At 61.7% G+C, this 57671-nt stretch carries 46 protein-coding genes and 2 pseudogenes (2 of these 48 only partly in view); 24 read left to right on the plus strand and 24 right to left on the minus strand.

The features are described from left to right. The 6 genes from C4J93_RS27545 to C4J93_RS26665 all read left to right on the plus strand — a co-directional run. A protein-coding gene (locus tag C4J93_RS27545) for a hypothetical protein (RefSeq protein WP_256660120.1) crosses the window boundary here: on the plus strand, window positions 1-962 show its 3' portion. It extends 109 nt beyond the left edge of the window; 962 of the gene's 1071 nt are visible here — the last part of the coding sequence; the start codon falls outside the window, past its left edge; its stop codon occupies window positions 960-962. After that, on the plus strand, window positions 899-4468 hold the full coding sequence (locus C4J93_RS26645; RefSeq protein ID WP_256660121.1) for a dermonecrotic toxin domain-containing protein: 3570 nt from the start codon (window positions 899-901) through the stop codon (window positions 4466-4468). Before C4J93_RS27545 ends, C4J93_RS26645 begins: the two co-directional genes overlap by 64 nt. A gap of 48 nt (window positions 4469-4516) precedes the next feature. Then, on the plus strand, window positions 4517-5509 hold the full coding sequence (locus C4J93_RS26650) for an AraC family transcriptional regulator (protein ID WP_124430792.1): 993 nt from the start codon (window positions 4517-4519) through the stop codon (window positions 5507-5509). Between the two features lie 157 nt (window positions 5510-5666). Then, a complete protein-coding gene (locus C4J93_RS26655; protein WP_124430793.1) occupies window positions 5667-6701 on the plus strand; it encodes a histone deacetylase family protein in 1035 nt (344 codons plus the stop codon). Next, on the plus strand, window positions 6698-7789 hold the full coding sequence (locus tag C4J93_RS26660; protein ID WP_124430794.1) for a polyamine ABC transporter substrate-binding protein: 1092 nt from the start codon (window positions 6698-6700) through the stop codon (window positions 7787-7789). Before C4J93_RS26655 ends, C4J93_RS26660 begins: the two co-directional genes overlap by 4 nt. A 114-nt stretch (window positions 7790-7903) precedes the next feature. Beyond that, on the plus strand, window positions 7904-12532 hold the full coding sequence (locus C4J93_RS26665; RefSeq protein ID WP_124430795.1) for a dermonecrotic toxin domain-containing protein: 4629 nt from the start codon (window positions 7904-7906) through the stop codon (window positions 12530-12532). A 5-nt stretch (window positions 12533-12537) separates the two neighbouring features. Here the strand turns inward: C4J93_RS26665 and C4J93_RS26670 are convergent, their stop codons facing one another. Beyond that, complete coding sequence (locus C4J93_RS26670) at window positions 12538-14079, minus strand: PLP-dependent aminotransferase family protein (RefSeq protein WP_124430796.1); 1542 nt, start codon at window positions 14077-14079, stop codon at window positions 12538-12540. Between the two features lie 87 nt (window positions 14080-14166). On the opposite strand from C4J93_RS26670, the gene C4J93_RS26675 reads away from it, so the two are divergent. The 3 genes from C4J93_RS26675 to C4J93_RS26685 are packed head-to-tail and all read left to right on the plus strand — an operon-like array spanning window position 14167 to window position 15930. Next, window positions 14167-14805: an FMN-binding negative transcriptional regulator gene (locus tag C4J93_RS26675; RefSeq protein WP_124430797.1), complete on the plus strand. Its 639-nt coding sequence runs from the start codon at window positions 14167-14169 to the stop codon at window positions 14803-14805. Then, entirely contained in the window at window positions 14802-15248 is a 447-nt protein-coding gene (locus C4J93_RS26680) for a GNAT family N-acetyltransferase (protein ID WP_124365028.1), read from the plus strand. Before C4J93_RS26675 ends, C4J93_RS26680 begins: the two co-directional genes overlap by 4 nt. 10 nt (window positions 15249-15258) lie before the next feature. After that, on the plus strand, window positions 15259-15930 hold the full coding sequence (locus C4J93_RS26685; protein ID WP_124430798.1) for a GNAT family N-acetyltransferase: 672 nt from the start codon (window positions 15259-15261) through the stop codon (window positions 15928-15930). Window positions 15931-16075: 145 nt separating this feature from the next. Here the strand turns inward: C4J93_RS26685 and C4J93_RS26690 are convergent, their stop codons facing one another. Continuing rightward, window positions 16076-16984, minus strand: coding sequence for a homocysteine S-methyltransferase family protein (locus tag C4J93_RS26690; RefSeq protein ID WP_124408535.1), 909 nt, complete (start codon window positions 16982-16984; stop codon window positions 16076-16078). A gap of 112 nt (window positions 16985-17096) precedes the next feature. On the opposite strand from C4J93_RS26690, the gene C4J93_RS26695 reads away from it, so the two are divergent. Then, window positions 17097-17918, plus strand: a complete 822-nt coding sequence (locus tag C4J93_RS26695) for an ABC transporter substrate-binding protein (protein ID WP_124368870.1) — start codon at window positions 17097-17099, stop codon at window positions 17916-17918. Continuing rightward, the gene (locus C4J93_RS26700) at window positions 17915-18745 is read left to right on the plus strand and encodes an amino acid ABC transporter permease (protein ID WP_124430799.1); all 831 of its coding nucleotides are present in this window, start codon (window positions 17915-17917) and stop codon (window positions 18743-18745) included. The genes C4J93_RS26695 and C4J93_RS26700 overlap by 4 nt, the downstream gene beginning before the upstream one ends. A 3-nt stretch (window positions 18746-18748) precedes the next feature. Here C4J93_RS26700 and C4J93_RS26705 read toward each other — a convergent pair whose 3' ends face one another. Both C4J93_RS26705 and C4J93_RS26710 read right to left on the minus strand, forming a co-directional pair. Continuing rightward, entirely contained in the window at window positions 18749-19027 is a 279-nt protein-coding gene (locus tag C4J93_RS26705) for a helix-turn-helix domain-containing protein (protein WP_124368872.1), read from the minus strand. Continuing rightward, window positions 19024-20298 carry a HipA domain-containing protein gene (locus C4J93_RS26710; protein ID WP_124430932.1) on the minus strand — a complete coding sequence of 425 codons (1275 nt, stop codon included), beginning with the start codon at window positions 20296-20298 and terminating at the stop codon, window positions 19024-19026. The genes C4J93_RS26705 and C4J93_RS26710 overlap by 4 nt, the downstream gene beginning before the upstream one ends. 302 nt (window positions 20299-20600) lie before the next feature. On the opposite strand from C4J93_RS26710, the gene C4J93_RS26715 reads away from it, so the two are divergent. Further along, complete coding sequence (locus C4J93_RS26715) at window positions 20601-21911, plus strand: autotransporter domain-containing protein (protein WP_124430800.1); 1311 nt, start codon at window positions 20601-20603, stop codon at window positions 21909-21911. A gap of 81 nt (window positions 21912-21992) precedes the next feature. On the opposite strand, the gene oadA is transcribed toward C4J93_RS26715, so the two are convergent. Both oadA and C4J93_RS26725 read right to left on the minus strand, forming a co-directional pair. Then, the gene (gene oadA / locus C4J93_RS26720; RefSeq protein ID WP_124368874.1) at window positions 21993-23801 is read right to left on the minus strand and encodes a sodium-extruding oxaloacetate decarboxylase subunit alpha; all 1809 of its coding nucleotides are present in this window, start codon (window positions 23799-23801) and stop codon (window positions 21993-21995) included. A gap of 11 nt (window positions 23802-23812) precedes the next feature. Further along, complete coding sequence (locus C4J93_RS26725) at window positions 23813-25228, minus strand: acetyl-CoA carboxylase biotin carboxylase subunit (RefSeq protein WP_003195732.1); 1416 nt, start codon at window positions 25226-25228, stop codon at window positions 23813-23815. Window positions 25229-25423: 195 nt separating this feature from the next. Here C4J93_RS26725 and C4J93_RS26730 point away from each other — a divergent pair, with 195 nt between their 5' ends. Beyond that, window positions 25424-26398: a LysR family transcriptional regulator gene (locus C4J93_RS26730; RefSeq protein WP_124368875.1), complete on the plus strand. Its 975-nt coding sequence runs from the start codon at window positions 25424-25426 to the stop codon at window positions 26396-26398. On the opposite strand, the gene C4J93_RS26735 is transcribed toward C4J93_RS26730, so the two are convergent. The 3 genes from C4J93_RS26735 to C4J93_RS26745 form a co-directional block, all read right to left on the minus strand. Beyond that, on the minus strand, window positions 26328-26525 hold the full coding sequence (locus tag C4J93_RS26735; RefSeq protein WP_124365036.1) for a PA3496 family putative envelope integrity protein: 198 nt from the start codon (window positions 26523-26525) through the stop codon (window positions 26328-26330). The two genes, C4J93_RS26730 and C4J93_RS26735, sit on opposite strands and share 71 nt — an antisense overlap. Window positions 26526-26734: 209 nt before the next feature. After that, window positions 26735-27601: a transcriptional regulator HexR gene (hexR, locus tag C4J93_RS26740; protein ID WP_003177007.1), complete on the minus strand. Its 867-nt coding sequence runs from the start codon at window positions 27599-27601 to the stop codon at window positions 26735-26737. 162 nt (window positions 27602-27763) lie between these two features. Further along, window positions 27764-30637: an EAL domain-containing protein gene (locus C4J93_RS26745; protein ID WP_124430801.1), complete on the minus strand. Its 2874-nt coding sequence runs from the start codon at window positions 30635-30637 to the stop codon at window positions 27764-27766. 267 nt (window positions 30638-30904) lie between these two features. Between C4J93_RS26745 and uvrD the strand changes: the two genes are divergently transcribed. From uvrD to C4J93_RS26760, 3 genes are all read left to right on the plus strand, one after another. Then, the gene (uvrD, locus tag C4J93_RS26750) at window positions 30905-33088 is read left to right on the plus strand and encodes a DNA helicase II (RefSeq protein WP_124430802.1); all 2184 of its coding nucleotides are present in this window, start codon (window positions 30905-30907) and stop codon (window positions 33086-33088) included. Window positions 33089-33397: 309 nt separating this feature from the next. After that, window positions 33398-34267: a Tim44 domain-containing protein gene (locus C4J93_RS26755; RefSeq protein ID WP_124365039.1), complete on the plus strand. Its 870-nt coding sequence runs from the start codon at window positions 33398-33400 to the stop codon at window positions 34265-34267. 135 nt (window positions 34268-34402) lie between these two features. Next, a complete protein-coding gene (locus C4J93_RS26760) occupies window positions 34403-34810 on the plus strand; it encodes an SMI1/KNR4 family protein (protein WP_078735291.1) in 408 nt (135 codons plus the stop codon). A gap of 13 nt (window positions 34811-34823) precedes the next feature. Here the strand turns inward: C4J93_RS26760 and C4J93_RS26765 are convergent, their stop codons facing one another. Then, window positions 34824-36587, minus strand: a complete 1764-nt coding sequence (locus C4J93_RS26765) for a cation:proton antiporter (RefSeq protein WP_124430803.1) — start codon at window positions 36585-36587, stop codon at window positions 34824-34826. A 278-nt stretch (window positions 36588-36865) separates the two neighbouring features. Here C4J93_RS26765 and C4J93_RS26770 point away from each other — a divergent pair, with 278 nt between their 5' ends. Next, entirely contained in the window at window positions 36866-37351 is a 486-nt protein-coding gene (locus C4J93_RS26770; protein ID WP_034110411.1) for an acyl-CoA thioesterase, read from the plus strand. Window positions 37352-37479: 128 nt separating this feature from the next. Here the strand turns inward: C4J93_RS26770 and pdxY are convergent, their stop codons facing one another. After that, the gene (gene pdxY / locus C4J93_RS26775) at window positions 37480-38352 is read right to left on the minus strand and encodes a pyridoxal kinase PdxY (protein WP_124430804.1); all 873 of its coding nucleotides are present in this window, start codon (window positions 38350-38352) and stop codon (window positions 37480-37482) included. Between the two features lie 117 nt (window positions 38353-38469). Between pdxY and C4J93_RS26780 the strand changes: the two genes are divergently transcribed. Then, complete coding sequence (locus C4J93_RS26780) at window positions 38470-38865, plus strand: DUF3301 domain-containing protein (RefSeq protein WP_124365041.1); 396 nt, start codon at window positions 38470-38472, stop codon at window positions 38863-38865. Here the strand turns inward: C4J93_RS26780 and C4J93_RS26785 are convergent. The 3 genes and pseudogenes from C4J93_RS26785 to zigA all read right to left on the minus strand — a co-directional run bounded on the left by C4J93_RS26785 (window position 38859) and on the right by zigA (window position 41718). Continuing rightward, entirely contained in the window at window positions 38859-39821 is a 963-nt protein-coding gene (locus C4J93_RS26785; protein ID WP_124430805.1) for a GTP-binding protein, read from the minus strand. The genes C4J93_RS26780 and C4J93_RS26785 overlap by 7 nt on opposite strands. A 45-nt stretch (window positions 39822-39866) precedes the next feature. After that, window positions 39867-40510, minus strand: a pseudogene (locus C4J93_RS26790) (DUF1826 domain-containing protein). Next, window positions 40510-41718: a zinc metallochaperone GTPase ZigA gene (gene zigA, locus C4J93_RS26795; protein WP_124430806.1), complete on the minus strand. Its 1209-nt coding sequence runs from the start codon at window positions 41716-41718 to the stop codon at window positions 40510-40512. Before zigA ends, C4J93_RS26790 begins: the two are co-directional and overlap by 1 nt. A 62-nt stretch (window positions 41719-41780) precedes the next feature. Here zigA and C4J93_RS26800 point away from each other — a divergent pair, with 62 nt between their 5' ends. Then, window positions 41781-42170, plus strand: a complete 390-nt coding sequence (locus C4J93_RS26800) for a glutamine synthetase (RefSeq protein ID WP_124372336.1) — start codon at window positions 41781-41783, stop codon at window positions 42168-42170. Here the strand turns inward: C4J93_RS26800 and C4J93_RS26805 are convergent. Continuing rightward, window positions 42167-43378 carry an N-acetylmuramoyl-L-alanine amidase gene (locus tag C4J93_RS26805; RefSeq protein WP_124372337.1) on the minus strand — a complete coding sequence of 404 codons (1212 nt, stop codon included), beginning with the start codon at window positions 43376-43378 and terminating at the stop codon, window positions 42167-42169. The two genes, C4J93_RS26800 and C4J93_RS26805, sit on opposite strands and share 4 nt — an antisense overlap. Window positions 43379-43506: 128 nt before the next feature. On the opposite strand from C4J93_RS26805, the gene folE2 reads away from it, so the two are divergent. From folE2 to C4J93_RS26825, 4 genes are read left to right on the plus strand one after another with little or no spacing between them, the layout of a single operon-like run. Continuing rightward, on the plus strand, window positions 43507-44397 hold the full coding sequence (gene folE2 / locus C4J93_RS26810; RefSeq protein WP_124430807.1) for a GTP cyclohydrolase FolE2: 891 nt from the start codon (window positions 43507-43509) through the stop codon (window positions 44395-44397). After that, window positions 44394-45062 carry a metal ABC transporter ATP-binding protein gene (locus tag C4J93_RS26815; protein ID WP_124430808.1) on the plus strand — a complete coding sequence of 223 codons (669 nt, stop codon included), beginning with the start codon at window positions 44394-44396 and terminating at the stop codon, window positions 45060-45062. Before folE2 ends, C4J93_RS26815 begins: the two co-directional genes overlap by 4 nt. Continuing rightward, window positions 45062-45928, plus strand: coding sequence for a metal ABC transporter permease (locus C4J93_RS26820; RefSeq protein WP_124365049.1), 867 nt, complete (start codon window positions 45062-45064; stop codon window positions 45926-45928). The genes C4J93_RS26815 and C4J93_RS26820 overlap by 1 nt, the downstream gene beginning before the upstream one ends. An 11-nt stretch (window positions 45929-45939) precedes the next feature. Continuing rightward, window positions 45940-46818 (plus strand): metal ABC transporter substrate-binding protein, encoded by an 879-nt coding sequence (locus C4J93_RS26825; RefSeq protein WP_124430809.1) that lies wholly within the window; start codon window positions 45940-45942, stop codon window positions 46816-46818. 24 nt (window positions 46819-46842) lie between these two features. Here C4J93_RS26825 and C4J93_RS26830 read toward each other — a convergent pair whose 3' ends face one another. After that, window positions 46843-47364, minus strand: coding sequence for a DUF3617 domain-containing protein (locus tag C4J93_RS26830; RefSeq protein ID WP_065933659.1), 522 nt, complete (start codon window positions 47362-47364; stop codon window positions 46843-46845). A gap of 130 nt (window positions 47365-47494) precedes the next feature. Between C4J93_RS26830 and cls the strand changes: the two are divergent. Next, window positions 47495-48933, plus strand: a pseudogene (gene cls / locus C4J93_RS26835) (cardiolipin synthase). A 76-nt stretch (window positions 48934-49009) separates the two neighbouring features. Here cls and cfaB read toward each other — a convergent pair. The 8 genes from cfaB to hflK (C4J93_RS26875) form a co-directional block, all read right to left on the minus strand. Continuing rightward, the gene (gene cfaB, locus C4J93_RS26840) at window positions 49010-50194 is read right to left on the minus strand and encodes a C17 cyclopropane fatty acid synthase CfaB (RefSeq protein WP_124430810.1); all 1185 of its coding nucleotides are present in this window, start codon (window positions 50192-50194) and stop codon (window positions 49010-49012) included. An 85-nt stretch (window positions 50195-50279) separates the two neighbouring features. Further along, window positions 50280-51068 carry a DNA-binding domain-containing protein gene (locus tag C4J93_RS26845; protein WP_124430811.1) on the minus strand — a complete coding sequence of 263 codons (789 nt, stop codon included), beginning with the start codon at window positions 51066-51068 and terminating at the stop codon, window positions 50280-50282. Beyond that, window positions 51059-51904: a DUF692 domain-containing protein gene (locus C4J93_RS26850; protein WP_124430812.1), complete on the minus strand. Its 846-nt coding sequence runs from the start codon at window positions 51902-51904 to the stop codon at window positions 51059-51061. Before C4J93_RS26850 ends, C4J93_RS26845 begins: the two co-directional genes overlap by 10 nt. A 63-nt stretch (window positions 51905-51967) precedes the next feature. Next, a complete protein-coding gene (locus C4J93_RS26855) occupies window positions 51968-52219 on the minus strand; it encodes a hypothetical protein (RefSeq protein WP_124368894.1) in 252 nt (83 codons plus the stop codon). 116 nt (window positions 52220-52335) lie between these two features. Continuing rightward, the gene (locus C4J93_RS26860; protein WP_124430813.1) at window positions 52336-54222 is read right to left on the minus strand and encodes a cation-translocating P-type ATPase; all 1887 of its coding nucleotides are present in this window, start codon (window positions 54220-54222) and stop codon (window positions 52336-52338) included. Then, a complete protein-coding gene (gene hflK / locus C4J93_RS26865; RefSeq protein ID WP_124405727.1) occupies window positions 54219-55253 on the minus strand; it encodes a protease modulator HflK in 1035 nt (344 codons plus the stop codon). The genes C4J93_RS26860 and hflK (C4J93_RS26865) overlap by 4 nt, the downstream gene beginning before the upstream one ends. Then, on the minus strand, window positions 55250-56242 hold the full coding sequence (gene hflC, locus C4J93_RS26870) for a protease modulator HflC (protein ID WP_164485308.1): 993 nt from the start codon (window positions 56240-56242) through the stop codon (window positions 55250-55252). Before hflC ends, hflK (C4J93_RS26865) begins: the two co-directional genes overlap by 4 nt. A 9-nt stretch (window positions 56243-56251) precedes the next feature. Further along, on the minus strand, window positions 56252-57671 hold the 3' portion of the coding sequence (gene hflK / locus C4J93_RS26875) for a protease modulator HflK (protein WP_124430814.1). Its footprint extends 485 nt past the window's final position; the window shows 1420 of its 1905 coding nt (coding positions 486-1905); the start codon falls outside the window, past its right edge; the stop codon is at window positions 56252-56254.

Genomic DNA, 57671 nt, shown 5'->3' on the forward strand with positions numbered 1-57671 from the left:
CAGTGTTGTTGCGCCAGACCTTACAAGAGCAGTACCCGGCACTCGACATCAATCCCGACCTCAGCCTGGTCGGCAGCCCATCCTGGGAAATCGTCGAGGACAAGATCGTCCCCGGGCTGACGTTCTATCAAACCCTCAGCGACATCCTGGCCAGACAGTCCGTAGTCGGCGGGACGACAACGTACATTGAAGGCGAACACTTCCTCACCCAGCAACCGCTGACCGACCCGCCGATGCTGCTGCCCGTGCGCATTGTCGACATCGCCCACACCCTCAACACCCTGGCGCCGGTGATGCCGGCCGCGTTCCAGGAACAGCAGGTGGAATTCTGGAACCACAGCACCGACGACGGCCCGCGCTGGCATGGGTTTTCCAACTCATTGCGGGCAGCGTGGAATGTTCAGCGGGTGGACGGCTGGGATGACGACGACTGCGCCATGGCTCGCCTGTTGTTTCACGCCCCGGCCCGTAGCGGGCGGCTCAATGACCCTTACAACCTGCGAGCGTGCCTGATCGACATCGATCAGGTCGACGACGAAAAAGTCACGCATTTGAACGAATGCTCGACAGCCGTACTGATCGGTCGACGGGACGAACGCGAGATTATCCTCACCTACTCCCTGCTCAAGGGGTATGAAAAATTCGCCTCGCTGGAGCAACTTGGCCAGAGCCTGCCGGACCGGCTGAGCCCGTCGGCCACGCGAAAAAAAATCCAGTGGCGGCTGTTCGAACCGACCGGGGACTTTTTCGACCACCAGGCCTGCAGCCTGATCGCCCTGCAGATCGAGGCCATCGGCACCCAGGATTTTTCCATCGACGATGAACCCGAGACGGCACCGGCGCTGGTTACCCCGAGCAGATCGCCAAAAACGGGCCGCCCCTGGATTGGTACCGGCAAGTGCTGCCGGACTGGCTGCGGCAAGCCTCTCTCTCTGACCTGGGTTTCTATTCGCGGCATTTGAAAGACCTGGCCGCCCTGCAAAGCATGAACCTGGGCAAGTCCTACCAGGACGATATCCCGCCCATCGAGCAATATGCGCTTGAGGCGCTGAAGGTCGAAATGCTCAAGGAGCATCCAGAGGCGCTGCACCTGCCGCTGGACAAGCTCAGCATCCGGGTTCAAAGCCTGGTCGTGTGGGGCACTTTCACCGTGCCGGGACAGACGGACACCACCACCTTCAGCCTCAGCGAACTGGCCTTGCAGAACTTGATCGCGGTGCCGCTGGGCAACAAGACGCTGCTCCAAAGCAATGAGCGGCCGTTGCCGCAATGGATGACCGTCGATTATGTGGAAAGCCTTGTCAGCAAGGCCGATATCGGCAAGCAGTACCCGGCACTGATCAACCGCAAGCTGCTGGAGATCAAGAGCGAAGCCTCACGGCGAAAGCGTCTCTACGCCCACCACCTGCGCATCCAACTGCCGCTGCTGGCCCTGCAATGCAAGATTCGTCGCGAACACGGGATTGATGAACAAGGCTACCGCTACGTCGCCGCCGCGATGCAGGCTGACGTCGAGGACCGCAAGGTCGACGGGCAAGACATTGTCATCCGGCCCTTGGCCTTCGTGCCCCAGCGCCGCAGCGATGGCTCGCCGGACGAGGTGGAAAACATGTACGTGATCGGCGCGAAGGGCTCTTCCGCCGGCCCCTGCCTGCTGTATCGGCCGCAGTTTGACCCGGCCCTGATCCAATACCCTTCCCACGCCAACCTGATGTATGCCATCGCCCAGTCCCCCGACCTGCGCAAGTCAGTGCTGGCGTGGCTGCCTGATGACATGCGCAACCATTACGCCAATTATGTGTTCCCCGGGGCACTGCCCTCGCCGTGGGCCGTCGCGGACTTTCTGGTGGACACCTCGACGCAATGGACCATGAGCGGACCGATAAGCCTGGGTGAACGCACGCTCGACGGCGATCTGTTTACCACCCTCTATGAGGCCAATGCCCACGCCCTGATCAAGCTCGCCGATCACCAGTCGGTGTCGAATGCGGAAAACCGCTGGGAGACGCTCAAGCATGCCGGCTGGACGCTGCTCAATGCCGCACTGCCGTTTGCCAGCCCGACCGTGGCAACCGGCGCCTGGATCTGGCAGGTCGTCGAGCAAGTGCAACAGTTCGTGATTGCCTGGGAGGACGGCGCAAAACCCGCGCAATGGGCGGCGTTCACCGATGTGCTGCTCAACCTCGCGACCGCGATTACCCTGCACATCAGCACGCGCCTGCGGCCCGTGGGCCGTCGCCGGGAGCCCGAGACCACGCTCATCAAGCCAGCGCCGCTGCCCACCGTGGAAACCCTCCAACTGGAAACGATTGCCACCCATGAGTTGCCACCCGGCCATGCGCGATGGCTGCACACCAGCGGCGCGGTCAATCGGGCGCCAGCCACACTGGGCCGTGTGCTGGACAGCTTCAAGGTGAGCAAGCCGCACGAGCCGAGCACCGTCGAAACGAACCAGGGGCCGCACCAACACCTGACCCGGCACGACCATAAGTACTACGCCCAGGTCGGCGAACGCTGGTTTGAAGTCGCCGTGGACGAGAACGATACCGTCATGATCATCGACCCGCAGCAGCCCGAGCGAACAGGCCCGACGCTGTTTCACAGCGCGGCGGGCCAGTGGGTTATCGACACCCGCTTGCGCCTGCGCGGCGGTGGCCCCAAACGGATGCTCAAGCTGGCGAAAGCCGAAGCGACCCTGCAGGCCGCCGAAGTACGCGACAAACTGGTGGCTTTCGAAAACGCGAAAAAAACCGCGCAAAGCGAGCTGCAGCAAACCCATCGGGCCATGACCGAAGCGCCTGGAACCTCCGCCGCCGCCAAGCGCGAACTCTACCTGGAGAAGCTCGGCACCCAGAGTGCCGACTATGAAACGGCGCTGCAGCAACTCAAGACCCTGAACGTATTCACCTCGGTGCCCGACTATCAACAAAAGGCCCTGGGCTACGTACGCGCGCAACTGGAACTCAACGAAGCCGGAATCCGCGAAGCGCAAACCCTTTTTACCCCCAAGCTCAAGACCACCCTGGACCAGATCGAACGCCAGAGCCGCGAAACCGGGCAGCGCGAGGTGGCGGGCGCGCAACAAATGACCGAGCTGAGCGAGGACATGATCGCGCGCCTGGATTACACGCAAACGCGATTCGCCCAACTGCGTACCCTGGCCCAGGACGGAATGCGCCTGATCCAGGACGCCAGGAAGCGACTGCCGGCCTACACCAGCACCGATCTCAAGGCACTGCAGGTGACCCTGGCGCGCAACCTGTGCCTGGAAAAAACCAGCGCGTCCACCGAACCCGATGCCTGGAAGGCCATGGACGAGATCGTCGATAGCGCCGACCTCTCGGTCCAGGCGTTGCGCGACACCCTGCACGAGCGCAGCGAATCACGCCTGGATGAACGTATCGACTCGCTGGGCAGCCTGATCGAGCAATTCAAGGTCATCGATGAACGCCTGGACGATTTCCCTCAGGAGTTTCCCGCCGTGGTCCTGTCGGACCCGCTGCAAGGCCTGCGTCTGAAGTTGCGCGAATTTTCCCAGGAGGCCCTGCAGCATTTAAGCCTGTTGCACGCCGAGCGTGACGTCTTCCGAAACCGGCCGACGCCACCGCAGACACCGCCAAGGCCGCTGAAAAAATTCATCCACACCCGTTACAACGGCGTACTGATCGGTGAACCTCGGCTGACGCCCATCGGTCTTGAAACCGACATGGTGGATATCCGGTCACCGCTGACCCAGCAGGTCATCGCAACCTTCCATGAGAAAAGCCCGAACGTGTGGGTGCAACGTGTCACCACGCCCGAAGGCGAGGATGTGGTGCCCGACCTCCAGGTCAGCCTGGACCACGGCCGGGCACTGCTGGACGGTCTGGCAGCCTTCAAGCAGCGCGCCGTCGAGCAGGCAAAAAAGCAGGATCGCACCGCCGTCGGCATCGAGTACCTGTATCACCGGCATGCTTTGCTGCTCGAAGAAACCAACCGGCACATCGAGAAGGCGCTGGCTCGCGACAACGTCCCAGAAACCCACTCACAGTCGGCAGCCAGCCTCGGCAAACAACTCAACGACGCGGCGCAGGCGCTTTATAAACTCGCCTCCGATCACATGATGCGCATGATCAAGCAACATGCCCCGACCCCCGCCGGGGTTGAGTGGCTCAAGGACCGCAACGCGATCATCATCAAGAAGGTCATCAAGCGGCGTCGGCTCAAGAGCACCGTGCCGGATTATCTGGATGAATACACCATCAGCGAACGCTACAGCCATGAGGTGCTGTGGTATGCGCACTTTCATTACTCGGCGGCCTGGACGCCGGCCAAAGCCTTTATTTCCGCGCGCTTGAAAACGCCCCAGGAGTACCGCAAGGGGTCGCTGGCCGATTCCATGCAAGGGCTCAATGAGCAACAGCAAATTGCTTATTTCCGCAGCGAGATCAACCTGGAAGCGGCCAAGCGCTTATTTTTCGACCACTGATCGGCACACTCCTTGCTGCTTCCTGCCAAACCCCGGCAGGAACCACCCATGCTGCACTCGCACCTGACCACGCTGAACGCGGTTGCCCTGGTGCTCGACACCTTCAAGGCCCAAGGCGTGGCCGCTGATGCATTGCTCGCCGGCAGCGGCATCTGCGGCGCGGACCTGAGCCACGCCGACACGCGCATCACCACCAACCAGGAGATGCGCGTGTGTGCCAACGCCGTGGCCTTGCGCCGCGATATTGGCCTGGAATTGGGGCGGCGCATGCACGTGTCGTCCTACGGCATGCTCGGTTATGCGCTGCTCACCAGTGCCACCTTCGGTGACGCTTTGCGCCTGGCCCTGCGCTACCCGGCGCTGCTGGGAACACTGTTTGAGTTGAGCCTGGAAACAGACGGCCAACGCATCTGGTTCACCGCCAGCGATTATCGGGAAAACCCGGCGCTGACCGTATTCAACGTCGAGCTGTGCCTGGTCTCGTTAAAAGTCATTTGTGACGACTTGCTGGGCCAGCCCCTGCCGCTGCTCGGAGCCCGCTTCGAACACAGCGCGCCGGACTATCAGGCGCGGTATGCCGAGCGCTTCGACTGCCCGTTGACATTCGAAGCCACCGCCAATGCCTTTGCCTTCGACCGGCACTGGCTCGAGCAACCTTTACCCTTGGCCGACGCCATCACCCACCGCGCCATGGCCGAGCGCTGCCGCAAACAAAATACCGAATTCACCGGTCGCCAGGCCTGGCTGGGCCGGGTGCGCCTATTGCTGGCAACGCAATTGAACGCCGCCCCCGGCATCGATGGCTTGGCCGAGCAGATGAACTGTTCACCGCGCACCTTGCGCCGACACCTGCATGCCATGGGGTGTAGCTACCAGGAAATGCTGGACGAGTTGCGCTTCGAGCAGGCCAAGCAACTGCTGGGGGAGGACAAACTACCGATCTACCGTATTGCCGAGCAGTTGGGCTTCAGCGAAACCGCCAGTTTCCGGCATGCCTTCGTACGCTGGAGCGGCGTGGCGCCCAGTCAGTTCCGGCCGTGACGCACAGGCCTGGGGCGCCGCCGCGCCATTGAGGGGCGAATAGCGGACACATTCTTTGGCCCTATTTATCTCCTTTTGGCCGCTCCTGCCATTCTCCAAATCTGCGCACGCCGCAACACTGCAAGGCACCCCACTCAGCCTGCGGAGAACAACAACAATGCTGACGATCTACTCGGACGATCATCACCTGCACCACGGCCGTTGCGAATTGATGGACGGGCAATTGATGCCCTGTTTTGAAATGCCTTCGCGCGCCGACCACGTACTGCAGCGCGTCAACGAGCGCGAGCTGGGCCCGGTGCAAGCGCCTCAAGACTTCGGCCTGGCCCCCTTGCAGCGCATCCACAGCCGCGACTACCTAGATTTTTTCAAAGGCGCCTGGCAACGCTGGACCACCTTCGGCCAGGACGGCGACCTGTTGCCCTACACCTGGCCCGCCCGCACCTTGCGCCGCGTACTGCCCACCAGCCTGCACGGCCAGTTGGGCTATTACAGCTTCGACGGCGGCGCACCGATTACCGCTGGCACTTGGCAAGCGGCCTACAGCGCGGCGCAGGTCGCGCTGACCGCGCAACAGGCGATCCAACACGGCGCCCACAGCGCCTTCGCCCTGTGCCGACCACCGGGGCATCACGCCGCCAGCGACCTGATGGGCGGGTATTGCTACCTCAACAACGCTGCCATCGCCGCCCAGGCCTTTATTGATCAGGGCGACGCGAAGGTCGCAATACTCGACGTCGATTACCACCACGGCAATGGCACTCAATCGATTTTCTATGAACGCAGTGACGTGCTCTTCGCCTCGATCCACGGGCATCCGGAGGCAGAGTTTCCGTTTTTCCTCGGTTATGCCGACGAGCTGGGAGAAGGCGCCGGCAAAGGCTTCAATTTCAACTACCCGCTGCCGGCCGGTTCCGGCTGGGGCACCTGGAGCGCCGCCCTGGAACAGGCGTGCGTGGAAATCGAGCGGTATGGCGCCGACGTTATCGTGGTCTCCTTGGGAGTGGACACCTTCAAGGACGACCCCATCTCGCAGTTCAAGCTCGACAGCCCGGACTACCTTGTCATGGGTGCGCGTATCGCGCGCCTGGGCAAGCCGACGTTGTTTGTGATGGAAGGCGGTTACGCCGTGGAAGAAATCGGCATCAATGCCGTCAACGTTCTCGAAGGTTTTGAGGGGTCAATCGAATGAACACGCTCAAGTCGCTTGTGCTCTGCGCCGCCGTGTTGAGCAGCGCCGTCCACGCCGAAGAAAAAACCCTGCGGGTCTACAACTGGTTCGACTACATCACGCCCAAGGCCCTGGACGACTTCAAGGCCGGGCACCCGGCAATCAAGCTGGTCTACGACATCTTCGACACCAACGAAGCCCTGGAAGCCAAGTTGCTCACCGGCAACGCCGGCTACGACGTGGTGGTGCCATCCAATGTGTTCCTGGCCAAGCAGATCGAGGCCGGTGTGTTCCAACCCCTGGACCGCAGCCAATTGCCGAACTGGAACCACCTGGACCCCAAGCTGATGAAGCTGATCGAGGCTAACGATCCGGGCAATAAATTCGCCGTGCCCTACATGTACGGCACGATCCTGATCGGCTTCAACCCGGACAAGGTCAAGGCCGCGCTGGGTGCCGATGCACCGGTGGACAGCTGGGACCTGATCTTCAAGGAAGAGAACATCAGCAAACTCAAGCAATGCGGCGTCGCGCTGCTGGATTCACCCTCGGAGATCCTGCCCCTGGCCTTGCAGCACCTGGGCCTGGACCCTAACAGCAGCAACCCCAAGGACTATGAAAAAGCCGAAGCGCTGTTGATGAAGATTCGGCCGTACATCACCTACTTCCATTCCTCCAAATACATGGCCGATATCGCCAACGGCGACATCTGCGTCGCCGTCGGCTACTCCGGCAGCTTCTCCCAGGCGGCCAACCGGGCCAAGGAGGCCAAGAACGGCGTGACCGTCGATATGCGCCTGCCCAGGGAGGGCGCGCCGATCTGGTTCGATATGCTGGCCATTCCCAAGGGCGCGAAAAACCCGCAGGACGCCTACACCTTCATCAATTACCTGCTGCAACCCCAGGTGATTGCGCCGATCAGCGATTTCGTCGGCTACCCCAACCCCAACAAGGACGCCACCTTGCAGGTCGACCCGGCGATCCGCAACAACCCCAACCTGTACCCCACCGAGGCGGCAATGGCCACGCTCTACACCTTGAAACCCCTGGGTCGCGACGCCGAACGCGCCAGGACCCGCGCCTGGAGCAAGATCAAGTCCGGGACCTGATAAGCGTCGGCCAGGGCCCACGCGCCCTGGCTGTTTTATCTATCTACCGTCCCCAGGGCATCTCTGGACACTACCTTGCGACTCTCTCGTTCGACTGCTCGCAAGGAGCTGCAGATGCCCAATGACTCATCCCGAAACGACGACCCCGTCGCCCGCAACCTTCCTCCCAGCACCTACGATCTGCTGACACAACTGACCACCGGCCCTTCGATGCGCGAGGTCGCCTCAACCCTGTTGCGTACGGCGCTGCGCGACGAGTTTCCGACGCTGGATATCGAGCCTGACCTGGCCATGGTGATTACGCCGCGCTGGAGCATCATTGACGATGTTCTCCAACCGACGGAGCCATATGTCGACTCGCTGACCACGGTCCTCGCTCGGCAAGCGTTGGCGCCCGCGCCGGTGATCTACATCGACGGCGAGCATTTCCTCACCCAACACCCCCACGCAGTACCCGCAGTCCACCTGCCGGTGAAAATCGACGCCATTGCGCGGTTGCTCAACGAGCTGTCGGCGCTGATTTTCGTCGCCTTCCAGGAGCAGCAACTGGACCACTGGAACGCGTCCAATGGCACCGCCGGCCCGCGCTGGCAGATACTTTCCCAGTCCCTGCGCAAGGTGTGGAACCTCAACAAGCTGGAAGGCTGGGATGAACACGACTGCGCCATGGCTCGAACGCTGTTCCGATTGCCGGATCCGACTGGCCGTCAAGAAGGCGATCCGTACCCGATCAATGTCTACCTGATCGACATGGACGTACGCCAAAACAACAAGACCGTGCATGCGGGCCTGGCGGACATAGCGGTACTGATCGGCGTCCATGAGCAGAAGCAGCGGATCCTGACGTACTCGCTGGTCGAGGGTTACGAGAAGTTCGACTCGATGCAGCAACTGGGCGACGTCCTGCCGGGCAGATTGAACCCGTACCATCCCGAGCTGGACGTGCAATGGCGGCTGTATCAACCCCCTGGGAATTTCTTCGATAGCCAGGCCTTCGCCATGATCGCCCTGCAACTAGCGGTCATCGGCGCCTTTGGCTTGCGCAGCCACAAATCTTTCACCAGTAAAGGCATCAGCGACCAGGCCGTGATCAGCGTCGTACCGGTGATCGACGACCTGAGCGATCACTCGCTGTCGAACATCCGCCAGATTCATCACCAACTGCCCGAATGGTTGGCGGACGCCTCGGACCTCGACATCTCCGCCTACGGCCGGGGCATCATTGATCTGGCCCAGTTGCACACGCACAACCAAGGCTTGCAGTTCGATGACGGGATCGCGTCGATCCGCGACTACGCCCGGGCGCAACTGCGCAGTAAAATCCAGGCCCATCCCAATGGCGCCGGCCTGAACCTGGACAAGGTTGAAGTCAGCATCGAGAGCCCGGTGCTCTGGGGTACGTTTGTGGTGCCGGGAAGCAGTGACATCACGCGCCACAGCCTGGTCGACCTGGCCCTGGCAAACCTCACCGGTTTGCCGACGGGTACACCGAGCGTGCGCTACAACGGTGGCGACGCCCCGGACTGGCTGACCTACGACTACTTGAAGCAACTGATCGAAGCCATCGACATCGGCAAGCACTATCCGGCACTGATCAAGCGCACCCTGCTCACGGACCCGTTCGAGTCCAAGGCCCGGCAACTGCTCTACGTTTCACACCTGCGAGTGCAATTACCGCTGCAAGCCCTGCAGTGGAAGATCAAGGGTGAGAACGGGCTCAACTCCCTCGGCTATCGCTATGTCGCTGCCGTTGTCCAGGCCCAGCAGCACGACCGCCAGGTCGAGGGGCAGGAGATCGTTATCCGCCGCCTGGCTTTTATCCCGGCGCTGCGGCCCGGTCATGAGCAGGATGTGGTCGCCAATATGTTCGTGATCGGCCCTCGCGATCACACCCAGGGCCCCTGCGTGCTTTATCGCCCGCTGCTCGAGCCGGTGCTGTTCCAATACCCCACCCGGCAAAACCTGCTGTATGCCATCAAGCACAGTCACCTGCTGCGCGAGTCGGTCCTGGCCTGGCTGCCGGAAAGTTCGCGCTTCAACTACGAGCAATACGTGTTCCCCGACAAACTGCCTTCGCCGTGGACCGTGGCGCGGGTGCTGGTGGAGCCCGAAGTGGTCCTGCAAATGAGCGGGCCTATCGGCCTGAGCGATGAAGTGCTGACCGGTGACGTCCTGGGGACGCTGTTCGAGGCCAACGCCAATGCCATGATTGATCTGGCCAAGCAGCAATCGGTATCCAACACCCAGAAGCGCTGGGCAAGCTATCGACAGGCCGCCTGGCAGATTTTCGGCGCGGCCCTGCCCTTCCTCGGGCGCACAGCCGGGATCGCGGCCTGGATCTGGCAAATCATGGATGACCTGCAAGAAACCACCGAGCAAGAGCCTGGACCTGACGGGACAACCTCATGGACGGCGCAGATCGACCTGCTCCTCAATCTGGGCATGGCGCTGGTGATGCACGTCACCCTGCGCCACTCATCACCGAAAAAGAGCGCCGAAGGTTTTGCGCTCGAGCCCGAACCGAAGCTGGTCGAAGAGCCAGAAAAGGCAGCGCCTGTGCCCAGGAAACCCATCGTGACCAAGCAACCGGACCTGTCCGAAGCCGAGCTACCCGCTGAACATCAGGGTCCATTGCACATCCAAGGGGCGCTGAGCCGCACACCTTCAAGCCTGGCGGCGACGCTGGATCGCTTCAAAATCTCTAAACCGGAAGGGTTGGGCGAATCGAACAAGGAGCCTGGCCCGCACCTGCATCTTCATGGCCTGGCCGGCAAATGGTACGCGCAGGTCGGTGAACGCTGGTTCGAGGTCACCGTCGACGACAACGACAACGTGGTGGTCGTCGATCCCCGCCAGCCTTCGCAAACCGGCCCGGCATTGATGGGCAACCTGGCCGGCAAATGGTTTGTCGACACACGCCTGCGCCTGCGCGGCGCCGGCTTCAGGAATCGCCGCAGGGCGGCCAGGGGCAAGGCACCTTCGCGCATCAAGGAATTGCGTGAAAGCCTCACTGCGTTCGATGCCGATGAAAGACGCGGGCAGGCGGAAGTCGCCGCCGTATTTGACGCCATCGTTCGCGAGCCCGGGCCGTCCAGGGATACGACGCACCAGGCATTCATCGAGAAGGTCGACGCTCGCCTGGAACAGTACGAGACACCCATCCGCCAGTTGCGCGCACTGAACATCATCGACTCGGTGCCCAATTACCAGAGCAGCATGACCGACTACTTGAACAAGCAGTTGCTGCTGACCCGATCCGCCGTGGCTGAAAGCCTCCCCGAGTTTCGGGAAAAACTGCTCTGGACCCTCGAGCACATCGAGACCCTGTCCGCCCTTGAACCCAAGAAGCAGGCCGAAGCTGCCCAGGTCATGGCGAATTTGAACAAGGCAATGATCAGCCGCCTGGAATATGCCGAGTCGCGCTACCGTGAACTGGAAGGACTTGGCATGGAAGGCGCGAAGGTCGCACAGACCACCATGCGCGCGTTGCCCGGCATGCGGCTGCACGATCTCAAGGCGCTGCAAGTCACCCTGACGCGTTACCTGTGTATCCGCGAAGGCGACGGCGAGGCGTTTATCGATGCCCGCACCCAGATCGGCGAAATTGTCGAGATTGCCGACCTCAACATTCAAAACTGGGTTGAAACCCTGATCGAAGCCAACGTCAGCGGCCTGGATGAGCGCATCGAGGTGCTCAACAGCGTGGCTGACCAATTCGCCATCGTCGACCAACGCCTGCTGGACCTGCACGCTGAACACCCGGAGCAGGTAAACCGGGAAACCCTGGAGGACCTTCGCAAGGAAATCGACGGTTTCAATCAGCAGGCGGTGGTGGAGCTTGCGCGGCTGCTGCGCGAGAAAAAGACCCTGGAACCCAAGCCGGGTACGTCAAAGCCGCCGCCTACGCCCAAGCGCAAAGTCATCAAGACCCGCTTCAATGGCGTGGTGGTGGGCGAACCTCGCGCGACGCAAAGCCACCTGGTGGACGTCAAGGCGCCAATGACGGGCAGGCTCATCGCCACGTTCCACGAGAAAACACCGGGGGTCTGGGTTGAACGGGAAAGCCCGTCCCCAAGCCGTGCAGAGCCACACACCCTAGACCTGAATGCGGGCATGAGGGCCGGGCAAGGCTTGCTGGATGAAGAGCAGGCCGTCACCCAGCGTATCCTTGCGCACTCCAGAAAAGCCGGGTGCATCCCGGTGGAAATCGAAGAGATGCTGCACCAGTACGCCGCACGCCTGGAGCGCTCGGGCAGCACCATTGAGGAAGGGCTGACGCGACTCAACCTGACCGAAAGCGATCGCCCCTCAGCCGCCACCCTCAGCAGGAACCTCAACGACGCCGCTCAGCGGCTCTACAAACTGGGCTCCGACACCCGCATCAGCATGACCAAAGAACAACCGCCCACCGCAGCGCGGGTGGAATGGCTGCACGAACAGGGATTGGTGAAGATTGAAAAGGTCGTTACCCGCAAGCGTCTCAAGGGCCCCGGCAAGAACTATCTGGACGAATACGAAGTGCGCGATCACCAGAGCCGTGCCGCGTTGTGGTATGCGCACTTTCACTACGATTCCGTGCAAGCCGCGACCGAAAATTTCTTTGCCGGTCATCTGAAAACCCGCGAGCAGCGCAAACTTGGCGGAGCCATGGAGCGCGCAGGCCTGAGCGACCGGGACCAGATTGCGGTGTACCGCAGTGAAATCAGCCCGCAGCTGGCGCGCTCGTTGTTCTTCCACAGCTGAGTGGGTCAGCCGCTGAGCCAGGCTTTGCCCAGACGCAACAGGGCCTGGGTAATGGCTGCCTCAGGCACGGCGGCAAACCCCAGCACCAGGCCGGCGCGTTGATCCGGTGCCGGGCTTGAATCGGGCAGCCAATAGCTACTCAGGCCATTGATTTCTACGCCCACGCCGCGGGCTCGTGCCAGCAACTGCTGCTCACGGGCCAGGCTGTCTACCCGAACCGTAAGGTGCAGGCCCGCTGCAACAGCGGGCAGGTTGTCCACACCGGGCAGCCCGCTGGGCCAGCCGGCCAGCAAGGCATTGCGCCGACTCAGGGCGGCGCGACGCATGCGGCGGATATGGCGCTGGAAATGCCCGGCCGCCATGAATTCGGCCATCACCGCCTGAGTGCTGACTTCCGAGTGGCGCATGTCGACGGCGCGGCGCCGGGAGAACGCATCCACCAGACCCGGCGGCAATACCAGATAGCCCAGACGCAGGGCCGGGAACGCCACTTTGCCGAAGGTACCGACGTAGAGCACGCGCCCGCTGCGGTCCAACGCGGCCAGGGGCGCCAGCGGCGCACCGCTGTAGCGGTATTCGCCATCGTAGTCGTCTTCGATGATCCAGCCACCGGTGCGCTCGGCCCAGGCCAGCAGTTCCAGGCGCCGCGCCAGGCTCATCACCACGCCCAGCGGGTATTGATGGGAGGGTGTGACATAGGCCAGGCGGCAGTCTTCCAGGCCATTGAGGGTCTGGCAGTCGATACCTTCGCTGTCCACCGGCACACCCCGCAGGTTCGCACCAGCCAAGGCGAATGCGTGGCCGGCTGCACGATAGCCTGGGTTTTCCACCGCGACCCCGTCGCCGGGCTCCACCAACAACTGTGCACAAAGGCTGATTGCCTGCTGTGCACCACTGGTGATCACTATTTGTTCAGCGGTGCACTGCATGCCTCGCGAACTGCGCAGATAAGCCGCGATCAGCCCACGCAGGCGTGCGTCGCCTGCGGGGTCGCCGTAACACAACTGTTCCAGGTCCGGCTTGCGCCAGAAAGCCCCGTTCAGCTTGGCCCAGACCTCAAAAGGGAACAGATCGAAGGCGGGCACCCCTACGCGAAACGCCTTGGGCGGCCCGGTCGGCGGTTGGGATAAATGGTTGTGTTGCAGACGGTCCAGGGCCGGACTGTGGATAACTTCGGTATCCAGATCCACCGGCAAATTTGTGCATTTTGTGGATAACGCTGGGGATAAGCCTGTTGGTAAGCCTGTGGATAGTTTTGTGGATAAATTTTTAGAGGTAGGCAGTTGGGCGACATAAGTGCCATCTCCCACCCGGCCTTCGATAAACCCCTCGGCGTACAACTGATCGTAGGCGCGCACCACGCTGTTGCGGGAAATCGACAGGGCCGCAGCCAGATCACGGCTGGCGGGCAAACGCGTGCCGCTGACCAGGCGCCCGTCCAGCACGCGCAGGCGCAGGGCCTCATAGAGTTGGCGCGTGAGGCCCTGGCGCCGGTCCAGCTCGATACCGGCCGGGTTAAATGACAGAGGCGGCGAGAGTGGTGACATATTGGACCTACGAAATTGACCTTGGATGGCTCTTACAACGGACCATTAGCCTGCCTAGGATGCAGGCATTCGCCAAGGAAAATATTCATGTACACACCACGCGCCTTTGTCCTCGAAGACCTGCCCGAATTACACCAACTGATCCAGCACACACGCCTGGCGCAGTTGGTGACCTTTGGCGAGCAAGGCCTGCAGGCCAGCCATTTGCCACTGCTGCTGAATCCCGATGAAGGCCCCAATGGCACGTTGTACGGGCACCTGGCCAGGGCCAATCCGCAGTGGAAAGACCTGCAAAACGGCAGCGAAGCCCTGGTGATCTTTGCCGGCGCCGATGCTTACGTCAGCCCGGCGTTTTACCCGGCCAAGGCCGAGCACGGCAAAGTGGTGCCCACCTGGAATTACCTGGCAGTGCACGCCTACGGCAAGGCCGATGTGTTCACCGACGCCGAACGCCTGCTTGGCCTGGTCAGCGCGCTCACTGATCGCCATGAAAGCGCTCGCGACAAGCCCTGGAAAGTCAGCGACGCCCCGGCCGACTACATTGATGGCATGCTCAAGGCCATCGTCGGCTTCGCGCTGCCCATCGATCGCCTGATCGGCAAACGCAAGCTCAGCCAGAACCGCAGCCCGGCCGACATCGCCGGGGTGCGCAACGGCCTGGCCGCCAGTGTCGACGTACGCGACCAGACCCTCGCCCGCTTTATGCCCCAAGGAGTTCCAGAATGAGCCCGCTCGAGATTCGCCAGGTCAGCGCCGCCGACCACACCGCCTGGTTGCCGCTGTGGCAAGCGTATCTGACGTTCTACAACACCCAATTGCCGGACGCAGTCAGCCAGAGCACCTGGCAACGCCTGGTCGACGCCGACGAGCCGACCCATTCGGCGCTGGCCTGGCAGGACGGCAAGGCGGTGGGCATGGTCAACTTCATCTACCACCGCTCCAACTGGAGCATCGAAAACTCCTGCTACCTGCAGGACCTGCTGGTGGACTCGGCCCAACGCGGCACCGGCGTCGGTCGCAAACTGATCGAGTTCGTCTATGCCACGGCCAAGGCCGATGGCTGCGGCAAAGTGCATTGGCTGACCCACGAGACCAACGCCACGGCGATCCAGCTTTATGAGCGCATCGCTGAACGCCCAGGTTTAATTCAATTTCGCAAAGCCCTTTAAGGAGCGCAGCATGTCCACCTCCCTCGCTGACTGGAAAGGCGTTCCGGCGCCCACGGCTCAACTGCTCGAAGGACGTTTTATCCGCCTGGTCAAACTCGACCCCGCGCGCCACGCCGATCAGCTCTGGCAAGCCCTCGAAGGCCCCGGCGCCGACCCGAAGTTGTGGGACTATCTGCCTTACGGCCCGTTTGCCGAGCGCGCCGCGTTCGATGTGTGGTTGAACAACCATGCGGCCAGCACCGACCCGTATTTCTTCAGTGTGGTCGACCGCGCCAACGATGAGGTGCAGGGCATCCTGAGTTTGATGTCCATCGTCCCGGCCCAGGGCCGTATCGAAATCGGCCATGTCACCTTCGGCGCCCCGATGCAGCGCTCGCCGAAAAGCACCGAGGCGGTGTATCTGCTGGCCAAGTATGCGTTCGAGCAGGGCTACCGCCGCCTGGAATGGAAATGCAACAACGGCAACGCCCGCTCCCGATACGCAGCCGAGCGCCTGGGTTTCAGGTTCGAAGGGGTATTCCGCCAGCACATGGTGGTCAAGGGCCAGAACCGCGATACGGCATGGTTTTCGATGCTGGATTCGGAATGGCCGGCGATTGATGCGGGGTTCGAACAGTGGCTTTCAGAGGCTAACCAGACCAGCGCCGGGCAGCTGAAAACACTGGCCGAGTGCAGAAATTGAAACGAGGGGTTTGCCCCAATGCCCCTGTAGGAGCGGGCTTGCTCGCGAAAAACGCCCAGGCAACACGCTCATACTGGATAAACGTGGAGGCCCCGAGTACTTCGCGAGCAAGGGCTAGCCGCCCGCCTCGCTCCTACAAAAAGCCTTAACCGATTGGGGTCAGGTGCTTGGCCAGCACCGCAATATGCTCCGGCCCGATCCCGCAGCAACCGCCCAGATGGCTGGCCCCGCGCGCCTGCCAATCGGCCGCCCAGTGCAGATAGCCGGGCGGGTCAAGGTCATCGCGCAGCGGGTCGAGGCCATCGTTGGCCGTGGCCTCCTTGGGTTGCGGCGGGAAGGCGTTGGCGTAAGCGCCGATCTGGATCGCCACGCCAAGGCGCTCGAAGGTCTGGCGGGCAGCGTCAATCGCCGCGCCGATCACTTCCGGCTGGCTGCAGTTGAACAGCAGCACCTCCACGCCCAACTGCGCTGCCGCTTCGGCGGCGTCCGCCACCGGTTCGCCTGAGCGCAGGCGTGGCACCTCGTCCGTGTCTTCGTCCTTCAAGGTAAACGACAGCCAGAGCGGTTTACCGTCTTTCGGCAGCCCGGCCTGGATCGCCCGCGCCTCGGCGATGGAGCTCTGGGTTTCCGCCAGCCACAGGTCGACATGGGGCGCCAGGCCGTTCACCAGAGGCGTCAGCAGCTCGCTCACCCGCCCAGGCTCGAACAAATCCGGCCGATAAGAACCGAACAGCGGCGGCAATGAACCCGCCACCCGCACCGCCTGGCCTGAAGCCTGCACCGCACGGCGGGCCAATTCACCAGCGAGCGCCGCCAGCGCCTGGCCTTCGGCGGCGAACCGCGCCTCACCAATATGAAAGGGCACAACGGCGTAGCTGTTGCTGGTGATCACGTTGGCGCCGCTCTGGATATACGCCGCGTGCACCGCCTCAACCGCCTGAGGCGCTTCACTCAACGCCAGCGCCGACCACTCCGGCTGCCTGAACGGCGCGCCACGGCGTTGCAGCTCACGGCCCATGCCACCATCGAGAATTACTGTAGGTTGTGCGCTCATATAGCTTTTACTCATATGCTTATGAAAATAACTCACTATGAGAGTCGTTCTTATAACTATTTAATACGCACCAGTCGGTTCATCACAACTCTTTTTTCTTCAGGTGTCTGCTTTGAAACTTAAACCGCTATTGGCCCTGGGCCTGACCATGCTCGCTGCCTCCACTCAGGCCTTCGGCGGTACCACCCTGGATCGGATCGAGCAAAAGAAAGAACTGGTGGGCGTGCTGATGGAGAGCTATCCGCCGTTTTCGTTTCTCAATGAGCAGAACCAACTCGACGGCTTCGACGTCGACGTGGCCAAGGCCGTGGCACAAAAACTGGGCGTGAAGCTTCGCCTGGAAACCCCGTCCTGGGACGTGATCGCCGCCGGCCGCTGGAGCGGGCGCTACGACATCTGCATCTGCTCCATGACCCCGAGCAAGGCGCGCGCCGAAGTGTTCGATTTCCCGGTGGAGTACTACGCCTCGCCTGCGGTGATCGTGGTCAATGCCAAGGATGACCGCATCCACGGCGCCAAGGACCTGAGCGGCAAGAAAGTCGGCCTGACCAGCGCATCGAGCTACGAGAGCTATCTGAACAAGAACCTGGTGATCGAAGGCGCCGAAGACACGCAACTGCAGTATCCGTTCGAGGACGTGCAGATCGCGCCGTACGACACCGACAACGTGGCCTTCCAGGACCTCGGCCTGGGCGCCGGCGTGCGCCTGGACGCGATCCTCACCAACCTGGTGACCGCCCAACCACGCTTGACCGCCGACAAGCGCTTCAAGCTGGCCGGCGAGCCGCTCTACTCGGAGCCCAACTCGGTCGCCATCGAAAAAGGCGACCCGCAGTGGGACAGCAAAGTGCGTGAAGTCTTCGCCCAGCTCAAGCAGGACGGCACCTTGAGCAAGCTGTCGCAAAAATGGATCGGCGCCGACATCAGCCAATGACCGCTTTCCCAAACCCGCCCCAACCCCCGGTAACCACGTCGCGGCTGCGGCGGCTGTTCGGCTTTCGCACGCGACTGTTCCTGACCTGGGCCGCGCTGTTTTGCCTGTTTGCCAGTTTCTTCCTGAGCTTTGACCTGAAGTTCTCGATCATCCTCGACAAGTTGCCCAACCTGGTTGGCGTGCACCTGGCACCCAACGGCTTCCTGCAAGGCGCGGCGCTGACGCTGTTTCTGTGCCTGTGTTCGATCGTGGCGTCGTCGGTGCTGGGGTTTGTCACTGCGCTGGGGCGCGTGTCGAAAAGCGCCGTAGCCTTCGGCATCGCCACGTTCTATGCCTCGTTTTTTCGCGGTACGCCGCTGCTGATCCAGATCCTGCTGATCTACCTCGGCCTGCCGCAACTGGGCCTGGTACCGGGCGCCATCGTCGCCGGGATCATCGCGCTGTCGCTGAACTACGGCGCCTACCTGAGCGAAATCTTCCGCGCCGGTATCCTCGGCGTGCCCCACGGCCAACGGGAAGCGGCACTGGCCCTGGGCATGCGCGACAGCGCGATCTTCTGGCACGTCACGCTGCCCCAGGCCATGCGCACCATCGTCCCTCCGGCCACCAACCAGTTCATCTCGATGCTCAAGGACTCGTCGCTGGTCTCGGTGATGGGCGTGTGGGAAGTGATGTTCCTCGCACAATCCTATGGGCGCTCAAGCTATCGCTATATCGAGATGCTCACCACGGCGGCAATCATCTATTGGGTGATGTCTCTCGGACTGGAGCTGATCCAGGCGCGCATGGAGCGGCACTATGGCAAGGGCTATGCGGGCCGTAGGTGAAGGTTAGTAGAGCGGGCGTCGAACTCGGATCACGCCCATCTGCAAACCAAAAGGCCGCAGTACCGCGTCCAGCGTCTTCAGCGTCTGGTTACCCTCACCCTGTTCGATATGCACCAGCGTGCGCACAGAAATTTTGCACATGCGCGCAAACTGACTCTGGTGCAATCCCGTCACCTCGACACGCAAACGTCGCACCGCGTCCCCCAGTTCGAGCGAACCCTCGGCCAAGCCTTCTTCGATAGCCGCAATCAGTTGTGCCCTTTGCTCCATGGACAGACTCATCTCAAACCCCACTTAATCAGCTGCTGATCCAAGCTGCGCAGGGCGATACGGGGATGGCTCCACGTCGTCTCAGGCAGTCCGCTGTCCAGCAGAAGATCCGGCAGCGCTCGCAGACGCTCGGCATCCTGGCGTAGACGTTCGAAGGCGCTTTCGGCATCGACTAAAGTCGCCAAGGCACCGCAGGCGCCACGCCAATCTACATCGCCCGCAATCTCCAGCCGGCCGGGCCATTTAGTGGTGCGGGTTATGCCCTCATCATCCATGACCATGGGCGCCAGGTCATAAACCGGCGCCATGCGCAGACTTCCCGGACCTCGGATAATGGAGGTGTTGCGCCCATGGTTATCTGAATTACCCAGGATTTTGTTCAGCAGATCGCGACGCAAATAGTCCGCCACCAGATCAGCTACTTGCGCCTCCTGGCCCGCCGCCTTCCACAAACTCACCAGCATCTGAAGCACGCTTACATGATCCATCCGACTGCCGGGAACAGTGATGCCAGCAGCCGAGTAAAGCGATTCGACCGCGAAACGCTCGACACGTTGACCACAGACCGCGCGATCAAAGCGGTGCATCCACAGGCTGGGCCTGCTCGCCTGCTCCAACGCTAAGCCCTCGCTGGCAACCGTCTCGATACCCAAGGAATGCAAGGCCTTGTAGTAGTGATATTCGCTCCTGAGAATATCCTGGTCTCTTTGCGATGCCTGATTGCGAGCGAACTTGATGAACCAATGCTGGCTCACTTGGGCATCATCCAGCGCGGCATCTGGATACAACAGCCCCTCCCGACTTTCGGTCAACAGTAGCTTCGGGGCCTCGCCACCCGCGCCTGTGGCACCACCAATAGCCGCCCCTTGTTCATAGGCGTACTCCAGAAATCGATTGTCGCGCGCCACTACATCCTGGCGTGAAAATCCGATTTTTGGACGATTCAGACAACCTCTCACTGATTCTTTGATGCGCATATGCCCAATCGGGGCTGGCGTATTAAATGCCAGCAGAAACAAGTCAGCGCTCATACCCTCGGGCTTTACCGTGTCCATATGGCTCAGTAGAAAGCGCTTGGCTGCACCTGCTGGCGCAATGTCATACACAAATCCGGGCGCTTGCTTGAAAGTATTTTGATTCCAGCTGGGCGGTACCCCGACGCTGACGGCAGGGGCAAAGACGGTAGGGATATGATCAAGATGCTCGACTAAGTAAGGCGAGGCATAGCCGAACCGGCATGGCCCCATAAAACCGCTGGATGGCTCAAGAAACTCCAGATCCATAGCGTCCTGCCATCGGTCGTTGGCGAAGACCTGTACCGTGAGCTTTAATGTCGATTCAATTTGCAATTTAATGCACCTGCCTACTTAGATTCCTCGTCATATATGCAATATAGTGCATAAAATTGCCAGTCAATGCGTGAAATACGCATTTAAATACATATCAGCACAGTCAATCGCAACCCTAGTGCTTAAATCGCAACGGACTAAAGACAACTCCCGCAAATCCGCAGCCCCCGGCCTGACATTTATCCCCCCGGCACCCCGCTAAATTCCCGGCCTCATACATTAAGAGGTGGGTTTACATGCCGCTCATACACAAACAACTCGCACTGGCCATTACCCTGGCGTTCGCAGCGATCAGCACTCAACAGGCGCAGGCACGCGGCGACATCGAGCCAGACAGTGAATGGCTTGAGCCGGCTCCGGTGAACGGTGGAAAACAATATTTCGAACCGGCCCTCCCGGCGCCTGAAGACTTCTACTTCGCCAACACGGCTACCAGCCGCAACGGCTTGAGCGTCGCCCATGTGCTGGACTCCGCAGTGGACACACTGCTGGCGTCGGACGAACTGCACGAATGGGAAAAAGACCAACTTGAGCAATACGGCCAGAACCTGAGCACTTTGGAGCCAGGCAGGCTAGGTGCCGTGCTTGAGCAATTGGCAGGCAGCCAGAACGCCAACTTGGGCACCGCCACCCAAAACAGCATGAAACAATTGAACGACAGCCTGTTGTCGGCAATACGTCTGCCGGACAACCACGCCAGCGAGACGGGACGCGTGTGGTTCCAAGGCTTGGGCAATAGCGGCAGCCTCGATGCCCAGCACGGCAGTGCCGGTCTGAAACAACGCAGCCAAGGCCTGCTGCTGGGTGCTGACTGGTCAATCGACCACGCATGGCGGGTGGGCGTAGTCGGCGGCAAGTCCGGCAGTGAACTGAACGCCACGCATTTCAAAGGTGATCTGGACAGCTGGCACCTGGGCGCTCACGCCGTGCGTCAAGACGGACCACTGGCGTTGCGCCTGGGCGCGCTTTACAGCAGCCATACCGGAAAAAACAAACGTACGGTCGATTTTGAACTCCTTGACCATCGCCAGAACCTCACCGGCAAGTACAACGCCCAGAGCCAAAACGTATTCGCAGAGGCGGGCTATCAACTGGATATCGGCGGCTTGCACGCCGAGCCCTTTGCCGGCGCAGGTTTTCAACGTTATCAGCGCGACCGCTTCCAGGAAAAAGGCGGCTATAGCGCTTTGGACGTGGGTGCACAAACCCAGCAAAACTTCAGTAGCACCTTCGGTCTTCGCTTGAGCCACGACGTTGCAATGGGCAACCAGATGACCCTCAAACCGCACCTGAGCACCCAATGGAAACACCTGTATGGCGACGTTAACAGTCGCGTTCGCCAGTCATTTGCCTGGAATAAACGAGAGGACTTCAACAGCGAGTTCACCATCGGCGGCACTGCTCTGGACCGCAACAGCCTGGCGCTGCGTACCGGCATGGACATGGCACTGTCGGCTGAACACACCGTGGGTCTGGCCTACACCGTCGAGTTCGGCAGCACGAGTCGCAACCACGGATTGATGGGGCAGTGGGCGATGGCGTTCTAAGGCGCCAATGCCTGATCAGCAGGCAAAAAAAAGGGGGCACATGCCCCCCGAGGTTTAAGCGGTAGTGTCGAAGGCTCGGTATCAGCCTTCGATTTCAATCAGGATTTCGCCAGGGTTCACGCGGTCGCCCTTGGCCACATGCACGGCGGTGACTTTACCGGCGATGGAGGCCTGCACTTCGGTTTCCATCTTCATCGCCTCGGTGATCAGCACGGCCTGGCCGGCCTTGACCATGTCGCCTTCCTTGACCAGCACGTCGACGATATTGCCTGGCATCGCGGTGCTGACATGGCCTGGCTCGGTGGCATGCTTGCGCTTGCTGCCGCCGCTGCTGACGAACTCGTTGAGCGGTTCGAACACCACTTCTTCGGGCATGCCGTCGATGGACAGGTAGAAGTGACGCTTGCCTTCGGCCTTCACGCCGACACCGGTGATGTCCACACGGTAGCTTTCGCCGTGCACATCGATGACGAACTCGGTCGGCACGCCTTCACCACCGGCACGGGCCACGCCGCCGGCTTCCGGGATTGGCAGCAGCACTTCCGGCGCAAGGGTGCCGGCGTCGCGTTCTTCAAGGAATTTGCGCCCGATATCCGGGAACATGGCGTAGGTCAGCACGTCTTCTTCGGACTTGGCCAACGCGCCGATTTCGCCGCGCAGCTTGGTCATTTCCGGCTTGAGCAAATCAGCCGGGCGTACGTCGATCACCTCTTCGCTGCCGATGGCCTGGCGGCGCAGCTTCTCGTTCACAGTGCCCGGCGCCTTGCCGTAGCCGCCTTGCAGGTAGAGCTTCACTTCGTTGGTGATGGTCTTGTAACGCTCGCCGGCCAGCACGTTGAAGAACGCCTGGGTGCCGACGATCTGCGAGGTCGGGGTGACCAGCGGCGGGAAGCCAAGGTCTTCACGCACGCGGGGGATTTCGGCGAGCACTTCGCTCATGCGGTTCAGCGCGCCCTGCTCTTTCAACTGGTTGGCCAGGTTGGAAATCATCCCACCGGGCACCTGGTTGACTTGCACGCGGGTGTCGACAGCGGTGAACTCGCTTTCGAACTGGTGGTATTTCTTGCGCACGGCATAGAAGTACAGGCCGATTTCCTGCAGCAGTTCCAGGTCCAGGCCGGTGTCAAATTCGCTGCCCTTGAGGGCGGCGACCATCGACTCGGTGCCCGGGTGGCTGGTGCCCCAGGCGAAGCTGGAGATGGCGGTGTCGATGTGGTCGGCACCGTTTTCGATGGCCTTGAGTTGGCACATCGCGGCCAGACCCGCGGTGTCGTGGGAGTGGATAAAGATCGGCAGGTTCTGCTCGGCTTTCAGCGCCTTGACCAGCTCGCCGGTGGCGTAGGGCGTCAGCAGGCCGGCCATGTCCTTGATCGCGATGGAGTCGCAGCCCATGGATTCGAGCTGCTTGGCCTGGGCCACGAACGCCTCGACGGTGTGCACCGGGCTGGTGGTGTAGGCGATGGTGCCCTGGGCGTGCTTGCCGGCGGCTTTGACCGCTTCGATGGCCACTCGCAGGTTACGCACGTCGTTCATGGCATCGAAGATGCGGAACACGTCGATGCCATTAACGGCGGCTTTGGCAACGAACGCGCGGACCACGTCATCGCTGTAGTGGCGGTAGCCCAGCAGGTTCTGGCCGCGCAACAACATTTGCAGGCGCGTGTTGGGCAATGCGGCGCGCAGTTGGCGCAGGCGCTCCCACGGGTCTTCTTTGAGGAAGCGCACGCAGGCGTCGAAGGTCGCACCGCCCCAGACTTCCAGGGACCAGTAGCCGACTTTGTCGAGCTTGTCGCAGATCGGCAGCATGTCGTCAGTGCGCATGCGGGTCGCCAGCAACGATTGGTGGGCGTCGCGCAGGATGGTGTCGGTTACGAAGATTTTCTTAGACATTGGAATGTTCCTCACAGGCCTGCGTGGGCGGCGATGGCGGCGGCGATGGCCAGGGCCAGCTCTTCGGGTTTGCGCTTGATCGAGTAGTTGGTCAGCTCAGGATGGCTTTCCACAAAGCTTGTATTAAATTGGCCGCTGCGGAATTCCGGGTTGCGCAGGATTTCCTGGTAGTAGGCGGCGGTGGTCTTCACGCCTTGCAGGCGCATGTCATCCAGGGCACGCAGGCCGCGGTCCATGGCTTCTTCCCAGGTCAACGCCCACACCACCAGTTTCAGGCACATGGAGTCGTAGAACGGCGGGATGGTGTAACCGGTGTAGATTGCCGTGTCGGTACGCACGCCGGGGCCGCCGGGGGCGTAGTAACGGGTGATCTTGCCGAAGCTTGGCAGGAAGTTGTTTTTCGGGTCTTCGGCGTTGATACGGAACTGCAACGCGAAGCCACGGTGCTGGATGTCTTCCTGCTTGACCGACAGCGGCAGGCCCGAAGCGATGCGGATCTGCTCGCGGACGATGTCGATCCCGGTGATTTCTTCGGTGATGGTGTGTTCCACCTGTACCCGGGTGTTCATCTCCATGAAGTACACCTCGCCCTCGGCGAGCAGGAACTCCACGGTGCCGGCGTTCTCGTAGCCCACGGCCTTGGCCGCACGCACCGACAGATCGCCGATATAGGCGCGCTGTTCAGGGGTGAGCTGGGGGCTGGGGGCGATTTCGATGAGTTTCTGGTTGCGACGCTGGATCGAGCAGTCGCGCTCGAACAGGTGCACGACGTTGCCAAAGCTGTCACCGAGGATCTGCGCTTCGATGTGCTTGGGATTGACGATGCATTTTTCTAGGAACACTTCCGCCGAACCGAAGGCCTTGGTGGCCTCTGAAATCACCCGGGGGAAGGCTTGTTCAAGTTCTTCGCGGCTGTTGCAACGACGGATACCGCGACCGCCACCACCGGAAGTGGCCTTGAGCATCACGGGGTAACCGATACGGTCGCCTTCGGTGAGGGCTTCATGGATGTCGGCGACGTTGCCTTCGGTGCCCGGCGTGACCGGCACGCCAGCCTTGATCATGCTGCGGCGCGCTTCGGTCTTGTCGCCCATGCGGCGAATCACTTCCGCCGAGGGGCCGATGAACTTGATCCCGCGTTCGGCGCAGATGTCCGCCAGTTCGGCGTTTTCCGACAGGAAGCCGTAGCCGGGATGCAGCGCATCGCAACCGGTTTCCACGGCCAGGTTCACCAGTTTGCGCGGGTTCAGGTAGCCGGCCAAGGGCTCGGCACCGATGCTGTGGGCTTCGTCGGCACGCTTGACGTGTAACGCGTGGCGGTCGGCGTCCGAATAAACCGCAACCGAGCGAATGCCCATCTCGGCGCAGGCACGCACGATTCGTACGGCAATTTCACCACGGTTGGCGATCAGGATCTTTTTTATCACTTGGAAATTCCCTTGAGCCGATTGCTGCGTTCTTCGACCCGTTGTAGGCGGGTCGACGCGTGACCAAATGTTTCATGACAGTCGCGAGACACACACTATGCGCACTTGAGGATTAACAAAAATCAATAATTGTTGGGCTGTGTATAAGTAAAGACTTATAGTTGGCCAGGCGACCGGGGCTTGAGGAGTTACTTAATGCGTAAGTCATTGATGCGTATGACATTGCGTCAATTGCAGATTTTCAATGAAGTGTGTGATCTGCGTTCCTACAGCCGTGCAGCCGAGGAAATGTCCCTCACCCAACCCGCCGTCAGCCTGCAAATTCGCCAGCTCGAAGAGCTGCTTGGCCAGCCGCTGTTCGATTATGTCGGCAAAAAGCTCTACATGACCGAGGCCGCTGAAGCCTTGCAGCGGGCCAGCCGGGATATCTTCGGGCGCCTGGAAAATCTCGATATGCAGCTGTCGGACATGCAGGGTTCCCTGCAGGGCCAGTTGAAGCTGGCGGTGGAGTCCAGCGCCAAGTACTTCGTGCCGCACTTGTTCGCCGCCTTCAAGCGCCAACACCCGGAGGTGCAATTGCACCTGACCGTGGTCAATCGCGCCCAGGTGATTCGCCGGCTTTCGGACAACCGTGACGACCTGGTGATCATGTCCATGGTGCCTCAGGACATGGGCCTGGAATTCCTGCCATTTCTGAATAATCCGATTGTCGCCGTGGCGCTGCCGGATCACCCCTTGAGCCTGCAAGGGCCGCTACGCTTGCAGGATCTGGAACCCTACACCCTGCTCATCCGCGAACCGGGTTCCGGCACGCGGCTGGCCTGCGAAGAGTACTTCAAGGAAAAACGCGTGCACTTCACGCAGACGGTGGAAGTGGCCTCGGCCGAGGCGCAGCGTGAGTGCGTGGCTGCAGGGTTGGGCGTGGCCCTGCTGACGCGCCACGCCCTGAACCTGGAGTTGGCCACCGGCGGGCTCAAGGAGCTGCCGGTGGAAGAACTGCCGCTGTACCGCAGTTGGTGCCTGGTGCAAGCCAAAGCCAAGCGGCTGTCACCGGTGGCCCACGCGTTCCTGGGCTTTATCCGCAGCGAGCGGGTGCAGATCAGCGCGCTGGCTGAGCGTTTCGCTGGGCAGCCAAGGGTGCCTGCCAATGGAGTTCCGGGTAGTCACTGATGCTCTGGAGCAGTTGGCGCTGGTCGCAGCGGTCTTCGATTGCGCGACGGAACGCCATGCGGCGCTGGTCTTCCTGCTGACGACGGGTCTTGACGGTGCTGTTGCTGTCTTCGTAGGGCCGGGCCATTTGGAGTCTCCCAATGCGAGTACGGGGAGTACAGGATGGTCGCGGAGGATGACGGGGCTATGACAGCCTGATGAAGATTCTGAGGATGCGGCGATTCGAAATGTGGGAGGGGGCTTGCCCCCGATGGCGCAGTGTCAGTCACCAGATTTATTGACTGGCCTATAGCTATCGGGGGCAAGCCCCCTCCCACATTGGAGCTGTGTGCAGGCTTAGTCGTCGAGGGCTTTGACGGATTTTGGCGACAACCGCAGGCTGCGCAAACTGCGCTTCACGCTCTTGAGGTGGTTGACCAAGCTCGGCCCTCGGGCCATGGCCACGCCCATGGCCAACACGTCGATCACCACCAGGTGAGCAATGCGCGAGGTCAGCGGCGTGTAGATCTCGGTGTCTTCGTGTACGTCGATCGCCAGGTTCACCGTGGACAATTCCGCCAACGGCGTCTGGCTCGGGCACAGGGTGATCAGCGAAGCGCCGCTTTCACGCACCAGGTTGGCGGTGATGAGCAGGTCTTTGGAGCGACCGGACTGGGAAATACAGATGGCCACGTCGGTGGGCTTCAGGGTCACCGCCGACATCGCCTGCATGTGCGGGTCGCTGTAGGCCGCTGCCGTGAGCAGCAGACGGAAAAATTTGTGCTGGGCGTCGGCCGCTACCGCGCCGGAAGCACCAAAGCCATAGAACTCCACGCGCTGGGCCTGGGACATCGCGGTCACGGCCTTTTGCAGCTCCACCGGGTCGAGCTTCTCGCGCACTTCCATCAAGGTGTGCAAGGTGGTGTCGAAGATTTTCAGGCTGTAATCGGCGACCGAGTCGTCTTCATGGATCGCAAACTGGCCGAAGCTCGCACCGGCGGCCAGGCTTTGCGCCAGCTTGAGTTTCAAGTCCTGGAACCCGGAGCAACCGATGGCGCGGCAGAAGCGCACGATGGTCGGCTCACTGATGCCCACGCTGTGGGCCAGGTCGGCCATGGAACTGTGCATCACAGCCGCAGGGTCAAGCAGCACGTGATCGGCAACCTTGAGTTCCGATTTGCGTAACAGGTGGCGCGACTGGGCGATATGTTGCAACAGGTTCAAAGGGCAGGACTCTTGTTATTGGCAGACGCCAGGGATGTAGCAAGCTTGTAGTTATACTACAAGAATTGCCGTTTTGCCCGCCTGATGCAGCACTAAATCGCCCCGCTCCCCTCTGAAACTAAGGGCAGGGGCTTTGTAGCCACAGGGACGCCACTCGAGTCGTTAAGAAAAATCTGGATTTTTTCGTAACAAATCTGCCAGCCCCTCAGCGTCCATCGGCCGGCTGATCAGATAACCCTGCACCTCGTCGCACTGCTCGCTTCGCAGGAAATCCAGTTGCTGCTGGTCCTCCACGCCTTCGGCCACCACTTTGAGCGACAACCCATGGGCCATGGCGATGATCGCCCGGGTAATGGCCGCATCCTCGCGGCCCTGGCCAAGCCCCCGGATAAAGGTCTGGTCGATCTTCACGTAGTCCACCGGAATCCGCTTGAGGTAGCTGAGGGATGAATAGCCGGTGCCGAAATCGTCGATGGCCAGCTTCACGCCCAGGTCGCGTAGCTGCCGGAAGGTGGTGATGATGTGCTCGACACTGTCGAGCAACTGGCTTTCGGTCAATTCCAATTCGAGGTATTGCGGGTCCAACCCGGTCTCCTCCAGCACCTGGCGCACCAGACTGACCAGCTTGCCCTGGCGCAACTGATGCACCGACAGGTTCACCGACACCCGAATCGGCGCCAGCCCCTGGCGTTGCCACTCACAGGCCTGCCAGCACGCCTGGCGCAACACCAGCTCACCCAACGGCACGATCAGGCCGGTTTCTTCTGCCAGGCCGATAAAGTCTCCCGGCGGCACCAGGCCCCACTGCGGATGTTCCCAGCGCACCAGGGCCTCGGCTGCATTGAGCGTGCCGGTGGCCAGGCACAGTTTGGGTTGGTAGAACACCGTGAGCTGGCCCTCGTCGATGGCCTTGCGCAGATGGTTTTCCAGCTGCAAGCGCTCCAGGGTGCTGGCTTGCAGGCTGTCGGTGTAGAACTGGAAATTATTCCCGCCCAGGTGCTTGGCGTGCTGCATCGCCATATTCGACTGACTGACCAGCGCAGAAATTTCCCGCGCGTTATCCGGCAGCAGGCTGACGCCCATGGAGGCGCTGACCACCAGCTCATGCCCCTCCACCGTCACCGGCACGCGCAGCTTGGCCAGCAGCCGAGTCGCCACCCGCGCCAGGCTCGACAGGTTGCCATAGGCGTCGAACAGCACAGCGAATTCATCACCGGACAGGCGTGCAATGGTGTCGGCTTCCGGCAGTGCGTTGATCAAGCGCCGCGCCATTTTCTGCAACAGTTGGTCGGCCACTTCATGGCCAAGGCTGTCATTGAGCAGCTTGAAACGGTCGAGGTTGATGTGCAGCAGCGCCAGGCTGCGCCCACCCTGACGTACGCGTTGATGCGCTTCGCGCAGCCGTTCGCGAAACAGCGAACGGTTGGCCAGGCCGGTCAACTCGTCGTAATGGGTGAGGTAGCGCATGCGCTCCTCGGACTCGCGCCGCGCGGACAGATCGGCGAAAAAGCCCACTATATGACTGACATTGCCGCGAACATCGCGCACCACGCTCAGTTGCAGCCACTGCGGGTACAGCTCGCCGTTCTTGCGCGTTTCCACCAGTTCGCCCTGCCAGGTGCCGTGGCTGAGCAGCGCCTGGCGGATCACCGGGAAGTGACGCCGGGCATCGCGACTGCTGGGCAGCTCCACGACATTGCGACCGAGCATGTCGTCGATGTCAAAACCGGTGACACGGCTGAACGCCTGGTTGACGGCGAGCAGCACATAGTTCGGGTCGAGAATCACGATGCCTTCGCTGGCGGCCTCGAACACCGTCGAGGCGAGCCGTTGCTGTTCTTCCACGGTCTTGCTGGCACTGATGTCACGGCGCGTGCCGAGCATGCGGATCACCCGGCCACTGGGCGAACGCTCTACCGCGCGCCCACGGTCCTCGATCCACACCCAGTGCCCGTCGCCGTGACGGATCCGGTATTCCACCTGATAGTCCTCGCTGCGGCCCTTGAGATGCTCCACCAACGCGTGCTTGAGCAGCGGCAGGTCGTCGGGGTGCAGGCGCGGCTTGAGATGACTGAGCATCGCGGTGACAAACTCGGGTTCCAGGCCGAACAATTCCTTGAGCTGGGTGTGGTGCACCTCATCGGTTTGCAGGTTCCAGTCCCACAGGCCCAGTTCACTGGCCTGCAGCGCCATGGCCAGGCGCGCCTCGCTTTGACTCAGGGCGAGGCTGGCGGCGTCCAATTCCTGGCTGCGCAGCGCCACACGGTCTTGCAGGCCGACCTGGGCTTCACGCAGCTCCTGTTCGACCTCGCGGCGCTGCTCGACTTCGCGCAGCAGTTCCTGATTCAACTGCTCGCTGCGCTGCTGCGCCTGCTGCAAATGCTCGATCAGGGCCTGGTTCTGGAAGCGTCGCAGCAGCCCGCGCTGGATCAGGCGGTTGACCTGCCACGCCACCACACTTAATGACGCCAACAGGATCAGACCGAGCACGCCCCAACCCTGTTGCCGCGATGTGCCGTTCCAGAACAGATAGGCGATGACCGGCAACAGGCACGGCAAGGCGAAGGACAGAAAGGCCCAAAGGCTGACGGCATAGGCCACGCTGGCCGACAACGTCGCCGCGCCGATCAGGCCGAACACCCAGGCCTGTTGCATGAAGCTGTCGGTCGGTACCAGGGCGATGGCGGCGATCGAGAGGGTCAGGCCGCTGACCGCTGAACCCAGCATGAACATGCGGCGCCAGACGGGCTGGGCCTGCCGGCTGGGCATCGCCGAATCAAACGCCGCCACCTGGATGACGCGCATCGCCACCAGGGCCAGCAACCAGACCAGCCAGATGCTGTCGAGCAGGTAGTGCTTGGGGTCCCACAAAAGCCAGGCGCAGACCAAACCGTTGACCAGCATCAACAGGGTCGGCAGCAGCGAGCCCTGATACAGCAGGCGTGTACGCTCGACCGCGATCTCGGTGGCGTAGTGTTTGCGGATAACCTGCGCAGGCGCCGCCGAGGGGCCGAACAGGTCAGTGTCAAAGGTCATAGGCAGTGTTCTTATAATGGTGAGCCCGAAACGTCGTCGGAGCATACACAAGCAAGCGCTCGGACCAAACCGCTCCAGGTCATAAAAACCCATCGCCGGTTGAGCGCAAAACGTTGTCCCAGACAGCTTGAACGAGACGGCACGCGGGCTGTGGCGCATGACTAACCGGTCATCCGCACCCGAAGAATGTTTGCGCGCAGGTAGTTTTGTGTCGACCACCCGGCATTGGGATTTGCCCGTCTCCCCCCGGCACCCTAGAATGCGCCGATGCGCGATGATCTCTCCCTTTTGCTGAACTCCCTCAACGATGCCCAACGCCAGGCCGTAGCGGCCCCCGTTGGCCGTCAGTTGGTCCTGGCCGGTGCTGGCTCCGGTAAAACCCGAGTGCTGGTGCACCGTATCGCCTGGTTGATCCAGGTCGAGAACGCTTCTCCCCATTCCATCCTGTCGGTGACGTTCACCAACAAGGCGGCTGCCGAGATGCGCCATCGCATCGAGCAGTTGATGGGCATCAGCCCGGCCGGCATGTGGGTGGGCACCTTCCACGGCCTGGCGCACCGCCTGTTGCGGGCGCATTGGCAGGAAGCGGGGCTGAGCCAGACGTTCCAGATCCTCGACAGTGACGACCAGCAACGCCTGGTCAAGCGGGTAATCCGCGAGCTGGGCCTCGATGAACAGCGTTGGCCGGCCCGCCAGGCCCAGTGGTTTATCAACGGCCAGAAAGACGAAGGCCTGCGCCCGCAACATATCCAGGCCAGCGGTGACTTGTTCCTGGCGACCATGCGCAGCATCTATGAAGCCTACGAGGCGGCCTGCGCGCGCGCCGGCGTGATCGACTTCTCCGAGCTGCTGCTGCGTGCCCTTGACCTATGGCGCGACAACCCCGGCTTGCTGGCCCATTACCAGAAACGCTTCCGGCACGTTCTGGTGGACGAGTTCCAAGACACCAACGCCGTGCAATACGCCTGGTTGCGCCTGCTGGCCAAGGGCGGCGACAGCCTGATGGTAGTGGGCGATGACGACCAGTCGATCTACGGCTGGCGCGGCGCGAAAATCGAGAACATCTACCAGTATTCCGAAGACTTCCCGGACGCGGTGACTATCCGCCTCGAGCAGAACTACCGCTCCACCGCCGGGATCCTGAAAGCCGCCAACGCTTTGATCGCCAACAACACCGGGCGCCTGGGCAAAGAGCTGTGGACCGACGGCGGCGAAGGCGAAGCGATCAACCTGTACGCTGCGTTCAACGAGCACGATGAAGCGCGCTACGTGGTGGAAACCATCGAAAGCGCGTTGAAAACCGGCCTGGCGCGCAGCGATATCGCCATTCTTTACCGCTCCAACGCCCAATCGCGGGTTTTGGAAGAAGCCTTGTTGCGCGAGCGCATCCCGTATCGCATCTATGGCGGCCAGCGCTTCTTCGAGCGCGCGGAAATCAAGAACGCCATGGCCTACCTGCGCTTGCTGGAAGGTCGCGGCAACGATGCGGCGCTGGAGCGGGTGATCAATATCCCGGCCCGTGGCATCGGTGAAAAAACCGTCGAGGCCATTCGCGAACACGCCCGCCATGCCGATGTGTCGATGTGGGAGGCCATGCGCCTGCTCATCGCCAATAAAGGCCTGACAGGCCGCGCAGCCGGCGCATTGGGCGTGTTTGTCGAGCTGATCGAGAACCTCGCGGCCAAATGCGCGGAAATGCCCCTGCACTTGATGACCCAGACCGTGATCGAACAGTCCGGGCTGATCGCCTACCACGAGGCGGAGAAAGGCGAGAAAGGCCAGGCCCGGGTAGAAAACCTCGAGGAACTGGTCAGCGCCGCCCGCGCCTTCGAAAACACCGAGGACGATGAAGAGCTGACCCCGCTCGCCGCTTTCCTTGGTCACGCATCGCTGGAAGCTGGCGATACCCAGGCCGACGAGCATGAAGACAGCATTCAGCTGATGACCTTGCACAGTGCCAAGGGCCTGGAATTCCCGTATGTGTTCCTGGTGGGCATGGAAGAAGGCCTGTTCCCCCACAAGATGAGCCTGGAAGAGCCCGGCCGCCTTGAGGAAGAACGCCGCCTGGCTTACGTGGGCATTACCAGGGCCATGCAGAACCTGGTGATGACCTATGCCGAGACCCGACGCCTGTACGGTAGCGAGACCTACAACAAGGTGTCGCGTTTCGTACGTGAAGTGCCAAAGGGGCTGATCCAGGAAGTGCGTCTGTCCAACAGCGTCAGTCGCCCGTTCGGCGGCGGCCAGCAGCAGAACTCCAGCACTATGTTTGCCGGCTCCGAGATCCCGGAAACCCCGTTCAGCCTGGGCCAGCAGGTCCGGCATGCGATCTTCGGCGAGGGCGTGATCCTCAATTTCGAAGGCGCTGGCGCCCAGGCGCGGGTGCAGGTCAACTTCGCCGAGGGCAGCAAGTGGCTGATGATGGGCTACGCGAAGCTTGAGGCGGTCTGAAGCCGATCGTTTGTGGCGAGGGAGCTTGCTCCCGCCGGCGTGCGCAGCGCGCCCGTTTTTGGGGCTGCTGCGCAGCCCAGCGGGAGCAAGCTCCCTCGCCACAATAAGCCCGCCTATGAAACACTGCGTAACATGAAGACTCATGGCTCGCCCTTGTTTTAGACGAGTATGGAGCCAATATCTGTAATAAGTCCTACAGACCATTCTGAATCGGTCCTACGTAAAAGCCCGAAACATTATGTCGCTAGCCACTGTCACGACACCTGTGCAACATGGCGCGCGTGCAATCCACAAATGGGAATTCCCTTTATGAAACGTTTTCTTAGCATCGCCATGGCGTTGTGCATCGGCTTGACGATGAGCCTCGACGCCAACGCCAAACGCTTCGGTGGCGGCAAAAGCATGGGCTCGGCACCGACCCACCAGACCAGCCAGATGGCTCCATCCGCCGGTGCCGGCGGTGCTGCGGCTACCGCAGGCGCGGCCGGTGCTGCGGGCGCTGCTGCCAAGGCCGGCGGTGCTTCGCGCTGGTTGGGCCCATTGGCCGGCATCGCCGCCGGTGGCCTGCTCGCCTCCATGTTCATGGGCGGCGGCTTCCAGGGCATGCAGATCTTCGACATCCTGATCCTGGCCGTTATTGCCTTTGTGATCTTCCGCTTTATCGCCGCCCGTCGCCGCAAGCAGCAGGAGCACCTGGCTCCGGCCGGCGCGCCGATGCAGCGTGAAGTGTTCGAGCAAAAACCGGCCATGGGTTCGATCTTCGGTGGTTCGGCAGCGCCTGCCGCCGCCCGTCCGGTGATCAACGCACCGGCCTGGTTCAACGAAGAGCGTTTCGTCGAAGCGGCCCGCAGCCACTTCCAGTCCCTGCAGCAGCACTGGGACGCCAACGAAATGGACAAGATCTCCGAGTTCGTGACCCCGCAACTGCTCGAGTTCCTCAAGCGCGAACGCGCCGACCTGGGTGACGCCTTCCAGTCGACCTATATCGACGACCTGCGCGTACAACTGGAAGGCGTGGATGATCGCGCCGACAAGACCATCGCCACCCTGACCTTCAGCGGTGTGTCGAAGACCTCGCGTTTCGACCAGGGCGAAGTGTTCAGCGAAAGCTGGAACATGGAACGCGCCCAGGGCGACAACCAGCCATGGCTGGTCGCCGGTATCCGCCAGAACGGCTGATACCTGCTCGTTTGAGCACGCGGTAACAAAAACCCCGGACATGTCCGGGGTTTTCTATTTCACGGTTGCACTTATAGCGAGCTACTGTATAAAACGCCCCTATAAACCGCGCCTACTAGCAAGAGGATCCCGGCCGTGGAAGAAATCATCGAACAACTGCGTGAAGCCAACGAACCGGTCCCGGTTCCTTTGGAGCTGCCTGACGAAGACCAACTGGTGGAAATCGAGGAACAACTGTTCATCGACATCCCGTTTGTGTTCCGCGAATTCCTGCTGACCGTCAGCGACGTGGTCTACGGCAGCCTTGAGCCGGTGACCGTCACCGACCCGCAATCCCACACTTATCTGCCGGATGTTGCCGCCAACGCCTGGGATGCCGGGGTTGATCGCAGCATGATCCCGATCTGCCAGGATGGCGACGATTACTACTGCGTCGAGGAAGACGGCACCGTGGTGCTGTGGTCCGCCGAGGAAGAACTGGTCCAGGAAGAAACCTGGGAGTCGGTGTGGCACTGGGCGCGGGACGTCTGGCTGGAAAGCTGATTCCCAAACCCCGCTAGTGCTCCGGCGTATCCTTGTGGTTATCCAGCGTCTCCAGCAAGGCCACCTGCATCCGCGTATGCACGCGGATGAACCAGCGCCAGAGCACCGCCGCCACCGCCGCCGTGACTACCGCGATCAGCACCAGCAACTTGTTGGTCGGCAGAATACTGGCCGACAAGGCTGCCAACAGCAGGAAGATCACCAGCAGTGACAGGATGGGGATTAACTCTGCAATCACCCGCCGCACCCGCTGGGTATGCCGGCCCGCCATTTCCGGCTTCACGCTCATCTCGGCCAGCAACATCGACAACGCCTTGAGCTTGCGATACGCCGCAATCAGGAACGGCAGCGACAAGAGCAACGCCCCGCCCCAGATCAATGCCTTCTGCCAGCTTTGATCGCTGATCCAGCCTTCCAGATACCCACCGATGCGCGCCGCGAAAAAGCTTCCTGCGAAAAAGATCGCAATCACCAGCGCCAGGTTCACCCCCACTTGCAGCACGATCTTGCGGATCATCGACGCCAGCATGGCGCCTTCGCCTTGAGGCTGAATACTGCGCAGCCATTCGCCATACATCCCGAATACCCGGCTCATGCGCTGGGGCATCAAGGCGGCAATTTTCAACGACAGCGGGTCGGCACCGCGGATCAGGTAGGGAGTGAGCAAGGTGGTGATCGCCGAAACCGCCACCGCCACCGGGTACAGGAAATCGCTGGTGACTTGCAGGGTCATCCCCAGCGCCGCAATGATGAAAGAGAACTCGCCGATCTGTGACAGCCCCATGCCCACCCGCAGCGAGGTGCGGCCATCGTTGCCAGCGATAAACGCGCCCAGCCCGCACGACAGCATCTTGCCCAACACCACCGCCACGGTGATCACCGCAATCGGCCAGGCGTACTGCAGCAAGATCTGCGGGTCGATCATCAACCCAATGGCCACGAAGAAAATCGCACTGAACATGTCGCGCACCGGCTCGATCAGGCGCTCGATTTTAATCAGCTGGCGTGACTCGGCCATAATCGCACCGATCAGGAAGGCCCCCAGCACCATGCTGTATTCGAGCTTGACCACCAGCAGGCAGAAGCCGAAACACAGGCCCAACACGGTGATCAGCAGCATCTCGTTGCTTTCGAATTTGGCGACGTAAGCCAGCAGGCGCGGCACCAGCAGAATGCCAATCACCAGCGCAACAATCATGAACAACGACAGCTTGCCCACGGTGGAAAACACCTCGCCAGAGCTGACCGTGCCACTGACGGCGATGCTCGACAGCAAGGCAATGATGCCGATGCCCAGGATGTCCTCCACGATCAGCACGCCGAATATCAGCTGGGCGAACCGCTGGTTCTTCATCTTCAGGTCATTCAGCGCCTTGACGATGATGGTGGTCGAGGAAATCGCCAGGATCGCGCCGAGAAACAACGAGTCCATGGTGTTCCAGTCGAACCATCGGCCGATTTCGTAGCCGATCCAGATCATCAGGATGATTTCCAGGAACGCCGCGATAAACGCCGTGGCGCCCACCTTGAACAGCTTGCGCAGGCTGAACTCCAGGCCCAGGCAGAACATCAGGAAGATCACCCCTAGTTCAGCCAGGGTCTTGATCGTGTCTTCATCGTGAATCAGGCCGAACGGCGGCGTGTGGGGGCCAATGATGAAGCCGGCAACGATGTAGCCCAGCACCACCGGCTGCTTGAGGCGATGAAACAGAATGGTGACAACCCCCGCCACCAACATGATCACGGCCAGATCCTGGATAAAGCTGATGGCGTGCATGGCGAAGGGCTCCTTGAAATGGCTGGCGCTTTCTCACTTTCCGCGTGTGCTACCGCTGAAAGAAAAGTCTGCCATGATCGTGAGAAATGCCCGGAGATGGGCTTTTGAAGGTTAACACCGCGACTTCCGCCGGAAAGCCGGTGCAATATATGGAAACAGATCGACCCGCGCGTGACGGCAAGCCGTCCACTGGCGTCCCGTTAGGGATGGCGCTGCAAAGACCCCAGCACCCGCAGAGGTGCCCTACCCAACCAATGCCTACAACCCGTGAGTGTGCTATGGAACCCGGAAACGCCCAGCTGTCGATGACGGTATTGATGACCCCTGACATGGCCAATTTCTCAGGCAATGTCCACGGCGGCACCCTGCTCAAGTACCTCGACGAAGTGGCGTACGCGTGCGCCAGCCGTTATGCCGGCCGTTACGTGGTCACGCTGTCGGTGGATCAGGTGATTTTCCGCGAGCCGATCCATGTCGGCGAGCTGGTGACCTTTCTCGCGTCGGTCAACTACACCGGCAACACCTCGATGGAAGTGGGCATCAAGGTGGTGACCGAGAACATCCGTGAACGCTCGGTGCGTCATACCAACAGTTGCTTTTTCACCATGGTGGCGGTGGACGACCAGCGCAAACCGGCCGCCGTGCCGCCCTTGCAGCCGCACAACAGCGAAGACAAACGCCGCTTCGTGCAAGCCCAGCAGCGTCGGCAGATTCGCCAGGAATTGGAAAAGCGCTATCAGGAAATCAAGGCCGACGCGCCTTAAATTCCAAGCTGCAAACCGGATCAAATGTGGGAGGGGGCTTGCTCCCGATAGCGGTGGATCAGTCTCGAACATGCTGACTGACACACCGCCATCGGGAGCAAGCCCCCTCCCACATTGGTTCTGTGTGCTTACAGGCTGATCGGCGTGGCCTCGAACCGTACGCGGGGATGGGCAATGCGATCCTGCGCCCGCACCAGTTCCAGTTCATAACTGGCGCAGGCCTGGGTCTCCAGCAGCACCTCGTGCACCGCTGCGGCGGTGAATTCGAAGGCCGCCACCAGGCTATCCCCCAGCAGCACCCGCGCCAGGAACAACCCTGACGTCAGGTCGCCCACACCCACCGGCTGGCGCGGGAATGCCAGCAGTGGCCGACGCAAGTGCCAACTGCCATCGGCCGTCACCAGCAGCATCTCGAAGCCGTCCGCCAGCTTGCCGGGGTAATCCAGATGCTTGACCAGCACCGCCTTCGGCCCCCGCGCCAGCAAGGCTTTGGCCATCGCCAGGCAATCGAACAGCGATTGCGGCTTGCGCCCGGCAAAGCTGTCCAGCTCCAGTTGGTTGGGGCAAAGGAAGTCCGCCATGGCCGCCGCCTCGTTCAGCAGGAAATCACTGACTTCCTGCGGCACGATGCAGCCTTTTTCAGGATGGCCCATCACCGGGTCGCACAGGTACATTACCTTGGGATTGAGCGCCTTGATGCGCGCCACGCCGGTAAGAATCGCACGCCCCTGATCCGCACTGCCGAGGTAGCCGGACAGCACTGCATCGCAGTTACCCAGCTCGCCGATGGCTGCGATACCTTCCACCAATGCCGGAATCTGCTGCGGCGCCAGCACTTCACCTGCCCAGTGACCATACTGTGTGTGGTTGGAGAACTGCACTGTGTTGAGCGGCCATACATTCACCCCGACCCGCTGCATGGGGAACACGGCGGCGCTGTTTCCGGCGTGGCCGAAAACCACATGAGACTGGATCGCAAGCAGATGGGGTGTGCGTTTCATGCAGGAGATGTCCATAAAGCCGTTGAAATTCTGGCCGCGCAGTATGCGACTAAACGCAGCCTGTACGACAGACCGGCGACACAGTTAAGCTGCGCTCACTTTGTTGGAGTTCATGGAATGCTGACCCTGGGAAACATGTTTGTGTTGATGCTGCTGGCGACCGGCGCCGCTTGGGTCTGGCACAACCATGGCCTGCGCGAGCGCGCGTTGGAGCGGGTCAAGCAGCACTGCGCCAAGCTCGATATCGAACTGCTCGACGGCGCGGTGGCACTCAAACGCATCGGTTTCGTGAAGGATGCCAAGGGTCGGCGCCGGTTGGCACGGGTCTACAATTTCGAGTTCACCGTGACAGGCGAGGCTCGCCACAGCGGCACCATTACCCAATTTGGCGCCCACAGCGCGCAGATTGAATTGGCGCCCTACCCGTTCGAAGCCAAGGAGCCGCTGCCCAGCGCCAACGTCATCGAGCTGAGCCAGTGGCGCCAGGACCACGCGACCAAGAACCGTCAGTAACGGCAGGCAGCCAGAGCGGCCTGCAATGCCGCCACGTTCTGTGGTGCGCTGAAGATCAATTCGATACGTGAATCGCGGCGCCATTCGCTGGGTTGCCAGGCGAGTGAACTGTTATCCACAGCATTGGCGGACATCCACGCGTCACGGCTGTGGATAACCAGTTTGGCGCGACGCCATTGCAGACCCGTCAGCCATTGGCTCACTCGTTCCAGGTCAAATCCCTGGCTCGGATGCCAGCGCCAGCCAATGCTCCAGCCACCTTCCTGGGCCTGGCTCAAGCAGATCGGCAACGTGGGGTCGCTCCAGATCGCCGGCATTTGCGCCAAGCCTTTAGGCACCGCGAAGTTATCCACAACCCCGCCAGCCTTGGCTTTCAAGCCAGGCAATTGTTCCAGAGGCAACTGAGCCTGGCGCGTCCAATAGAGCGCGCTGCCAGGTAACCACTGCTCAATAGCCTGGCGTTGCGCAGCGTCCAGCGCCTCATCCTTGTTCAACACCAGCAAGCCGGCACCGCCCAGCGCCGCCTGCTGCGCTTGCGGCAAGGGTTTGCCCGCCGCCAGGGCCTGGGCGTCCAGCACCAGCACCCAGGGCTGAACCGCCAGCACGCCTTGCCATGGCGCTTCGCCTAACTGTTTGAGCAACTGCGCCGGATGGCCCAGGCCCGACGGCTCGATAAACAGCCGATCCGGCTTGGCCTTACGCAATAACCGACCCAGGCCTACCTGGAACGGCGCGCCATTCACACAACACAGGCAGCCACCCGCCACTTCGCCCAAGGCAATGCCATCTTCGGCTTGAGTGAGCAAGGCCGCGTCCAGGCCGATCTGCCCGAACTCGTTGATCAGCACCGCCCAGCGCTCGTTGGCCGGGCGTTGGGCAAGCAGGTGTTTGATCAGGCTCGTCTTGCCGGCGCCCAAGGGCCCCGCAATCACATGGGTGGGAATGTTCTGCAGCATGGGTTGGCATCATTCAGACCGTGTAGAGCGTTTGATCCTACGCGTTTATGCAAGCCAATCCAGCGTGAGGATCAAGCGACGCTCATTGGCTTTCAGTGCAGGTGAGCGGTGAATGAGACCATGGTTTTCATTGCATGCCATTTGGTGCCCTTGAGCAGAGCCACCTCGCCACAGAGGATTTGCTCAATGCGCTCGGTGGGCTCTGCGTCGGGCTGGCTTAATCGCCGGCGGTCCATGACGCCTTCGCGCAGCCATTGGCTGCCGACGCCAGCGTAGGTGGTGATCAGCCGCACAGGCACATGATCGACGTGAAAACGCGGGCACATGGCCCTGTCCAGCAGGCGCAGACGCACGCCGATGCGCCTGGCGCCCAGCAGGCAGGCGAATGCGCTGACCAGCCAGGACACGTCGGCGATAAAACCGTCATAGCCTTCAAGATCGCGGCAACGGGGCGCCAGCCCCTGCAGGTTCGGCGCGCTGTCTTCGCGGTCCAACTCGATGACCAGTGCTTCGGCCAGCGGCTCATCGAGCCCCACGATCAACGCGCCGAATTCGGCGATGTGCAACGGCAGTTGACGCTGCCACAGCGCCAGGTTCACGCCGTCTTCCAGGATGTCAGACAGCGCCAGCGGGGTTTGCCCGCGGGTTTGGCGAACCACCGGGCGCAGGGGAGTAAGCGGGGCCAACATCAGGCGGCGGCCTCTTCATACCAAGGGCCAAAGGGATCGGCCAACTGGCGCCAAGCTTCGACGCCCAGGGCCATTTCTTCATCCGTGAGCAAGCATTGGTCCAGCTCGGCGCGCATCTGCGCAAAGTCGATGTTCTGGCCGATAAACACCAGCTCCTGGCGGCAATCACCGCTGCTCGGTTGCCAGTTGTCCATGATCGCCACGACACTTTCTTGGTCTTGCGGCCACTGGCTTTTCGGCACGAAACGCCACCAGCGCCCGGCAAAGCCATGGCGCATCAAGCCACCGGCCTGGGACCAACTGCCGGCGTCCTGGGGTTTGCTGGCCAGCCAGAAGAAGCCTTTGGAACGCAGCAGTTTGCCATTTACCCAAGGACGATCGATAAAGTCGAAAAACCGCTGCGGATGAAACGGGCGACGCGCACGGTAAGCGGTGGACGCAATGCCGTACTCGTCGGTTTCCGGCACGTGTTCACCGCGCAACTCCTGTAACCAGCCCGGTGCCAGGGCAGCCCGGTCGAAATCAAAGCGGCCGGTGTTGAGGATTTTGTTCAGCGGCACTTGCCCCATGACCATCGCAATGATCTGCGCCTGGCCGTTGAGGCGCTCAAGAATGGCCATCAGTTCTTCGCGCTCGCGGCTGCTGATCAGGTCGATCTTGCTGACCAGTATCACGTCGGCGAATTCGATCTGTTCGATCAGCAGGTCAGTGATCGAGCGCTCGTCCTCCTCGCCCAAGGTTTCCCCGCGTGAGGCCAAGCTTTCTGCGGCCTGGTAGTCGAGCAGGAAATTTACCCCGTCGACCACTGTGACCATGGTGTCCAGGCGTGCGACATCCGCCAGGCTCTGCTGGTTTTCATCACGAAACGTGAAGGTTTCGGCCACAGGCATGGGTTCGGAGATGCCGGTGGATTCGATCAGCAAGTAATCGAACCGACCTTCCCTGGCGAGCTTGCCGACTTCTTCGAGCAAGTCCTCGCGCAGGGTGCAGCAGATGCAGCCGTTGCTCATCTCCACCAGTTTTTCTTCGGCGCGATTGAGCGTAACGTCGCGCTGCACCTCACTGCCGTCGATGTTGATTTCGCTCATGTCGTTGACGATCACCGCCACCCGCAGGTTTTCGCGGTTGCGCAGTACATAATTGAGCAGCGTGCTTTTGCCGGCGCCGAGAAAGCCGGACAACACGGTGACGGGTAGACGGTTGGGCATCGGATCGCTCTCATCAGGCTGCCCGGTCGAGCCAGGCTTTGTTTTTATGTTATAGTATAACAATGCAAATAAGCCAACCCTCCTTACTCTTCGCGATTTGCGCCCTGTTATCAGCAGTGGCAGGACCTGCCTGTGCCCAACCCCCAAACCCGGTGGCTCACTGCACGCGCAGCGCCAACCTGCTGGCCTGTGTCGACCCGCTGGGCAATGCCTACAGTGTGGCGACCGTTGGCAGCACCACGTATCTGCGCGGGTTCGAAGTGATCGGCAAACGCTACTGGGCACAAACCAACAGCCGCTATGGGCAGCTGACGTTCTTTACCGGATTGGCATCGGACGGTGAGGCGTGGGTTGGCTACACGCGGCGCGTGGGCTGGACCACCCTTAACCGGTTCTCCAGTTCGGGCGGCGCCAGCGCCAGGTTCACCTGCAGCCGAATGACCGGCTGTTAGACCTGGCCCTTCTTCTGTTCCTGCACCCATGCCATATAGCTGTTCATCGGCGGGTTCTTTTCGAAGTATTTCTTCAGCCCGTCGAACAGACCGTCTGCCACCGCCTGCTGATGGCGCGCAGTCACCAGCCGCTGGGCGTCCTGGGTGTTGGAGATAAACCCGGTCTCGACCAGGATCGACGGCACGTCCGGTGATTTGAGCACCGCGAACCCGGCCTGCTCCACGCGTTTCTGATGCAGGCTGGTGATGTTTTGCAGGCTGCCCAACACCGCGCTGCCCAGTTGCAGGCTGGAGGCGATGGTGGCGTTCATCGACATGTCGAGAATCACGCCCGCGAGCATTGGGTCCTTGTCCTTCAGGTTGAGTAACGTCGTGGCGCCCAGCAGGTCTGCGCCGTTTTCGCGCTGCGCCATGAAACGCGCGGTTGCCGAGGTAGCACCGCCCTCGGACAACGCATACACCGAGGCCCCCGATGCGGTGAGCCTGGGTGCCGCGTCGGCATGCACTGAGATGAACATATCGGCCTTGTGCTGGCGGGCGATGTCCACGCGCTTGCGTAAAGGCACGAAAAAATCATCGTTGCGCACCAGCTTCACATCGAAACCCTTTTCGCGTTTCAAGCGTTTAGCCAGCAACTGGGCAATCGACAACACCACGTCTTTTTCCCGCTGGCCTTTGGAGCCTATGGCGCCGGGGTCTTTGCCGCCATGGCCAGGGTCGACCACCACAATGATGTCGCGCCGGGGATGAGCTTTATCCACCGGCGCGATCAATGGCGCAGGCGCGGCCGCGATTTGACGAGGCGCCGAGGTAGCGCGCGTCAGGTCGAGCACCAGGCGATGGCCCTGACCCTCCTGAGGCGGCAACAGGAAACTGTTGAGCTGCATCGGTGCGGCCAGGTCCAGCACGATGCGGGTGTCGTCCTTGCCGAAATGCCCGGAGCGAATCGAAGTAATTCCGCTGTTCTTCAGCATCAACTGGGAAAAGTCACCACTGAGCCCGGCGCCGCTCAGGTCAATGATCACGCGATCCGGCGCGGCCAGGAAAAACGTCTTGTATTGCACCGGGCCGCTGAGGTCGAACACCAGCCGCAGCTTATCCTCCGAACGCCACAGACGCGCATTGCGGATTTGCGTGGCGCAGGCCCCCAGCGGCAAGGCGAATAAGGGGCTGACCAGCAGCAGGTTGAGGAGCTGACGTCTGTGCATGACCAATACCGCAAATAAAGGAGCGTCCCTGCTCGACGTGACTGAAGAAAGGCTGGGGCAGAAATTTCATCGTCGAAGCGATTGTTATACTATAACATGTCGAATTATTTCCAACGATGGACCTGCTTATGAATGCGCTGACTCTGCCGGATATCGCTGCGCAGGCTTCACGCCAAGCCTTGCCACTCGACTGGGTCGGCATGTGCGGCATCGCCTTGCCGGTTCTGCTCGAGGGCCAACGTCTACCTGCCACCGCCGATGCAGGGGTAAGCCTGGACGATGGCTTGGCCCGTGGCATTCATATGTCACGCCTGTACCTGGCGCTGCAGGCGTTCGACAAGCAACCGCTTACGCCTGCACTTCTGCGTAATGTACTGCAGCGCTTTCTCGACACACATGAAGATTTATCTAACAACGCCTACCTGCGGATCCACACCCATTTACTGTTGAAACGCCCTGCCCTGGTCAGCCCACTGGACGGTTGGAAGCGCTACCCGGTAAGCATCGAGGCACGTCTGGAAAACCAGATGTTCCACGTGGAACTAAAAATTGACGTTGCTTATTCCTCGACCTGCCCTTGCTCCGCTGCCCTTGCCAGGCAATTGATTCAGCAGCAATTTCTCGAAGATTTCGCCAACACGCCATTGCGGCATGCAGACTTGTTGACCTGGCTCGGCAGCACCAATGGCATCGTCGCTACGCCCCACAGCCAGCGCAGCAGCGCACAGCTGCATGTGCACCTGCAAGGCGACCAATTGGCCATCGCCGATTTGATCAACGTTGCCGAAGCCGCGCTCGGCACCGCTGTGCAAACCGCAGTGAAGCGTGCCGACGAACAAGCCTTCGCGCTGGCCAACGGGCAGAACCTGATGTTCTGCGAAGACGCCGCCCGCCGCCTGAACCTCGCCTTGAAACGCTCGGATGCGGTCAAAGCCTTCCACCTCAAAGTGATCCACGCTGAAAGCCTGCACGCGCACGATGCCGTGGCTGAAAGCCGCTGGACGAGACCCTCCCCATGATCACCTGCAACGCTTTGCGCTGGGGCGCCCCGGGCCAACCGCTGACCCCCGCCGTGGATTTCACCCTGGAAAAAGGCAGCCTCACCGGCGTCATCGGCCCCAATGGCTGTGGCAAAAGCAGCCTGCTCAAAGTCATCGCCGGCCTGCAAAAGCCGTTGGTGGGGACCGTCAGCGTGGCTGTTCCACGCCGTGGCGGCCTGGCGTTCCTGCCTCAGCAGCAACACCTGGACCGACAGTTCCCCATCAGCCTGCAAGAACTGGTTGCCGCCGGATTCTGGGGCACTCGGCTCACGCCAGCGCAACGCAGTGAGCGCCTGCAAACCGTGCTGGAAGACTGGTGCCTCAGCGGGCTGGAGCAACGCCCATTGATGGCGCTGTCTGGCGGCCAGCTGCAACGCGCCCTGCTCGCCCGCATGAGCCTGGCCGACGCACCGGTCCTGCTGCTCGACGAGCCGCACGCGGCCCTCGACGAAGAAGGCCAGGCGCTGTGCTGGAAACACATTCACGCCTGGCACGAAGCGGGCCGCACGCTGATGGTCGTCTGCCATGACCTGGCCTCGGTGCGCCATCACACCCCGCATGTGCTGCACATCAAAAGCACCGGCTGCGCGCTGGGCCCAAGCAAAGAGCTGATCCGCCCACAACCGCAATTGCAGGTGGCCTGATGCACTTTGCTGCTCACTTGTGGATGCCCTTTGTCGACTTCGTCTTCATGCGCCGCGCGCTGATCGGCGGCCTGGTACTCGCCTGCAGCACGGCGCCGCTGGGCGTGTTTCTGATCCTGCGGCGCATGAGCCTGATCGGTGACGCCGTGGCCCACGGCATTCTGCCCGGTGCCGCCCTGGGCTTCTGGTTCGCCGGGTTGAGCCTGCCGGCACTGACTATCGGTGGCCTCGGTGCGGGCCTGAGCATGGCCGGGCTATCCGCCTGGATCACCCGCCGCACCGGCCTGCGTGAGGACGCCAGCCTTGCCGCCATCTACCCCATCTCCCTCGCTGCCGGCGTGCTGATCCTGGGCATCGCCGGCAAGCGCCTGGACCTTTTGCACCTGCTGTTCGGCTCGGCCCTGGCCGTGGATGAAACCACCCTCACCGGCATGCTCTGGGTCTGCGGCTTGAGCCTGATCGCCATGGCGCTGATCTACAAACCGCTGCTGCTCGATACGCTCGACCCGCTGTTTCTGCAAACCGTCAGCCGCCTCGGCCCGCTCGCCCATGGGCTGTTCCTGACCCTGGTGGTGCTGAACCTGGTCATCGGTTTCCAGGCCATCGGCGCCTTGATGGTGGTGGGGTTGATGATGTTGCCGGCCATCGCTTCGCGCTTCTGGAGCCGGCGCCTGCCGGTGCTGATCGCAGTATCGGCGGTGCTGGGATGCCTGTCGGTGTGGCTGGGTTTGTTGCTGTCGTTCTACTACTCACTGCCCAGCGGCCCGGCCATCGTGCTGGTGGCGGGAGCCGGGTATGCGTTGTCCGTGGTTTTCGGTCCGGTGCACGGCTTGCTGCGCCGCCCGCCCTTGCTTACATCCCAATGAGGTGTTTTCCGATGCGCGCTCTACTCGTGCTGTTCAGTTTGCTGCTGCCCCTCTCGATGGCCCAGGCCGCCGATAAACTCCAAGTGGTCACCAGCTTCAGTATTCTCGATGACATCACCCACCAGATCGGTGGCGATCATATCCAGATCAGCAACATGGTCGGCCCGGACGCCGACGCCCACACCTACGAACCCACGCCGGACGACGCCAAGGCGTTGCTCAAGGCGAAACTCATCATCAAGAACGGCCTCGGCTTCGAGCCCTGGTTGGACCGACTGGTGAGCAGCACCGAGACCAAGGCCACGGTGGTCACCGCCAGCAAAGGTGTGATCTCCCACACCATGGATGAGGACGGCGAGACAATCCCGGACCCACACGCCTGGCACAACCTGGCCAACGCCGAGATTTACGTCAACAACATCACCAAGGCCTTGGTGACCGCCGACCCGGCCAACCAGGCAGACTACCTGCGCAACAGCCAGGCCTACCTGAAAGAAATCCACCGCGTGTTGGCCGAAGCCAAGGCCAAGTTCGGCGCACTGCCGTCGGGTAACCGCCGTATCGTGACCTCCCATGACGCCTTCGGTTACCTGGGCCAGGCCTATGGCATCCAGTTCCTCGCGCCACAAGGTTTGTCCACCGAGCGCGAACCGTCAGCCGCCGAAGTGGCCGCGCTGATCACCCAGATTCGCCAGGACAAGGTCAAGGCCGTGTTCATGGAGAACATCAAGGACTCACGCCTGCTCAAGCAAATTGCCGATGAAAGCGGTGCGCAGATCGGCGGCACGCTGTACTCCGACGCCCTCGCCACCGAAGGCCCCGCGAGCACGTTTATCGGGCTGTTCGAATACAACCTCAATACCTTGTGCGCGGCGCTGAGCACACCATGATTCGCAATGCCTGATGGTTCTGCGTCAAGCGCGAGGTTTGACGGTACCGCAATCGTTGCCCAGCCATTGCGCGTGAGTGTCCAGGCTGCCCTTTTGCTGGATGCCGGTGGCATTGAAGGTGCCGTTGACGGTGGTGGTGAATTCTTTCTGGCTCTGGAAAGTCGCCACGCCTACGCCTTGGGCTTTCGGGCAACTGAAGCGGAATTTCCATTGGTTGCCGGTCTTGTCGGTGACTTGCTGTTTGCAACCTGATTGCGGGTCTGTCAGGGGGATGGAATCGGACGCGACCTGAGCCGGCGTCAGGCACACCTGCACGCCTTTACCGGCCATGGTGATGCCCTGTTTTTCCAGCATGGCGCGCTGTTCGGGGGTCATCTGTTGCTTGAGTTGACCGAGAATCAGGGACAGGTCCGGCAGGTCCTGGTTGTCGACTTTCATATTGCTGGTGGTCAATTCCCACAAGCCCGGCGCCAACATCTGTGCCTGTGCTGCCACCGGCAGCGACAAACCAACAACCATGGATAAACAGAGCAGACGAGCATTCATCGGGTAACTCCTGGGCAATTGTGGGCGTTAGACGTCGCAAAGGTGCCAGTGTTGCACGGCAAATAAAATAGCGACATTCACCGTGGAACATGGTCTGTTACGCACTGGACTGCCCGGAGTAATGTCGTTCATGGATTTTTTTGGCCCGCACCTGCTCGCCTACTTCATTGCCACGCTGCATTTTTTCGGGAGCCTCGCCGCGATCCATGCGGTACTGACCGTCAGGACCGCCCAAGGCTCGATTGCCTGGGCGTTGTCGCTGATGTTCATGCCCTATCTCACGCTCATTCCCTACCTGATTTTCGGCCGCAGCACCTTCGATGCCTACATTCAGGCGCGTCGCCAGGCCAACCAGGAAATGCACACGGCCATCGCCGCATTGAACTGGCGCCCCTGGGTCGAGGAAGCGCTGGCCGCGCGCAATTCCAGTGCCTATGCCTCTCTGCGCGCCATGCCCAAATTGGGCCGCATGCCGTGCCTGGCCAATAACCAGGTGCAGTTGCTGATTAACGGCGATGCCACTTTCAGCGCAATCTTCGAGGCCATCCGCAGCGCGAAAACCGCTGTGCTGTTCCAGTTTTTCATCATTCATGACGATGAACTCGGTCGCCAACTGCACAGGTTGCTCACGGCAAAAGCGGCCGAAGGCGTGGATATTTACGTGCTCTACGACCGCATCGGCAGCCACGCCCTGCCCCATAGCTATGTGCAGTCGCTGCGCGACGCCGGGGTTAACGTCAAAGCCTTCGCCACCCGCAGCGGCTGGCTGAACCGCTTCCAGGTCAACTTTCGCAACCACCGCAAGATCGTGGTGGTGGACGGCATCACCGGGTTCGTCGGCGGGCACAATGTGGGCGATGAATATCTCGGCAAAAAGCCGCCCTTGTCGCCGTGGCGCGATACCCATGTGCAGGTCACCGGCCCGGTGGTGGCGTGCTTGCAAGAGTCGTTTGCAGAAGACTGGTTCTGGGCCGCACGCCAACTGCCCCCCTGATTCTGCCGGACGCTTACCCCGAGAATGGCGTGCTCTGTCAATTGCTCGCCAGCGGCCCGGCCGACGCGTATGAAACCTGCTCGCTGTTTTTCGTCGAGGCCATTCACGCCGCGACCGAACGCGTGTGGATCACCAGCCCGTATTTCATCCCCGACGAAGCCGTATTCGCCGCCCTGCGCCTGGCGGTCTTGCGCGGTGTCGACGTACGCCTGTTACTGCCATCGCGCCCTGATCACCGCATCGTCTACGCCGCCTCCAGCCTTTACGCGATCGAAGCGGTACGCGCTGGCGTGCGGGTGTTCCGCTATACGCCGGGCTTTCTGCATCAGAAGGTGGTGCTGGTGGACAGCGAAATCAGCGCCATCGGCAGTGCAAACATGGACAACCGTTCGTTCCGGCTGAATTTCGAAGTGATGTTGCTGACGGTCGACGAAGCCTTCGCCAAAGAGGTGGAGCGGATGCTGCTGGACGACTTCGCCCTGGCCCATGAAGTCAGCCAGGAGGAAAGCCGCGAAACCCGGCGCCTGCAACAGCTGGGCATGCGCGTGGCGCGTTTGATCTCGCCGATTCTCTGACAAACACCACTGTAAAAATGTGGGAGGGGGCAAGCCCCCTCCCACATTTGGCCCTTCAGTGTTCTGAAGAAACGGCTCAGCGGTAGATATCTTCCCGCGTCCACGGCAGTTCATGGCTGCCATCGGCATGGGGTTTCACCGCCAGGATCTGATGCAGGTTGATCCAACCCCGCGCAAAGGCATAGGCGCAACCCGCCAGGTACAGGCGCCAGATACGCAAGGCGTGCTCCGGCACCATCTTCGCCGCTGCTTCGAGGTTGTCCTCCAGGCGCTCGCTCCAATGGTCCAGGGTGCGCGCGTAGTGCAGGCGCAGGCTTTCGACGTCGACCACTTCCAGCCCGACTTCGCTGATTTCGGCCGTCATCATCGCCAGGTGCGGCAGCTCGCCATTGGGAAACACATAGCGCTCGATAAAGTCCCCGGCGCCACGGCCCACGGGGCGGCCGTCGGTGTGTTTGGCGGTAATGCCATGGTTCATCACCAGGCCGCCTTCGCGCACGGCGCCGTGGAGAATCTGACAGTATTGCGCCAGGTTGGCGTGGCCGACATGTTCGAACATGCCCACGCTCACCACTTTGTCAAAACGGCCGTCCTGCGGCAGGTCGCGGTAGTCGAGCAGCTGCAGGTCGACCTGGTCCTCCAGGCCTTCGGCCTTCACCCGCTCCTGGGCCAGGGCCAGTTGTTCCTTGCTCAAGGTAATCCCAAACACCTTGACCCCGAATTCCCGCGCCGCAAACCGCGCCAGCCCGCCCCATCCACATCCCACATCGAGCAGATACTCACCCGGCTGCAGCCGCAATTTGCGGCACAGATGGCGAAATTTGTCTTGTTGGGCCTGGTCGATGGACTCGCTGCCGGTTTCGAAATAACCGCAGGAATACACCATGTCCTGGTCCAGCCATAGCTGGTAGAACTCGTTGGACAGGTCGTAATGGTAAGAAATGGCCGCCGCGTCGGCCGCCTTGTCGTGGATCGAGCGCACCGGCCGAGGGCCGTCGTCGTCTTCGATCAAGGCGTGACTCAACTCGTCACATACCCTGATTACCTCGGCAATGGAGCCTTCCAGCTCCAGTTTGCCCTCGACGAAGGCTTCGCCCAGGGCGTCGAGCGTGGGATGGGTCAGTTGTGAGACGACCGTAGGGTCCTTGACCACGATGGTCACACTGGGCTCGGGGCCCAGGTTGAATTCATGGCCGTCCCAGAGTCGAAGACGCAGCGGTAGCTGAAGATTCTGTAAGGCCGGTGGAAGTTGCGCGAGCATGAGTAGTCCCCCTTGTTTCAGACGTCTGCTGTGAGGGTAGACCATCCAAAATAAAGTAGGAAGCTATCGATTAAATAACTGCCTTCTATATAGCCCGACGCTCGAGCAGCCCGTCCTGGATCCACTGTTTCAGCCATGTGGCCGCTTGCAGTGGCGCACCCTCTTCATAAGTGACTGCCAACTCGACGCACAGTTCTGAAAAGTTCCAGCTGCTGGCGGTCATGCCCATCAGGGCGTGGGCTTCGGCGGGCTCGAGACTGCGATAACGACACAGGTTCTGATGGCGCCACACCAGGCAGGCCTGCGCCGTGTCCAGCGCCTGGCTGCCGGGAAAGTCCGATTCATCCTTATTGGCCCGCCAGATGCTCAGCGTGTTGAAACGGCACGTTAGCTGCTGCACTGAAGGCAGCAGCGATACGCGCAATGCCGGCCAGTCTTCAGGCGCCAGTTGCGCCATATGGTCGAGGGTCAGCGGCTCGCCCGCAGGCGCGTCGAATGCCAGGGTGAACGCCCACTCCAGCCGCGCCAGTTCGGCCAGCGGGGCACTTTGTTCGGCCGTCAGATGCTCGAGGATAAACCTTGCAAAACGCTCCCCCAGCCAGCGCAGATTGTAGTGGGCCGAGGGATAACGCCGAATATACGCTTGGCTCAGCGCGGCAAATTCATCATCTCCCAGCCAATACCGGATGGCGGCAAAGTCGTGACGTAATACGTCCTGCAATCGGGACAGGTAGGCGTTGTGATAAATCGCCAGGCCCGTGTCCACATCCAGCGTCGGCCCGCCAAGCAAGGTGGCGGCAAAGCCACTGTCGGCGGTGCAGGTTTCAGACAACAGATGTGCCTCGAACGCTCGTTGCCAATCGATCAAGCGCATAGCGACCGCCTGGCCAACGCAGTGGCACCCAGTTCCCTGGCCTTGTTCAATTCAGCCAGCAGCACTTCGAACGGCGGGAAATGATCGTCGCGCTCCAACAGCGTCGAGACCGGCCCCAGATGTTCCAGCGTGCGCTGATACAGCGCCCACACCGGATCGCACACCGGCTGATCGTGGGTATCGACCACGTAGTCGCCGTAGTCCCTATGCCCCGCCAGATGCAGTTGGCGAATGCTCTCAGGCGGCAGGTTGCGAATGAACGTCCAGGCATCGAACCCGTGATTACGCGAGCTGACGTACACATTATTCACGTCCAGCAGCAATTGGCATCCCGTCAGGTGCGCCAGGGCATTGAGAAATTGCCACTCGGTGAATTCATCGGCCTTGGAGCGCACATAGCTGGAGACGTTTTCCAGCACCAGCGGGCGTTGCAACACGTCTTGCACCTGAAGCACGCGTCCGGCAACGTGGTACAGGCTTTCTTCGGTGTACGGCAAGGGCAGCAGGTCATGCAACTGGTGTGCGCTGCCACGGCTCCAGCACAGGTGATCGGAAATCCAGGCTGGCTGGATGCGCTCGGCCAGGGCCTTTATCTGCTTGAGATAATCGGTGTCGATGGCATGGGGCCCGCCGATCGATAACGACACGCCGTGCATCACCAAGGGATAGCGTTCGGCTATGGCGTCCAGGTAATACAAGGCCTTGCCGCCCTGCACCAGATAATTCTCGGAGATCACTTCGAACCAATCCACTGCCGGGGATTGGGCAAGGATCTGTTCATAGTATTCGTGACGCAAACCCAGGCCGTAACCCAGGGAGGGGAGAGAACGGGTCATCATGCGCTCCTGGAAAGTGTCCGCAGCGGCGCGAGGTCCGCTGCGGTTGCACTCGCGTGTCGGTTACTCGCCGACTTTGCCACCGGCCTTGTCGCACTCGGCCTTGGTCATGGCCTTGAAGCCGTGGCCCTTGCACACCGCCTGGCCTTTGCAGGCGTTTTCAGCGGTTTTGCAATCGTTCATGCCTTTGCAGGAGGTGACGCCGTAGCAATGAACCGGAGCGTCGGCGGCCTGTACCTGGGTGGCGACGCCGGCAAACATGGAGGCCGCAGCGATAGCCAGGGCAGCACCGGAAACGGCGTGTTTGATATTCATTATGTAGTCCTCATCGGTCAGTGGTGATGCCGGTCTGAGCGGATTGCCCAGTCTCGACACACCACTAGAGTGAGGCGCCCTTTTAGCGTTACAGCCCGGTACGAAGTTTTCTGAAATTATTCGTCAAGCTTCAACAGCGGCTCCTGAAAACGCAGCAACCGCCCGGCGTTACCCAGCACCAGCAAGGTGCTGAGGTTATGCAACACCGCTGCGATCATGGCCCCGGCGGCACCCAGCCAGCCGAAGGCGGCGAATACCACGATCGCCAACGTCCAGCCCAGGCCGATGATCACATTGACCTGCAAGGTGTGTCGGCACTGGCGGCTCAAGCGCACACAGGTGCCCAGACGGCGCAGATCGCTGCCGATCAACACCACGTCCGCCGAGGCCAGCGCGATATCGGCACCGCCCGCGCCCATCGCCACGCCGACCACACCGGCTTTCAGCGCAAGGGAGTCGTTGATGCCATCCCCCACCACCATCGGCCGGAAACCGCTGCCGATCTCCCCCAGCACACGGTTGAGTTTATCTTCCGGCAGCGCTTGGGCCTGGACCTCAGCGATGCCCACATTCACGGCCAAGCTGTCGGCCACGCTCTGGCGGTCGCCGGTGAGCAGCAGCTGGCGACCCAGGCCCAGCTCGCGCAGTTCCTGCAGGGCCTGGCGCGCCTCGGGTTTGACGCTATCGGCCAGCAGCAGCCAGGCCAGGAACTGTCCGTTCAGCGCCAGCCCGGCAATCGGGCCGTCGTGGTTGGGCACCGAGGTCGTGGCAATAGCCAGCTGCTCGAACAGTTCGGGACGGCCCAGCGCCGCTTCGCCCTGTTCAGTGTGCGCAACGACACCGAGTCCCTGGCGCTCGCGAATATCGGTCAGCACCACGCGCTGTTGCTGTGTCGCCAACCCCGCCAATGCACGGCTGACCGGATGGCTGCTGGCCGCACCGAGGCTGGACGCCAGGTTGAGCAAGGCCTGGCGATCGGTAGACGCGGTTTCGATGGACTGCAGGCGCAAGGTGCCGAAGGTCAAGGTACCGGTCTTGTCGATGACCAGTGAAGTGAGGTCCGCCAGCTCTTCCAGAAACGCCGAGCTGCGAATCAGAATGCCGTGCCGTGCAGCGACCGCGATCCCGGCAATTGCGGTAGCCGGCGCCGACAACACCAACGCACACGGGCACGCCGCCACCAGCACGGCCAGCATCGCCTGGGCGTCGTTGGTGACGAACCAGGTGACCGCCGCCAACAACAGCACCAACACCATGTAGCTACCGGCATAACGTTCCAGCAACCGGGTGATCGGTGGCTTGGAACGCTCGGCGTTCTGCATCAACGCAATCACTTTGCCCAGGGTCGACTCATTGCCCGTGCGCGTCACTTCAAGGCGCAGCAGGCCGTCCAGGTTGATCGCCCCGCCAAACACCTGCACGCCCACGCTGGCTTCCAACGGTACCGATTCACCGGTGATCGGCGCCGTGTCCAGGCTGGCCTGGCCCGACAGCACCACGCCATCGGCCGGCACGCGGTCGCCGGCGCGCACTTCGACCACATCGCCGGTGTTCAGCGTGCCGTTATCCACTTCCACAATGCTGCCGTCAGCCTGCACCCGGCGCGCATGGCTGCGCGTGAGTTTACCCAGCGCGTGGATCGCTTCCTGGGAACCGATCACGCTGCGCTCTTCGAGCACATGCCCAAAAATCATGATGATCGGCAGCAGCGCTGCGGTCAGCAGATCACCGGTGGCCCAGGCGCCGATCATCGCCAGCGCAATCAATTGGTCAGTGATGCCATGCAGGCTGGGATAGCGCAGGCTGTACCAGGCCGAACGCATCACCGGCACGGCCACCAGCAGCGAGGCCACACCGAGCAGCAGTTGGCTGACCCCGCTCTGGTCCGCCGCCAGCCAGCGCCATACCAGGCCCAATACGAGTAAACCCAGGGCCAACATGGCCAGGGTCAATTGCCGGGCGGCGCTGCGCTGCTCGGCGGAGGTCAGCATGGGTGCGCTCATTGTTCGGCTCCCTGAATGATCAAACGGGAGTCGTCTTTAGGATCGACCGTGGTGACGGAGCCGGCCTGGCCCAGAATCTTCGGCAGGCGCTCGCGGTACAGGCGCAGCAACAGGCCTGGGTCTTGGACTTGCGCCAGGCTGGTGACGGCAGCGGTCTGCGCCTGGGCATTGGCCAGGCGTTCACTGGCTTGGGCATGGGCGACTTGCACCTGGCGATCAGCCTCCTGGTTGGCGGTCTGGGTGAGTTTTTCCGCATCGGTACGCGCGTTGGCCACCGCTTTGTCGGCTTGCTGGCTGGCGGTGAGTACCGCATTGAACGCGTTCACCGCCGGGCCCGGCAGGCTCGATTGCACATCGACCCGCGTCACTTCAATGCCCAGGCCCAACCCGCTGGCCGTCAACTGCGCCAAGCGCTTATTGATGCCTTGCACCAGATCACCGCGCAGTTTTTCGCGGCGCTCGGCGGCGCCGTTGTCGGCGCCGATCAGCTCGGGGCGCGCGACCAGGATGGTGTCCAGGTCCCGCGCCGCCGTCAGGGCCACTGCGCTGCGGGTCACCAGGCGGTCCAACGCCGGCAGCACATGCTCGCCCTGCAACACAAAGGCGTAGGGCTCGGTGACCTTGTAGAACACCCGCACATCCAGCTGCACGATCCCGGCATCGCCGGTCAGCAAATAGCCGGAACCGGCCAGCGTATCGCTCAGGGGTGTGGCGAAACTGGCCACGCGGTCAGCCTGCACGGCCGCCTCTGAACGCAACAGGTTCTCCACCCGACGCTCGATCACCCGGTCTGCCGCCGGCAACAGCACCACCTGTTCGAACGGTTGCGGCCAAGCCAGCAGCAGCCCGGCGTTCTGAATGCGGTCGAGGGCGCCGAAGTGCAGCACCATGGCGCGGTTCTGCGGGTCGATCTGGCGCACATTGGAAAACGCCCAGGCCAGCGCCGCCAACACGGTGACCGCGTACAGCGCCAGGAACGTCAGGCGTCCGGCCTGGATCCAGGGGCTGTCCGGGCTGTCACGCTCACTCATGGCTGGACATCCTTGGGCCCATCCACCAGCGCGCGGAACGGCGCGGCATCGGTGCGCAGGATGATTTTGGTGCCCGGCGTCACCACGGTGCCCAAGGTATCCAGCGAGCGCAGCAGGTTGTACAGCTGCGGATTACCCGCGTAGGCGCGTCCATAAATCTGCGCCGCTTCGACCCGCGATTGCGCTTCGATATCGGCGGCTTTCACCGTGGCGTCGGCTTGCATGATGCGCGCATCACGTTCGGCCGCCGAGCGGATCTGCGCCGCCTCACGCTTGCCCACGGCAGTGCGCTCGGTGGCGATGGTTTCACGTTCGGCGCGCATGCGGTCGACCGTAGCGGTGAGGGTCACCGACGGCAATGTCAGCCGTTCGATACCGACCTGGGCCACGCGTACGCCATAGGTGGCCAGCAATTGCTGATCGATCTGCTGGCGCAGTTGGGCTTCGAAATCGGCGATGCGCACCTGGTTGGCGTCGGTATTGATCAGGCTGGACAGGTCAAAACTGGCCGCCGTGGTTTCCAGCGCCGAACCGACGAAGGTACGGATCTGCCGCGCCGCTTCATCCGGCTGGTTCTGCACCGCGCGCATGAAGCGCTGCACATTGTCGGTATCGCCCTGCACCTGCCACGCCACGTAGGCCTGCACGATGATCCGCAGGCCATCGCGGGTGCCCACATCCTGCAACCCGCTGGAGGTGGTGCGCAGGCGCAGGTCAACCGGAATCGCCGCTTCAAACGGCGCCGGCCAGCGCCAGCCCAGGCCCGGTTCCAGCAGCACCCGCACCGGGTTGCCGAAACGGGTAATCACCGTGGCCTCGCCGGAGCGCACCTGTACCAGGCTCGCCGCCGCGATGGCAAACAGCACCAGCACTACCGCCCAGGCCATACGCCGCCAGGGGAAAGGGCTGTCTGCCTGTTCATCGCCATGATGGTGATGGTGGCCGTGATGATGGTGATGACCGTGATCGTGAGAATGAGCGCTCAACAGACAGACTCCTTATTGAACGGCTTTACGCGGCACCGAGGGATCGGCCGGTAAGGTAAAAGATCGCAGATCGATCGTCGGCGAACTGTCGGCGCCCAGGCGATGATCCAGAATAAGCAGTTTGGCGTGGGCCAAGCCCTGGCTGAGCTGGCCCAGGTACTGTTCCAGCACGAATGCCCGGCCCGCTGCGGCGTAGGCTTTTTGTTCGGCAACGAAGCGCAGGTTCGCTGCCTGGGCACCGGCATTCACTTCGCGCGCGGTGGCCTGGGCCTGGTCGCGGGCGGTGCTGGCCTGCAGCAACGCCTGGTTGGTCTGCTCGCTGGCCGCGCCACGCTCGCGGGCGATCAATGCCTGGGCGCCGATCTGCGCGGCTTGCACGCCGTGATAGGCGTTGGCGGCGCCGGCCGGTGGGTGAATCGCCTCGACGACCGTGGCGAGGATTTCCACACCGCTGTCGAGCTTTTGCAGGTCTGCTTGTACGCTGCGGCCGATCTCGTCGGCGAGGCGGGTGCGTTGTTCGCCGAGCAATTCATCGAGGGTGCGTGAGGCAAAGTCGTGCACCAGGATGCGGCTGGCGGTGCTGCGGATCAGGGTCGGGACATCGGCGCTGTTGTAGGTGGCAGCCAGCGCGGCCTGGTCCGTCAGGCCGATGCGGTAGACGAACCGCACGTCCATGTTGACGATCTGGAAGCTCTGTTTGTCGCCACTGCTGCTGGCGATGACTTGGGACTTGTCATTCACATGGCTGGCGTCCCACAGGCGATTGGCGATCAGCGGCGCCGGGCCTTCGGCGGCGGCCAACTCGGGCGCGGCGCTTTCGCTGACGCTGGTCGCCAGCTCGTGCACCACGCCGTTCTCCACGTTCAACACGCGGCCCAGAGGCCAGGGCAACCCAGCGTGCAGGCCCGGGCCGAACACTTCGGCCGGTTTGCCGAAACGCTCATAAATCCCACGGCCTTGCAGAGGTACTTCATGCACGCCGGTCAGCGCCCAGCCTACCGCCAGCACCACCAGCAGCACCGGCAGGAACGCGCGACGCATGTAGGTAAACGCCCAGATCTGGCGCAGGTCGATGCCGAAACGATTGTGCAATTCATGCTGCAAAGCTTGCAGCGGCTGCGGCGGCCAGCGCAGCAGGCCGGCGACCACACTCTGCGCCATCAGGCGCGGTTCCAGACGCGGCTGGCGTGGGCTGAACAGTGACAGCACGCCGCGCAGCACAAACTCCAGCGCCACCAGCGCGGGCAACAGGCCGATCAGCGTCGCCAGCCGCAGCGGCCACACCGATTGCGCACCGGCAAACAACAGGCACAGCGCACTGATCACCAGGCAGGTAATCGCCACCCGGCTCAATTGCGCCAGTTGCGCGGCTTCCGGCCATTGCGCGGCGGTTTCCTGGGCCATGCGCCGCTCGAACACCAGCAAACCGAAC

Origin of the sequence: Pseudomonas sp. R2-37-08W (assembly GCF_003851705.1) — a bacterium.
Lineage (GTDB): Bacteria > Pseudomonadota > Gammaproteobacteria > Pseudomonadales > Pseudomonadaceae > Aquipseudomonas.

What these genes read in the sequence shown, in the direction of transcription:
- oadA (WP_124368874.1), bottom strand. Translation starts at nt 23,801, where the DNA reads ATGTCTAAGAAAATCTTCGTAACCGACACCATCCTGCGCGACGCCCAC.
- C4J93_RS26830 (WP_065933659.1), bottom strand. Translation starts at nt 47,364, where the DNA reads ATGAATGCTCGTCTGCTCTGTTTATCCATGGTTGTTGGTTTGTCGCTG.
- C4J93_RS26655 (WP_124430793.1), top strand. Translation starts at nt 5,667, where the DNA reads ATGCTGACGATCTACTCGGACGATCATCACCTGCACCACGGCCGTTGC.
- C4J93_RS26825 (WP_124430809.1), top strand. Translation starts at nt 45,940, where the DNA reads ATGCGCGCTCTACTCGTGCTGTTCAGTTTGCTGCTGCCCCTCTCGATG.
- C4J93_RS26660 (WP_124430794.1), top strand. Translation starts at nt 6,698, where the DNA reads ATGAACACGCTCAAGTCGCTTGTGCTCTGCGCCGCCGTGTTGAGCAGC.
- C4J93_RS26705 (WP_124368872.1), bottom strand. Translation starts at nt 19,027, where the DNA reads ATGAGTCTGTCCATGGAGCAAAGGGCACAACTGATTGCGGCTATCGAA.
- C4J93_RS26745 (WP_124430801.1), bottom strand. Translation starts at nt 30,637, where the DNA reads ATGACCTTTGACACTGACCTGTTCGGCCCCTCGGCGGCGCCTGCGCAG.
- folE2 (WP_124430807.1), top strand. Translation starts at nt 43,507, where the DNA reads ATGAATGCGCTGACTCTGCCGGATATCGCTGCGCAGGCTTCACGCCAA.
- C4J93_RS26860 (WP_124430813.1), bottom strand. Translation starts at nt 54,222, where the DNA reads ATGAGCGCACCCATGCTGACCTCCGCCGAGCAGCGCAGCGCCGCCCGG.
- uvrD (WP_124430802.1), top strand. Translation starts at nt 30,905, where the DNA reads ATGCGCGATGATCTCTCCCTTTTGCTGAACTCCCTCAACGATGCCCAA.
- C4J93_RS26670 (WP_124430796.1), bottom strand. Translation starts at nt 14,079, where the DNA reads ATGTCACCACTCTCGCCGCCTCTGTCATTTAACCCGGCCGGTATCGAG.
- C4J93_RS26675 (WP_124430797.1), top strand. Translation starts at nt 14,167, where the DNA reads ATGTACACACCACGCGCCTTTGTCCTCGAAGACCTGCCCGAATTACAC.
- C4J93_RS26680 (WP_124365028.1), top strand. Translation starts at nt 14,802, where the DNA reads ATGAGCCCGCTCGAGATTCGCCAGGTCAGCGCCGCCGACCACACCGCC.
- pdxY (WP_124430804.1), bottom strand. Translation starts at nt 38,352, where the DNA reads ATGAAACGCACACCCCATCTGCTTGCGATCCAGTCTCATGTGGTTTTC.
- C4J93_RS26710 (WP_124430932.1), bottom strand. Translation starts at nt 20,298, where the DNA reads ATGGATCTGGAGTTTCTTGAGCCATCCAGCGGTTTTATGGGGCCATGC.
- C4J93_RS26715 (WP_124430800.1), top strand. Translation starts at nt 20,601, where the DNA reads ATGCCGCTCATACACAAACAACTCGCACTGGCCATTACCCTGGCGTTC.
- C4J93_RS26780 (WP_124365041.1), top strand. Translation starts at nt 38,470, where the DNA reads ATGCTGACCCTGGGAAACATGTTTGTGTTGATGCTGCTGGCGACCGGC.
- C4J93_RS26820 (WP_124365049.1), top strand. Translation starts at nt 45,062, where the DNA reads ATGCACTTTGCTGCTCACTTGTGGATGCCCTTTGTCGACTTCGTCTTC.
- C4J93_RS26805 (WP_124372337.1), bottom strand. Translation starts at nt 43,378, where the DNA reads ATGCACAGACGTCAGCTCCTCAACCTGCTGCTGGTCAGCCCCTTATTC.
- C4J93_RS26785 (WP_124430805.1), bottom strand. Translation starts at nt 39,821, where the DNA reads ATGCTGCAGAACATTCCCACCCATGTGATTGCGGGGCCCTTGGGCGCC.
- C4J93_RS26735 (WP_124365036.1), bottom strand. Translation starts at nt 26,525, where the DNA reads ATGGCCCGGCCCTACGAAGACAGCAACAGCACCGTCAAGACCCGTCGT.
- C4J93_RS26815 (WP_124430808.1), top strand. Translation starts at nt 44,394, where the DNA reads ATGATCACCTGCAACGCTTTGCGCTGGGGCGCCCCGGGCCAACCGCTG.
- hflK (WP_124405727.1), bottom strand. Translation starts at nt 55,253, where the DNA reads ATGAGTGAGCGTGACAGCCCGGACAGCCCCTGGATCCAGGCCGGACGC.
- C4J93_RS26665 (WP_124430795.1), top strand. Translation starts at nt 7,904, where the DNA reads ATGCCCAATGACTCATCCCGAAACGACGACCCCGTCGCCCGCAACCTT.
- C4J93_RS26650 (WP_124430792.1), top strand. Translation starts at nt 4,517, where the DNA reads ATGCTGCACTCGCACCTGACCACGCTGAACGCGGTTGCCCTGGTGCTC.
- zigA (WP_124430806.1), bottom strand. Translation starts at nt 41,718, where the DNA reads ATGCCCAACCGTCTACCCGTCACCGTGTTGTCCGGCTTTCTCGGCGCC.
- C4J93_RS26855 (WP_124368894.1), bottom strand. Translation starts at nt 52,219, where the DNA reads ATGAATATCAAACACGCCGTTTCCGGTGCTGCCCTGGCTATCGCTGCG.
- C4J93_RS26690 (WP_124408535.1), bottom strand. Translation starts at nt 16,984, where the DNA reads ATGAGCGCACAACCTACAGTAATTCTCGATGGTGGCATGGGCCGTGAG.
- C4J93_RS26850 (WP_124430812.1), bottom strand. Translation starts at nt 51,904, where the DNA reads ATGACCCGTTCTCTCCCCTCCCTGGGTTACGGCCTGGGTTTGCGTCAC.
- C4J93_RS26700 (WP_124430799.1), top strand. Translation starts at nt 17,915, where the DNA reads ATGACCGCTTTCCCAAACCCGCCCCAACCCCCGGTAACCACGTCGCGG.
- C4J93_RS26685 (WP_124430798.1), top strand. Translation starts at nt 15,259, where the DNA reads ATGTCCACCTCCCTCGCTGACTGGAAAGGCGTTCCGGCGCCCACGGCT.
- C4J93_RS26770 (WP_034110411.1), top strand. Translation starts at nt 36,866, where the DNA reads ATGGAACCCGGAAACGCCCAGCTGTCGATGACGGTATTGATGACCCCT.
- C4J93_RS26730 (WP_124368875.1), top strand. Translation starts at nt 25,424, where the DNA reads ATGCGTAAGTCATTGATGCGTATGACATTGCGTCAATTGCAGATTTTC.
- C4J93_RS26755 (WP_124365039.1), top strand. Translation starts at nt 33,398, where the DNA reads ATGAAACGTTTTCTTAGCATCGCCATGGCGTTGTGCATCGGCTTGACG.
- C4J93_RS26845 (WP_124430811.1), bottom strand. Translation starts at nt 51,068, where the DNA reads ATGCGCTTGATCGATTGGCAACGAGCGTTCGAGGCACATCTGTTGTCT.
- C4J93_RS26765 (WP_124430803.1), bottom strand. Translation starts at nt 36,587, where the DNA reads ATGCACGCCATCAGCTTTATCCAGGATCTGGCCGTGATCATGTTGGTG.
- cfaB (WP_124430810.1), bottom strand. Translation starts at nt 50,194, where the DNA reads ATGCTCGCGCAACTTCCACCGGCCTTACAGAATCTTCAGCTACCGCTG.
- C4J93_RS26800 (WP_124372336.1), top strand. Translation starts at nt 41,781, where the DNA reads ATGCAAATAAGCCAACCCTCCTTACTCTTCGCGATTTGCGCCCTGTTA.